We start from the raw sequence: 57,671 nt of genomic DNA on the forward strand, positions 1-57,671 counted from the left end.
GCCGTTCAAACGCCCGCGCCGCGGGCCGCATGCTTGCCCTTGGCCGCAACCAGCGCTTCGAATTCCTGTTCCGCCGCAGCCAGCACGCTGTCGACGTGCAGATGCGTCTGCGCGTACTGGCGCGCCGCGGCGCCCAGGGTTTCGCGGATCTGCGCGTTGTAGCTGAGCTTGCGCACCGCCTCGGCCATGGCGGCGCCGTCTTCCGGCGGCGTCAGCAGGCCGCAGCGCGCGACCACGCCGGCCAGCTCGGTGCCGGGCGCGGCGCCGCACACCACGGGCCGGCCGCTGGCCAGCATGCCGGTCAGCTTGGACGGCATCACCAGGTCGGCGGCGCCGGCGCGTTGCGGCAGCAGATGGATGTCGGCGGTGTTGAGCAGTTCGCCCAGGCGTTCGGCCGGCTGCAGGTCCAGGAAGACGACGCGGGCCAGGCCCTCGCATTGCTGCTGCAGCGGCGCGCGTTCGGGTCCCTGGCCGCAGAAGACGAACCACAGGCGCGTCTCGCGGCTGAGTCTGCGGGCCACGTCGGCCAGCGTTTGCAAGCCCTGCTTGCCGCCCATGTTGCCTGAATAAAGCGCAACGATGGCGTCGTGAGGAATGCCCAGCTCGGCGCGGTAGTCGCCGCCGCCGGCGCGCGGCGCGATCGCATCGACGTCGATCCAGTTGGGCAGCAGCACGGCGCGGCCCGGGTCCACGCCCTTGGCCCGCGCCAGGTCCAGCATGCGGTTGGAAATGGTGGACACGCGGTCGAAGCGGCGCATCAGCCAGCGTTCGGCCCTGAGCACCATGGCGCGCAGGCCGGCGCCCTTGAGCAGCCCCAGCTCGAACGCGGCGTCCACTTCATAGTCCTGGATGTGCAGCCAGGCGCGGGCGCCGCAAAGCCGCGCCGCCAGCCAGGCGGCGGGTGCGCAGAATAGCGCGGGTTCCACCACCAGGATGATGTCCGGCCGTCCCGCGGCCGCGCGCAACAGCGAGGGCAGGCTGGACAGGGCGAAGCTGGCCAGGTGGATCAGGCGCTTGAGGCCGCCCGGCCGTTCGGGAACCCAGAGCGGCGCGCGGCGTACGGTGACGCCGCGCAGGACTTCCTTGCGGTAGCGGCCGGCGCGATAGCCATCGTGCACCTGCCACTGCGGATAGTAGGGCGGGGCGGTCACCACGCTGACGTCGTGGCCGCGCGCAGCCAGCCATTCGGCCAGTTCGGCGCTGTATTTGCCGATACCTGTGAGTTCAGGCGCGTAGTTGATGCCGTAGATGAGGATTTTCATGCCGGGCCAGCCTGGCGCGGGCGTACCGGGCGGCATGGGTTGCCGTGGCACACCATGGCGGGCGGCATGTTGCGGAATACCGAGCTGCGCGCGCCGATCACGGCTTCGCGTCCGACGGTCACGCCGGGGCCGATGAACACGTCGGTCGCCACCCACGCGCCGTCCTCGATGCGCACGGCGCGTTCGCGCAAGGGGAAATCGGGTTGCCCCGCATCGTGGTCGGCGGCGCACAGGTAGCTGCGTTGCGACACCACGGCATGGGCGCCGATATGGATGGGCCCCAGGCTGTAGATGACCGCGTCGTCGCCGATCCAGGCGTAGTCGCCGATTTCGACCTTCCAGGGATAGGTCACGGTGGCGGTGGGCCGGATCAGGACCTTGCGGCCGACCCGCGCGCCGAAGCAGCGCAGCAGCCAGCGGCGAAAGCCATAGGCGACCTGCGGCGACCAGCGGAACAGCGTCGCCTGCACCGTCCACCAGAGCTGCACCGTCAGGGCGGAGCGGCCGCGCTGGCCGGGCGCCAGCGCAAAACGGTCGAGCTGTTGCAGGGCGCTCATTTGGCGGCTCCCGCCACGGCGTCGTCGCGCGCGGCGGCGGCGCTGGCCTGCCGCGCCTTCTGGATTTCCTCGGTCTTGATGCGGATCTGCCAGTAGTACATGGCGCGCGCCACCGCGTAGTCGTAGCCCGCCTTGCCGTCCAGGAAGCCCAGGCGGAACACATAGGAATGCAGGAACGAGATGGGCGCCTTGAACGGCATGGCCTGGAAGATGCGCTTGAGCAGGGCGCGCGCGCCCACGTTGGCCTCGCGCGGATCGTTCATCAGGCCTTTGGTGCGCAGGTTCGCTTCCCAGTCGGAATAGCGGTTGTGCTTGTCGAAGTAATGGAACAGCGAATCATGGTCGTTGTGCACCATGCGTTGGCGCAGGGCGAAGGTTTCGCCTTCGACTTGCGGCTGGTAGTGGCCTTCGACCTCCCACATGTGCGCCACGTCCAGGTCGTCATAGTCCAGGAAGCGCGAGCGGTCGCGCGCCAACAGGGCCAGCTTGTAGACGCGGTGCCCGTGTTCCAGCTTCTTGCCGCAGAACACGTAATCGAACGGCACGAAGGCGCCGCCCGCGCCCGCCGCGAAGCGCGGCAGGGCTTCGCGTATCTCGGCGGCCAGAGCGGGCGTCATCTCCTCGTCCGCGTCCACGTACAGCACCACCGGATGCGAGAACGGCAGCTGTTCCAGGCACCACTGCTTCTTCTTGGGATACTTGCCGTTCCACTGGAAGTTGGAGACCTTGGCGCCCAGCGCCGTCGCCATGGCGCAGGTCGCGTCGGTGCTGTTGGAGTCCACCACGAATACTTCGTCGAATTCGACCAGCGCCTTCAGGCACTTGTTGATGTTGCGTTCCTCGTTCTTCGTCATGACGACGACCGATACCGGTATCTTCTGCATGATGCTGTCCTGTTCAGGGCGTGCCGCGCTGCATCAGCGGGCGGAAGAGGGCGATGACGTTGCGGCAGTGCCGTTCCAGGGAAAAGGCGTCGGCGCGTTCCGGGCCTTGCTCGGCAAACCGTTCACGCGTCTCCGCGTCATAGGCCAGGCGGCGCACCGCCTCGGCCAGGGCCGCGGCGTCGCCCACAGGAACCAGCAGGCCGTAGCGGCCGGAATCCAGGATTTCAGCCGGGCCATGGGGACAGTCGGTGGATATCACCGGCACCCCCAGGCACAGCGCCTCCACCAGCACATTGCCGAAGCTCTCGCGCAGGGAGGTCAGGGCGAATGCGCCGGCGCCCGCAATCACCGGGAACGGGTTGTCGATATGGCCGGCCAAGGTGACCGGGCTGCGCGAGCCGCGCTCATCGATGCGCTTTTGCAGGGCTGCGTGCTCGGATCCTTCGCCCAGGATGGTGAAGCGGATGCCGGGGTCGTCCAGCAGAGCGGCCGCGTCGATCAGCGTCGCATAGTCCTTCACCGCTTCGAGCCGGCCCACGGCCACGACATGGTAAGGCTCGGTTTGCGCGGATTCGTCGCCGCCGCGGCTGCCCTGCGCGCGTACATTTTCCAGCGGCACGCCGTTGTAGATGGTGTGGACCTTGCCGCGCAGCGGCGGGAACATGCTGACCAGGTCTTCCTTGACGCCGCGCGATACGCCCACCACCGCATCGTGACGCCGGTAGGTCTGGCTGACCAGCCAGCATTTCAGGCGCCGCATGCGCGAGGCTCCGTAATGGATGGCCGGGCTGCTGTGTTCGAAGGCGACGGTGGCGAACTTGCCGCGCAGCAGCTTCTTGGCCGCCACCACCAGCATGTTGCACAAGAGGCCGTGCGAGCAGACGATGGCGGGCTTGTCGCGCCGGATCTGCATGAGCAGTTTGAAAAAGGCCACGGGCAGCATCAGCCGCAGCGCGGTCGGAGATTCGTTGACGGGGAGCGCCCGGGTTACCTTCGGATTGGATACGGGATACTCGCGGATACGCGAGCGCAGCAGGAACAAGGCGGAATCCACCCCTTGTTCCGGCAAGGCATCCACGATGAAGGCGACACATCTTCCTACGCCGCCGTGCAGGTCTGGCGCGACAAACAAGACATCAGGCATGTGGGATCACTCTAGTTGGCGTCCGGCGCGCAACGTCCGGGCGGTGGCTGGGGGCGGATGTCGTTCTTTGTTCTGGCACGGGCATGATCTGGGCATTGCGCATGAGCGACAGGCAATAGCACAGCAGGAACCCGGTGAAGGCGGTCTTGGGCGCGTACGCCAGGCCGCCGGAAAGCGAGTCGATGAAGATATAGATAGGCGCGGTGGCCAGCAGGTAGCGCCGGTGCAGCTCCAGGCCCGGATGCGCATATCGTCGGAACAGCGTGAGCAGAAGAATGAGCACGGGCGGCAGCATGATCATGAAGGTGCCGACCACGCCGAACTTCATCAGGTAGAAGGCCCAGGAATTGTGGGCGAAGGTGCTCAGCTCGAAGCCGTTCTCGCCCATGACCCAGCTGCGAAAGCCCGCACCCTTGCCGAACACCGGACTCTCCGCGAAGAAGTCCATTTGTCCCTGCATCTCCTGGACGCGTGCGCCATAGCTGGAGTCCTCGTCCAGGCGCTCGACGCTGAAGATGCGATTGGTGAGCACGTCCAGGTAGCCGATCGCGGCGAAGACCAGCACCCCGGCGACTGCCGCCGGCGCAAAGACCAGCACGGCGCGGCGCCGGATCTCGGGGCCCGCGCCCAATAGCACGGCGATGAACACCGAGATCGCCAGCTGCAGGTATTGGCTGCGGTTCAGCGAAAACACGAGGGCCAGCAGCATATAGACCGTCAGCGCGTAGGCCTTGGGTCCGGAAACGTTGAGCGTGCGCCGGAAATACAGCAGCGACACCACGCCGAACGGGATGGCCCATACGCCCAGCCGCACGTTGCGCAGCGGATTCGCCACGCTGAAGCCTTGCAGCTGTTCGGCCAGCATCAGCGTGGCCACGGCCAGGCAGGCCGCCACGATGTACTTCTGCAGCACCGCGTAGGCGGCCGGGCTGTCGATATCCTTGTAGCAAAGAAAGGGGGTGCACAAGAAATAGAACACGATGCGCAGGTCCCGCGCCACGTCGCCGGTCTCGATGCCCGGATGATGCAGCGACACCAGGATCAGATAGATCACCGACACGGTCTGGATGCCCAGCAGCATGCCCAGCATGCCGCGGGGCAGCGCATAGGCCGCGGGATCCGCGAGCCTCAACATCTTGACCACCAGCATGGCGACGAACAGGAAATCGAAGGGCGACAGCTTGAAGCTGCCGACGCCCAGGACGAAGTGGTCGTCGTTCAAGGCCAGCGCCGTGAAGGCGAACATGCCCAGCAGATGCAGGGTGGATAGGCGGCGGTGCGTGGTCATTGCGGCTCTTCTCTGTGTGGAAAGACGCTAGTGCGAAGCCCAGTCGTCGCGTCCGAAAATCTTGGTGGTCAGTTTTTCGAACAGATAGGACAGGTCTCCCTGGCGTGCGTGGGCGGCCACCTTGGACGCGCGGCACGACAGTTCGAACAGCTTGCCCAGGCCCGGCTCCGTGCGGCGGATGCGCGTGACGATCTGTTCGCGTTCCTCGAGCAGCACGTCCTGCATCAGCGCGGTCTTGGTTTCGTCGTGGGCGGTGTAAACGCCCATGGCGTCAGGCACGATCAGGTTCTTGCCTTCGCGCAGCAGCCGGCTCCACAGCTCCAGGTCCATGCAGTAGCGCATGCTCTCCTGCAAGAGCCCGTACTTCTGCAACAGGTCGCGGCGGAAGATCGCCGACTGGTTCGGGATGGACGCCTTCACCACCGTCAGCGTGCCGCGGTTGACCGGCGTGTAATGGATCTTGCGGAAGATCCGGTTGTCGGCGTCGGCCACGAACAGGTTGCCGCTGACGATGGGCGCGCGCCCCTTGGAGGCGGCCGCGCCCAGCTTGCGTAAGGCGCCGGGGAAGTACAGGTCGTCGGAATTCTGCCAGCCCACATAGTCGCCGGTGGCGCGTTCGAAGCCCTTGTTGATGGCATGCGACTGGCCGCGGTCCGGCGTGCTTTCCCAGTACGTCAGGTAGCGCTCATACTTGCGGATGATGTCCACGCTGCCGTCGGTGGAGCCGCCGTCGATGATGATGTACTCCAGCCGCGGATAGCCCTGGTTCAGCACGGACAGGATGGTGCGTTCCAGGAAGCGGGCCTGGTTGAACGAGGGGGTCACGATGGTCACTTTCGGCAACAGGCTGCCGGCTATGGGCGCCGGCGGCCGCAACTCGCGGACGAAGTCGATGAGCTGACGTGAGTACTCGTTATGACGCTTGCGCATGTAGGACCTCAGCATATGAGTTAACGGGTGGCCGCAGGCAAGGCGCCCGGAAAATCTGGGCGGGATTGACGGATGGCGAGAGCCACGCCGGCCAGCGTGATCGCCGCGTAGGCCATGCGGCCCCATGCCGCGGCGTGTTCGCCCGCCGCGTGTACCAGTCCTGCCATGACGCACAGCATCGCCAGGCCGCCCAGGCCGTTCAGGATGGCGACGGCACGCGAATTGCCCAGGCCCAGCAGGGAAAAGTGCGCCGCGGCGTTCAGGGACAGCAGTCCCGAGGCCACGATCAGCAACTGGAAGGTGCCCAGATGGCCGCTGGCGACGTTGTCTCCCAACAGCAGGTTCAAAAGCGGATGGCTGACCGCCAGCACCGCCAGCGTGGCGCTGGCCGACAGCGCCAGGTTCCACAGCATCATGCGGCGGATCTCGCGTTCGACGGCGCCGGGATAGGGGGGCGAAACCGACAGGCGGGTGACGCGCGGCATGGCCTTCTGGAAGATGGCGACCGACGCGGTATGGATGATCTGGCCGACCTGCACGCCGACCGTATAGATGGCCAGCGCGGCCGGACCCATGAGGCTGCCGACCAGCACCCGGTCCACCGAGCCGAAGGCGAGGGCGCTCAGGCTGTTCAGCCAGGACCAGCGGGAGAACCGGAAGGCGTCCATCATGGCGCTGCGGTCGCGCACCGGGCGCACCAGGATGCGGCCATAGGTGCGCGCGAACACGCGCATCTTCACGCTGCCCGCGATCAGGAGTCCCAGCGCCTGCGCCAGGCCGGTCCAGGTGGGCGATGCCGTCAGCCAGGCCGTGGCGCAAGCCAGTCCCATCGTGCCGGTGCGGCTGAAGACTTCGCACAGCGCCGTGGCGCGGAAGTCTTCGCGCCCCTTCAGGCAGCCGGAGAACAGCTGGTCATATTGCTGCGTCAGGTAGATGGCCAGCGCGGGCATGGCCAGCATCGTCACCGCCACGCCGCCGAAGGTCGCCGCCGGCCAGCCCAGGCCCACCACTGCCCACAGCAATACTGCGGCCAGGGTCACGACCCCGAGCGCGCAGCCGATCAGCGACATGCTTACGCCGGCTGCGCGATAGGCGCCGCCGGGCTCGTGCATGCGCTCGGACACCAGCTTGGTCGCCGTCACCGCCGCGCCCAGGTTGGCGGCATTGCCGAAGCCGGCCAGGGCGATGATCATGGAGTACTGGCCGAAGCCCACGGTCCCCAGCTGCCGGAACAGGATGGGCAGGGCCACCAGCGCCGCGACCGGCCCGATGCCATACTCCACCAGCCCCCAGAAGGAGGCATTGCCGGCGATATGTTTCCTGAGGAATCCGAGCATGGCTGGGGCCTGTGGGCATATGGGTTCTGGCGAGGCCGTCAGGCCACGGGCAGCGCATGCTGGGTGCGTTCACGCAGGAAGTGGCCGTAGGCCAGCGTGATGCCATGCGTCAGCGAGATCTCCGGTTTCCAGCCCAGCGCCTGCATGCGGGCCGAGTCCATCAGCTTGCGCGGCGTGCCGTCGGGCTTGCTGCTGTCGTAAACGATGTTGCCCTCGTAGCCGACCACGCGGGCCACCAGCCTGGCCAGGTCGGCGATCGAGATGTCCTGCCCGGCGCCGATGTTGTAGATGCCTTCCGCCTGCGGATGCTCCATCAGCATGACGCAGGCCTGGGCCAGGTCGTCCACATACAGGAATTCGCGCAGCGGCGCGCCGGTGCCCCAGATGCTCACGCTTTCCTGGCCGGATTCCCGGCCTTCGTGAAATTTGCGGATCAGCGCGGGCAGCACGTGGCTGCTTTGCAGGTCGTAGTTGTCATGCTGGCCATACAGATTGGTCGGCATGGCGCAGATGAAACGCGCGCCGAACTCGCGCTGATAGGCCTCGCACAGCTTCAGGCCCGCGATCTTGGCGATGGCGTAGGGCTCGTTGGTCGCCTCCAGCGGCCCCGTCAGCAAGGCGTCCTCGCGGATGGGCTGGGGGGCTTCGCGCGGATAGATGCATGACGAACCCAGAAACAGCAGCTTGCGCACCCCGGCGGCATACGCGGCGCGGATCACGTTGCACTGGATCATCAGGTTCTTGTACAGGAACTCCACCGGATGCGTCTGGTTGGCCAGGATGCCGCCGACCTTGGCGGCGGCCAGGTACACCACGTCGACCGGCGTGGTCGAGAAGAAGCGGTTGACCTGATTCTGGTTTTCCAGATCCAGCTCCTCCCGGCCGCGGGTCAGCACGTTGCGGTACCCGCGGCGCTGCAGCTCGCGGGTGATCGCGGCGCCTACCATGCCGCGGTGGCCGGCGACGAAGACGCGTTGCTCCAGGTTCGTCATGTCGTGCTACTCCTTGTAGGCGTAGATTTCGTAGCCGTTCTGCTCCACCAGCGCATCGCGCCGCGCGTCGCGCAGATCGCTCTCGACCATTTCCTTGACCAGTTGCGCGAAGGAGGTGCGTGGCGACCATCCCAGCTTTTCGCGCGCCTTGGTCGGATCGCCCAGCAGGGTTTCCACTTCGGTCGGGCGGAAATAGCGCGGGTCCACCCGGACGATCACCTGGCCCGGCTTGATGTCATGGACTGGCGAGAACAGCACGGTGGCGGTCTCTTCCAGCCCTTCGCCTTCCCAGGCCAGCAGGATGCCCAGCTCGCGCGCGGCGGTATTGATGAACTCGCGCACGCTGTATTGCATGCCGGTGGCGATGACGTAGTCCTCGGGCGTGTCCTGCTGCAGCATCAGCCACTGCATTTCGACGTAGTCGCGGGCATGGCCCCAGTCGCGCAGGGCGGACAGATTGCCCAGGTACAGGCATTCCTGCAGGCCGAGCACGATGCGGGCCAGGCCGCGGGTGATCTTGCGCGTGACGAAGGTCTCGCCGCGCTTGGGCGATTCGTGGTTGAACAGGATGCCGTTGCAGGCATACATGCCATAGGCTTCGCGGTAGTTCACGCTGATCCAGTAGGCGTACAGCTTGGCCGCCGCATACGGGCTGCGCGGATAGAACGGCGTGGTTTCCTTTTGCGGCGTCTCTTGCACCAGGCCATACAGCTCGGAGGTGGACGCCTGGTAGAAGCGGGCCTTGTTCTCCAGCTTCAGGATGCGGATGGCTTCCAGGAGGCGCAGGGTGCCCAGGCCGTCGGCGTTGGCCGTGTACTCGGGCTCCTCGAACGAGACGCCGACATGGCTCTGGGCGGCCAGGTTGTAGATCTCGTCGGGCTGCACCGACTGCACGATGCGGATCAGGCTGCAAGAGTCGGTCATATCGCCGTGATGCAGCACGAAATTGCGGGGCTGGTCATGCGGATCCTGGTACAGATGGTCGATCCGCGCGGTATTGAACAGCGAAGCACGCCGCTTGATGCCGTGGACCTCATAGCCCTTGGCCAGCAGAAACTCCGCCAGATAGGCCCCGTCTTGGCCAGTAACGCCGGTAATCAGTGCCCGTTTTGGCATGGTTGTATCCTTAAGACTTAATGACTGCACGAAAGGAGCCGAAGGCTGCGGTACCAATGTGCAATGAGATTACTGTTGCACCAGCCGCGGAGATATCGGCCAAAAGGTCTAATAGTTCAGCCTGTCGATAGGGAAAAAGGGACTGGATTGCTTCATCCAGCGCACCCAGCATTGCGATCGCCACCAGGGCCGTCAGCGCCGGGCGACGGTTGACCGAGAAATAGATCAACGTGGTCAGGAAGGCGTAAGCCGCAAGATGCAGACGCTTGTCGCCAAACGCGTCCGACATCTCGGCGGCCAGGCCCGGCAGGTTGCCCACTGTTACCAGCACGGCGAAGAACAGCCCCGCCAATGGCAGGCAGAGCCGCGCCATGCCTGGCCTGAAAAAGGGCGCCCCTTCGGGTGGCAGCAAGCGTGCGGAGCGCGTGCGGCGTGGGGGCTCCTTCTTTTCATACCCGGCCATACATGTCCTGGAATCTGACGATGTCGTCTTCACCCAGGTAAGCGCCCGATTGCACCTCGATGATCTCCAGCGGGATCTTTCCCGGGTTCTCCAGGCTGTGGATCTCGCCCAGCGGGATGTAGGTCGACTGGTTCTCGGTCAGCAGGTACTGCTTGTCGCCGTTGTAGATGCGCGCCGTGCCCGAAACCACGATCCAGTGCTCCGCGCGGTGATGGTGCATCTGCGAGGACAGGCGCGCGCCGGGCTTCACCGTGATGCGCTTGACCTGGTAGCGCGGACCCTGGCCTACCGAGTCGTAGGATCCCCAGGGCCGCTGCACTTCGCGGTGATGGTTCAGTTCCGAGCGGTGCTGCGTCTTGAAGATCTCGACCAGCCGCTTGACGTCCTGCGAGCGCGACTTGTGCGCCACCAGCACGGCGTCGGCGGTTTCGATCACGACGATGTCGTCCAGGCCCACCGAGGCCACCAGCCGGCTGGTGGAGTGGATCAGGCAGTTGCGCGAATCCTCCACCATGACGTCGCCGGTGGTGGAGTTGCCTTCCACGGTCTTCTGGGCGATGCCCCAGACCGCGTCCCAGGCGCCCACATCGCTCCACGAGGCGGCCAGCGGGATGACCACGGCGCTGTCCGTGCGTTCCATGATGGCGTAGTCCATGGAATCGCTGGGGCACGCTTCGAAGGACGGGCCGTCCAGGTGGAACAGCGAGTTCTCGCCATGCCCGATAGCCACGGCCGCCTGCACCTGCTCCAGCATCTTGGGCGCCAGGCGCGCCATTTCCGACAGGAACACCGAGGCTTGGAAGGCGAACATGCCGCTGTTCCAGTAATAGCCGCCATCTTCGATGAAACGCTGCGCGACCTCGGGAGAGGGTTTTTCAACGAAGCGGCGCACGCGGCGCGCGGGCGCCATCACGCCGGGCTCGTCCGCCTGGATGTAGCCGTAGCCGCTGAGCGGCGCGGTGGGATTGATGCCGAACGTCACCAGCGCACCCTGCAGGGCGGCCTGATAGGCCGCGGCGAAGGCGGCCTGTAGCACCTCGCCGTCTTCCAGCACGTGGTCCGACGGCATGATCAGCATGACCGGGTCCTCGCCGTCGCGCATGGCGCGCAGGGTGGCCGCGGCGATGGCCGGCGCCGTGTTGCGCGCGAAGGGCTCCAGGATCACTTCCACGTCCTTGATGCCCAGTTCCAGCGCCTGCTCCGCCGCGATATAGCGGTGCGCGTCGTTGCAGACCAGGATGGGCCGGGCCTCGGCCCCTGCCGACCCCAGCCGCAGCAGGGTGTTCTGCAACAGGCTGCGGTCATCGGTCAAACGGATGAACTGCTTGGGCAGCAGTTCGCGCGACAGCGGCCACAGGCGCGAGCCTGAACCGCCGCAAAGTATGACTGCCCGGTACGGGGGAGGGGGATTGGTCATGGCGCTCACTCCTTGAAGTAGGCCTGGGTGTAGGGGTGCACGCCGGGATCGGCGGCGAGGGCACGGGCGGGCAGCCAGCGGTAGCTGCGGTGCTGGGCCTGGGGCAGGCTGGAAATGTCCAAAGAAAGCTCGGCCTCATAGGCGAGGACGACGTAATGGGTGGAGCGTCCGGCTTCACCCGCAAAATTGGTGCCGTAAAAGTGCTCGTACACGCCGCGCGGGGTCCAGGCCAGCTCGCTGACCGGGATGCCCAGCTCGTCGCGGGCGATGCGGCGCAGCGCCGCATGCAGGGTTTCGTTCTTGCGGATCCGCCCGCCCGGCACGAACCAGGCGCCCTGGGCCGGGGGATTGGCCCGCAGGCCGGTCAGGTAGCGGCCCGCGGCGTCGCGCAGCAGCAGGTCGATGGAAACCAGCGGCAACATCTCGACCGCCTGGCGGAACTCCGCCTGCGCCAGCACGCCGTCGCGGACCGCGGCCTTGCGTTGCTCGGGCCATCCCAAAGGTTTAGTAGACATTGCGGCCCGTCCATCCCGACAACGCCGTGCGGGCGATGATCTGCAGGTCCATCCTGAACGTCCAGTGCTGGATGTAATAGATGTCGTACTCGACGCGATCGCTCATCTTGCGCAGCGTGTCCGTCTGTCCGCGCAGGCCGTTGACCTGCGCCCAGCCCGTGATGCCCGGCTTGACGCGGTGGCGCATCATGTAGCGTTGCACCAGGTCCTTGTACATTTCGTTGTGCTCCAGGGCGTGCGGACGCGGTCCCACCACCGACATGTCGCCCATGAGCACATTCAGGAACTGCGGCAGTTCGTCCAGGCTGGTGCGCCTGAGGAAGCCGCCGATGCGCGTGACGCGGGCATCGTTGCGGGTGGCCTGGGTGACCACGCCATGCTCCTGATGCACCGTCATGGTGCGGAACTTGTAGACATGGAAGACCTTGCCGTCCACGCCCAGCCGCGGCTGGGTGAAGAACACGGGGCCACGCGAAGTCGCCTTCACCAGGATCGCCACCGTCAGCATCACGGGCGACAGCCCGATCAGCGCGCAGAAGGCGAAGCTGCGGTCGAAGATTTCCTTGGCCCAGCCGCGCACGCCGGCAGCGGGCAGGCTGTTGAGCTGTATGGCGGGCAGGCCCAGGAATTCGCCGATGCGGTGTCCCAGCAGCTGGATCGACATGACATCGGGAATCCAGCGGATATCCACCAGGTCATTGCGCAGGTGATAGAGGACTTCGCGCAGTTCCTGGCCCGCTTCCATCGGCAGCACGATCCAGATCTCGCGGACGTTGTGCTCATGCACGAAGCCATGCAGTCCGTCCAGCTCATGCAGGCGGCGGACTTGCGGCGGCAGGTTCTCATGGGGCTCGGCGTAGATGCCGGCCACTTCGTAGCCCGCGCCGCGGTATTGCTCGACGCGGCGCCACAGGTCATGGCCCAGCGCGCCGAAGCCCACCAGCAGCACGCGCTTGCGGTCCATCCCGCGGTCGCGCGCCGCGCCCAGCACCGCGTAGACCGCAATCCGTAGGCCGGCCAGCGTCAGCGCCGACATGCCAAACCACGTAGCCGCCCATACGCGGGATATCGCCGCGGTCTGGTGCATGAGAAAACTGATGCAGATGCCCAGCGCGAACACCAGCGCCCAGGCCGCCAGGCTGCGCACGACCAGGTCGGTCAGCAGGCGGCCGCGCCACGATACATAGAGGCGGAAGGCCGGGAAGATGGCCACCACGCCCAGGCCGCACAGGTACACAAGGAACAGATGGATCTGCGGAGGATCCGCCAAGGCATCGTCCGAGAATTTCAAGCCGGTGGCAGTCAGGCCGCAGGTGATCACGATCGCGGCATCGAGCAAGCGATAGAGATAGCTTGCTCCGCTGAATCTAGACGACGTGTCCGTTTGGGACGGGTCCATCGCGCACTCCTGTTCGTGGGGAGCCGCCGTGCGGAAGGCAAAAACTGTGCACCGCCGCAAAGCTTGTGGCTACCGACAAAATCTTATTGAGTGCGCAACGCACCCGAAACCTCCAAACGATGTAGGAGAAGGCTTAGGACATCCGTCGAATGTGCGGGCCTAGGAAAAGAGAGTGGAATGTCGCAACCCGTTACGCATCGGGCTCACTCCAAGCAACGAAGTCATTCACAAGTGGATTTGCCATGACGACATTTTTCGGAACGTTGAGCCGAGGCATAGCAGCTATCGCGCTCGTGTCCTCGCTGGGCGCTTGCGCCTTGTCTCCCGGTATGACCTTTGACGCCAATCAGCTTGCGGATCCGTTGGATCCGAACTCCAAGGCGGTAATCAAGGAAATCACGCCCTCGCTGGTGCTTGAAGACCAGCGCGCGCGCCAGGCATTGCTCGACAACGAAGGGGTCGACAAGCTCTATGGCAAGTCCGGGCCGTACCTGATCGGGCCCGGAGACATCCTCTCGATCGTGGTGTGGGATCACCCCGAACTCGTTCTTCCGACGCAAACCTACGCCATCGGGACAGGGGTAACGGAACTAGCCATTGGAGACACCGCCTCGGGCATTCCGGGCTATACGGTTTCATCCACTGGATATATCCAATTTCCCTATGCGGGATTGCTGAAAGTGGCCGGGTTGACGGAACTTCAGGCGCGCAATCTCATAGTGAATAGTTCAAGCAAGTACATCCAGGATCCGCAGATCACCGTACGCGTTCTGGGATATCGCAGCAAGCGTGTTTACGTGGATGGCGAAGTGAAGACGCCGGGCGCAATCGCGATCAACGATATACCGATGACCCTGTTGGAAGCCGTCAACAGGGCCGGAGGCATTCTGCCCACGGGCGATCGCAGCGCGGTCTACGTGATCCGTGACGGACGCCGTACTCGCGTGAACGTGCCTGCGCTGATCGAGCGTGGCCAAGACCTGAATCAGGTGCTGCTGAAGTCGGGCGACATCGTCAGGGTCACGCCGCGCGACGACAGCAAGGTGTTCGTGATGGGCGAGGTGACCTTGCCCACCGCGGCAGTGATGCGTGACGGACGCATGTCGTTGACCGAAGCGCTGGGCTTGGCCGGAGGACCGAACCAGCTGACCTCGAATCCGTCGCAAATATTCGTTGTGCGCAGCACTGAGCAAGCGACGCCGCTGGTGTTCCACCTGAACGCCGGCTCGCCGCAGACTCTTGCGGTGGCGGAGAAGTTCGAGTTGCAACCCAAAGACGTGGTGTTCGTGGATACGGCGGCCCTGGTGCGGTGGAACCGCTTCATCAGCAACCTGTTCCCGAGCGCCCAGACCGTACAGACCGTGAAGTCCATAGATTAGTCCGCCTTAAACCACGCCTGGGGACGCCGCGACCGCGGCGGCGTCTTCTCTTGGAGAGCTGCATGTCGTTGCCCATCGAATCGTTCGAGCCGTCCGTGCCGGCTCGTCAGCAGGAAACTCCGTTGTCGTCCCATGTGGACGCCATCTTTTCCAACCGGTGGATGATCATCGCGATCACTCTGCTTGCATTACTGGGGGCGCTTACCTATGTGATGATCACGCCCAAGGTGTACTCGGCCGACATCATCGTGCAGGTGGAAGAGGAAATGCCGCAGGGGCAGAGCCGCAGCCTGCTCGGCGACGTATCTTCCATGTTCGATACCAAGGCGGAGACCTCGGGCGAAATGGAAGTGCTGCGCTCGCGCATGGTGGTCGGACCCGCCGTCGACAAGTTCCTGCTGTACATCCAGGCCAAGCCGCGCTATTTCCCCGTGATCGGCGAGTGGCTGGCGCAGCGCTACGAAAGCCTGCCGTACCCGTCGAGCCTGCCGCGCGGCGGCTATGCATGGGGCGGCGAAGCCATCGCGATCTCGCAGCTGGACGTGCCCAACGAATGGCTGGGCAAGCCCTTTCGCGTGACCACGCTGGGCGAAGGGCGCTATACGTTGAGCGACAAGTTCACGGGCGCCACCTTCAACGGCACCGTGGGCAAGCCCGAGCATTTCCGGCTGCCTGGGGGCGGCGCGATGGACGTGCATATCGACGCGCTGACGGGACGCCCCGGCACCGAGTTCACGGTGTCGCGCAGTTCGCGCCTGGCGGCCATCGAGGACGTGCAGGCGCGCCTGGGTATTTTCGAGCGCGGCCGCACATCGGGGGTGATCGGCGTCACGCTGGAAGGCAATGATCCGGCGCTGACGACTGCCGTGCTCAACCAGATCGGCCAGGAATACGTGCAGCAGAACGTGAACCGCAAGTCGGCGCAGGCCGAGAAGTCGCTGGTATTCCTTGAACAGCAGCTGCCGGTGCTCAAGGGCGAGCTGGACGCCGCCGAGACCAAGTACAACTCGCTGCGCAACAAGCGCGGCACCATCGACCTGAGCGAAGAAGCCAAGCTGATCCTGGCGCAATCGGTGGACGCGCAGACCAAGGTGATGGAACTGCGCTCCAAGCGCCAGGAAATGATTACCCGCTTCGCGCCGACCCACCCCAGCATCGTGGCGCTGGACCGCCAGATCGCCGGGCTGACCGGGGACGTGAACCGCATCGGCAACAACATCCGCCAACTGCCCGACCTGGAGCAGGACGTGGTGCGCCTGGTGCGCGACGTGCGCGTCAACACCGAGCTCTACACGGCATTGCTCAACAACGCCCAGCAGCTGCGCCTGATACGCGCCGGCAAGGTGGGCAACGTGCGCATCCTGGATTCGGCGGTGCAGCCGGACAAGCCGGTGCGTCCCAAGGCCGCCATCATCATCGGCGTGGCGACCGCCTTCGGCCTGATCTTCGGCATGCTGTGCGCGTTCGTGCGCAATGCGCTGTTCGGCGGCCTGTCCGAACCCGACGACGTCGAACGCCATACCGGCCTGCCCGTGTTGGCCGCCATTCCGTACAGCGACATGCAGGACAAGCTGTGGCGGCGCAGCCGGCGCAAGAACGCCAGCGTGCCGGCGCTGCTGGCCCAGAGCCAGGGCAACGCGCCGCCCATCGAAAGCCTGAGGTCGTTCCGCAACGTGTTGCAGGCGTCGCTGCGCCAGTCGGCCAACAACATGGTCATGTTCACCGGGCCGGTGGCAGGCGTGGGGAAGTCGTTCCTGTCGGCCAACTTCGCTTTCATCCAGGGCGGCGTGGGCAAGCGCGTGCTGCTGATCGACGCTGACTTCCGCAAGGGCCAGCTCAACCGCTATTTCGGCGTGCCCAAGGAAGACGGCCTGTTCGAAGTGCTGTCGGGCACGATACCGCTGACCCAGGTCCGCAAGCACAGCGTGTCCGAGGGCGTGGACTTCATCGCTACCGGCGCGGTGACCTTCGACCCGTCGGAGCTGCTGGCGTCGCCGGTGTTCGGCGAAACCCTGCGTGAACTGGCCTCGCAGTACGACATGGTGATCCTGGACACGGCGCCCGTGCTGTCGTCTCCGGACGCCGCCGTGGTCGGCACGCATGCGGCCGCAGTGATGGTGGTGGTGCGCTCGGGCATGAACACCGTGGGCGAAATCCGCGAGACGGCCAAGCGCCTGATCCAGGCGGGCGCGCCGGTGGACGGCGTGCTCTTCAACGGTCTCAAGCTCATGCCGGAACGCTTTGGCTTCCGGTCCAAGTACGGCAGTTACCGCTACTCCCGTGCGGCGTATTACGGCGATTTCAAACAGAACGGCCCTAAATAACGCCACCCGGAGAAACTGGCATGCACGGAACTTTTGGCTGGGACACGCCGCAAATTCTGGATGCGGTTTTCAAGGCTTACGACATACGCGGCACGGTGCCGGATGAAATCGATGCGAGGTTCGCGCACAGCCTGGGGATGGCGGCGGGTACCCAGGCCCGCGAACAGGGGGCGCGGTCCATCGTGGTGGGGAGGGATGGCAGGCTGAGCAGCGTCGAGCTGGCGGCCGCCTTGCAGGCGGGCCTGCGCTCGGCAGGCATGCACGTCATCGACATCGGCATGGCGACCACGCCGATGGTGTACTTTGCGACGCGCCTGATGGACACGGGCGCGGGCATCGCGGTCACGGGCAGCCACAACCCGCCCGCGCACAACGGCTTCAAGATCGTGCTGGACGGCGCTTCGCTGTATGGCGAGGGCATCACCGCGCTGCGCGATGCGATGCGCTTGCCGATAGAGTCGGCCAGCGCATCGGGCGGGCGCACGCAAATGCAGATCATGCCGTGCTACACCGCGCGCCTGATGGGCGACATCCGCATGGCGCGTCCGATGAAGATTGCGATCGATTGCGGCAATGGCGTGGCCGGCGCCGCGGCGCCGGCGCTGTTCCGCGCCCTGGGCTGCGAAGTGGTCGAGCTGTTCTGCGAGGTCGACGGTTCGTTCCCGGGCCATCACCCGGATCCGGCCGATCCGCAGAACCTGCAGGACCTGATCTATTGCCTGCGCTACTCCGACTGCGAGGTTGGCCTGGCGTTCGACGGCGACGGCGACCGGCTCGGCGTGGTGACCAAGACGGGGCAGATCATCTGGCCCGATCGCCAGCTGATCCTGTTCGCGCGCGACGTGCTGTCGCGCAATCCGGGCGCCGAGATCCTCTATGACGTCAAGTGCAGCCGCCACGTGGCGCGCGCCATTACCGAGGCGGGCGGCAAGGCCACCATGTGGAAGACGGGGCACTCGCTGATCAAGGCCAAGATGCGCGAAACCGGCGCGTTGCTGGCTGGCGAGATGAGCGGCCACATTTTTTTCAAGGAGCGCTGGTACGGCTTTGACGACGGCATCTACGCCGCCGCCCGGCTGCTGGAGATTCTGTCCGGCGCGCCGGACCCCTCGGCCCTGCTGGAAAGTCTGCCGCAGTCCTGCGCCACACCCGAAATCAAGCTGGAAACCGCCGAAGGCGAGCAGTTCGACCTGGTGGAAGCGCTGCGCGCGCAGGGACAGTTTCCCGGCGCGCAGTCCATCAACGACCTGGACGGCATCCGGGTGGACTACGCCGACGGCTTCGGCCTGGCGCGTCCGTCCAACACCACGCCGACGGTGGTATTGCGTTTCGAAGGGGACACGGTGGCCGCATTGGCCCGTATCGAGGAGGATTTCCGCAACGCGTTCCGACGCATTGCCCCTCATGTTCGTTTACCGTTTTAAGGAGCATCACGCGATGGGAAAGGCCAAGTATGCGGTTGAGGCGCTAAGGGCGAATTCGGGCCTGGCGGACAGCCCGGAGTGGCAGGCGTTCGCGCAGGCCGCGCACGGCGCGGAATTGGACGGCGCGGCGCTGAAGGTCATCGAGGCGGCGGGTCTGTGCGTGGACCTGAGCATGCAGCGGCAGTCGCCGGCGCTGGAAGCCGCGGCCATGTCGCTGCTGCAGGCGCGTGGCGTGGCGGATGCGCGCCAGGCATTGTTCGCGGGCGAACCGGTCAACTGGACCGAAGGCAAGCCGGCATGGCATACGGCGCTGCGCGCCGGGCGCACGCGGGAACAGCCCGACGGCCAGGATGCGGACTCCGTCTGCGAGCATTCGCGCATGACGGACTTCGTGCGCCGGGTGGACCAGACGGCCGACTTCAACACGGTGCTGCATATCGGCATCGGCGGCAGCGATTGGGGGCCGCGCCTGGCGGTCCAGGCGTTTGGCGGGGCGCAGCAGCGCCGGCAGATCCGCTTCGTGTCCAACATCGACGGACACGCGTTCCATGATGCGGTGGCCGGGCTGGATCCGCGCCGCTGCCTGGTGGTGGTGTCTTCCAAGTCCTTCACCACCGCCGAGACGTTGCACAACGCGCGCGCGGCCATCGCCTGGCTCAAGCAGGGCGGCGTGGCCGACGTGTCCGAGCACCTGGCCGCGGTCACCGCCAACGTGTCGGCGGCGCGCGCGCTGGGCGTGCCGTCCAGCCAGATATTCAAGATGTGCGACTGGGTCGGCGGGCGCTATTCGGTCTGGTCGGTGGCCGGCCTGTCGATCGCGCTGACGGTGGGCGCTGACGTGCTGATCGGCATGCGGGCGGGCGCCGAGGCCATGGACCAGCATTTCCAGCAGGCGCCGTTCGCGTCGAACGCGCCCATCCAGCTCGCGTTGGCGGGCCTGGTCAACTGCAGCGTGCTGGGCCAGAACTCGCTGAACATCGCGGCCTATAGCGCGCGGCTGCTGCACCTGGTCACCTATCTGCAGCAGCTGGAAATGGAATCGCTGGGCAAACGGGTCGCGGGCGATGGCGCGGCGGTCGGGGTGCCGACGGCTCCCATCATCTGGGGCATGCCAGGCACCGACGGGCAGCACACCTTCTTCCAATGGCTGCATCAGAGCGAAGAGGGCGCGCCGGTGGACTTCATCGCCAGCCTGCAAGGCCACGCGGACAGTCCGGATGCGCACCGCATGCTGTTGGCCAACTGCCTGGCGCAGCGCCAGGCGCTGCTGCGCGGCAAGTGCCTGGAGCAGGCGCTGATGGATGTGGCGCACATCGACGACCAGGAGCGCGCGCTGAGCCTGGCGCAGCACATGGTGCATCCGGGCGGGCGGCCTTCGACCCTGATCGTGCTGCGCCAGCTGGATCCGCGCGGCCTGGGCGCGCTGCTGGCGCTGTACGAGCACAAGGTATTCGTGCAGAGCGTGGTCTGGGGCATCAATCCCTTCGACCAGTGGGGCGTGGAGCTGGGCAAGCGGCTGGCCACCGGCATCGAGCGGGAGCTGGCGGTGCCGGTGTCGGCCGGCGTGGTGGACTGGGGCCATGACGCGTCCACCTCGTACTGGATCGACCGCTACCGCAGCCATGCGCAGGCGCCGCGGCCGCGCCATGCCTGGGTGCCGGGCGTGGCGGCGCATCTGTGAGGGAGACTATGCAGGACCTGCATGTATTGGTGACGGGCGGCGCGGGCTACATCGGCACGCACACGCTGGTGGCGATGCTGGCGGCGGGCCAGCGGCCGCTGGTGCTGGATAACTTCAGCAACGGCAGCCGCGAGGCCGTGCGCCGCGTCGAGAGCCTGTGCGGCGTGGAGATCCCGCTGGTGGAAGGGGACATCCGCAGCCCCGGCCTGGTCGAATCGGTGCTGGCCGAATCGGCGGCGCGCGGCGCGCCGGTGCAGGCGGTCCTGCATCTGGCCGGCAGCAAGGCGGTGGGCGAGTCGGTGGCCGATCCGCTCAAGTACTACGACAACAACGTCGGCGGCTCCGTGACGCTATTGCGCGCCATGCGCGAGGCGGGCGTGGCGCGCATGGTGTTCAGTTCTTCGGCCACTGTCTACGGCGAGCCCCACTTCCTGCCGCTCACCGAGGCGCATCCGCTGGCGCCGACCAACCCCTACGGCCGCACCAAGCTGATGGTGGAGGAAGCGCTGCGTGACGTTTGCGCGGCCGATCCCGCGTTCAGCGCGGTGACGTTGCGCTACTTCAATCCCATCGGGGCGCATCCGAGCGGCCAGATCGGGGAAAGTCCGCGCGACATTCCGAACAATCTGTTCCCCTACATCACCCAGGTGGCGGTGGGGCGCCAGCCGTTCCTGCGGGTGTTCGGCGACGATTACGAGACGGCCGACGGCACGGGCGTGCGCGACTACCTGCACGTGATGGACCTGGCGCAGGGGCATGTGCAGGCGCTGGCCTATTCGGAGCGCCATCCCGGGTTCGTGGCGATCAATCTGGGCACGGGGCAGGGCACCAGCGTGCTGGAGCTGGTGCATGCGTTCGAGCGGGTCAACGGCTGCCGGATTCCCGTGCGCTCGCAAGCCAGGCGTCCCGGCGACGTCGAGAAAATGTGGACCGATCCTGCGCTGGCGGCATCTTTGTTCGGCTGGCGCAGCACGCATGACGTGGACGCGATGTGTGCGGACGGCTGGCGCTGGCAGCAGGGCAACCCACAGGGCTACGAACAGGACACAGGGACATAACCCCTGCGCCGTATCGGATGGATTCCGCGAAACCGGCGCGAGCGGTTACAGTTGACGGAAATATTGCGAAGCAGCATTGCCCGGCGGCCTGGCCGCCGCGGCCGTGCACCGTCAACGAGGCGCACCCATGTTTGAATTCAATCCCTCTACCGGCTTCCTGCAGGAGCCGCAGTCATGAGCGGGCCGACCTACAGCGCGCCGGCCCACTGGAACCTGGACAGCATCGTCTCCGGCCTGCGCGAAGCGCGCGTGGCCTGGCGCGGTCCCCGCGGCCGCCTGCGCGAAGACGCCGGCCTGCGCGAATTCCCGTCGCAGGAAAGCCTGCGCCAGATCGTCAAGGACCTCTGTGGCGCCTTGTTCCCGATGCGCCTGGGTCCGATCGACCTGCGCGAGGAGGTCGAGGACTTTTACGTCGGCCATACCATCGGTGCGGCGCTCGACGCGCTGCTGCACCAGGTCTGTCTGGAACTGCAGTACGTGGGCCGGCCCGAACAGACCGGGCCCGCGGATGCGCGCCAGCGCGCCATCGAGATCGTGCGCCAGTTCGGCGCCGAGCTGCCGCGCGTGCGCGCCGCGCTGGACCTGGACGTGACCGCGGCCTATCAGGGCGACCCGGCCGCGCACAACGTGGACGAGGTCCTGCTGTGCTATCCAGGCGTGGCGGCGATGATCCACCACCGTCTGGCCAATGTGCTGTGTCGCCTGGGCGCGCCGATGCTGGCGCGCATCGTGGCGGAAATCGCGCATGCGGATACGGGCATCGACATCCACCCGGGCGCCACCATCGGCCGCAGCTTCTTCATCGACCACGGCACCGGCGTCGTGATCGGCGAGACCGCCATCATCGGCGACCGCGTGCGCCTCTATCAAATGGTCACGCTGGGCGCCAAGCGCTTCCCGCCCGGCGAAAACGGCGAACTCAAAAAGGGCCTGGCGCGCCACCCCTTGATCGAGGACGACGTGGTGATCTACGCTGGCGCGACGATTCTCGGCCGCGTCACCATCGGCAAGGGTTCGACCATCGGCGGCAACGTCTGGCTGACCCGCAGCGTGCCGCCGGGCAGCAACGTGACCCAGGCCAGCCTGGTCAGCGACATGCCCGACTGCGGCCTGGGCGGCTGAGCAGCTTGAGGCCGCTGCCCTCCTTGCGCAGCGGCCGGCCCTGAGGAGCCTGGATGGACACTCGAGTCTCTGATCTGGCCGCGCTGCGCGGCTTTGTCGACCGCCACCCGCGGCTGTTCGTGCTGACGGGAGCGGGCGTCAGCACCGACTCCGGCATCCCCGACTACCGTGACACCGAAGGCGAATGGAAGCGCAAGCCGCCCATGACGCTGCAGACCTTCATGGGCGGCGAACTGGCGCGGGCGCGCTATTGGGCGCGCAGCATGGTGGGCTGGCGCCGTTTCGGTCAGGTGCAGCCCAATGCCTCGCACCGGGCGCTGGCGCGGCTGGAATCGCGCGGCCGCGTTTCGGTGCTGGTGACGCAGAACGTCGATGGCCTGCACGAGGCCGCCGGCAGCCGCGACGTCGTGGACCTGCACGGCCGGCTGGACGAGGTGCGTTGCATGGCCTGCGATTGGCGCGGCGGCCGCCAGGCCTGGCAAGAGGCGCTGCAGGACGGCAATCCGGAATGGACGCTGCTGGAAGCCTCGGACGCGCCTGACGGCGACGCCGACCTGGAAGGCGAGGACTTCGCGCAATTTCAGGTCCCGCCCTGTCCGCGCTGTCGCGGCATCGTCAAACCGGACGTGGTTTTTTTTTGGTGAAACCGTGCCGCGCGAGCGCGTGGACCACGCCAACGCCGGCCTCATGAACGCCGACGCGGTGCTGGTGGTGGGGTCATCGTTGATGGTGTATTCCGGCTACCGCTTCGTCAGCGCCGCGTCGCGCAACGGCATGCCGATAGCTGCCATCAACCTGGGGCGCACCCGCGCCGACAGCATGCTGACCCTGAAAGTGGAACTGCCCTGCGCCGTGGCGCTGGACGCGCTGTAACACGCCCTAGGGCCGGCCGGTTTTTGACCGGTCTAAGCAAGTGCTTGCCCTGCAAAGGTTTTTTTCCGCTGTTACAGACCTTTCCATAGGGTTGTCCACAGGAACTGGGGATAACTCCTAGGGATAACCCCGACTTTTCGACCTTTTTCGGGCAGCGTTTGTCAAGTCTCGGCGGCGTCCGCCATGTCCCCCATTAGCGCCTTGCGGGCCGCGTGCCAGCTGCCGGCGTCCGGCGCATACAGCAGGCCGCCGGTGCGATGCGTGGGCTTGTAGGGCGAACCGTCGAAGTGGGCCGCGTAGCCGCCGGCCTCGCGGTGCAGCAGCCAACCGGCAGCGTGGTCCCAGGCTGTCAACTGGTTGTAGAACGCGATGTGGCAGTGCCCGGCGGCCAGCATGCGGTACTCATGCGCGGCGCAACGCAGCGAGGCGGTGCTGCCCAGGCGCGACAGGTTGCTGTTGACGGTGGTGCGCATCGGCTCGGGCAGGGCGCCGGTCGAGATCAGGCCGTCCATGTCTTCGGGCGGCGCGGGGCTGGCCACCGCGAGCTGGGCCTGCTTGCCGTTTTCATATTCCATCCAGGCGCCTTCACCGCGCACGGCGAGGGCGCTGTCGCGGCTGACCGGGTCGTAGATGACGCCCGCGATCACGTCGCCGCGATGGCAGGCGGCGATCATCATGCCGAAGAGAGGCAGGCCCGCGACGTAGTTGCGGGTGCCGTCGATGGGGTCGATCAGGAAGGCCAGGTCGGCGTCGACCAGCATGTTCAGCAGCGCGGGATTGCGGGCCGAGGCTTCTTCGCCGATCAGCACGGCGCCCGGATGCAGCTTGGCCAGGCGCGCGGCGATCAGGCGCTCGGCGGCTTCGTCCGCGTCGGTCACCAGGTCGCGGGCGGAGCTTTTGCCGCGCACCGCGCCTTCCGGCAGATTGCGAAAGCGCGGCATGACTTCCGTCTGCGCGGTTTCGGCCAGGATAGCGGCAAGCCGGCGGGTGTCCTCGCGGGTGAAGGTTCTGCTCATACGGACTCGTTCGGTCAGGGAACGCGCAAATCTACCATGCCCGGCGCAGGCCGCGATGCAACATATCGGACTCTCGCCAGCACGCCGGGGAAATGCAAGCGGCCCCCGCCGGCAGAAACCGGCGGGGGCCGCAGTGCGCCAGGGGCCGTCAGGCGCCCAGGTCCACGCAGAGGTACTTGATCTCCAGGTACTCTTCGATGCCGTACTTCGAGCCTTCGCGGCCCAGGCCGGATTGCTTGACGCCGCCGAACGGACCGACTTCATTGGAGATGATGCCGGTGTTGATGCCGACGATGCCGTACTCCAGCGCCTCGGACACGCGCCAGATGCGGGCGTAGTCGCGGGTGAAGAAGTAGGCGGCCAGGCCGAAGATGGTGTCGTTGGCCATGCCGATGACTTCCGCTTCGGTTTCGAAGCGGAACAGCGGGGCCACCGGGCCGAAGGTTTCCTCGGTCGCGAAGCGCATGGACTGGGTCACGTCGCGCACCACGGTCGGTTCGAAGAAGGTGCCGCCCAGCGCGTGGGGCTTGCCGCCGGCGATCACCTTGGCGCCGTGCGCGGTGGCGTCGGCGATGTGCTCCTGCACCTTTTCCACGGCGCTGCTGTCGATCAGCGGACCCTGGGTCACGCCGTCGGCGAAGCCGTCGCCGACCTTCATGGCCTCGACCTTGGCGACCAGGCGCTTGGCGATTTCTTCGTACACGCCGGCCTGCACGTAAATGCGGTTGGCGCAGACGCAGGTCTGGCCCGCATTGCGGTACTTGGAAGCCAGGATGCCGTCGACCGCGCGGTCCAGGTCAGCGTCGTCGAACACGATGAAGGGCGCATTGCCGCCCAGTTCCAGCGACAGCTTCTTGATGGTGGGCGCGCATTGCTCCATCAGCGTGCGGCCGACTTCGGTGGAGCCGGTGAAGCTCAGCTTGCGCACCACGTCGCTTTCGCACAGGGCCGCGCCGATTTCGCGCGAGCTGCCAGTGATGACGTGGAACACGCCCGCGGGCACGCCGGCTTCTTCAGCCAGCACGGCCAGCGCCAGCGCGGTCAGCGGGGTCTGCTGGGCGGGCTTGACCACCATGGTGCAGCCGGCGGCCAGGGCCGGGCCGACCTTGCGGGTGATCATGGCGGCGGGGAAGTTCCACGGCGTGATCGCGGCGGTGACGCCGATGGGCTGCTTGAGCGCCATCAGGCGCTGGCCGGCCTTGGGGCTTTGCAGGATGTCGCCGTCGATGCGCTTGGCTTCTTCGCCGAACCACTCCAGGAACGAGGCGGCGTAGGCGATTTCGCCGGCGGCTTCGGTCACGGGCTTGCCCTGCTCGGACGTCATGATGGCGGCCAGGTCCTGCTGGTTCTGCATCATGAGCTGGGCCCACTTCAGCAGGATGGCGGCGCGTTCCTTGCCGGTCTTGGCGCTCCAGGCGGGCAGGGCGGCCTCGGCGCTGGCGATGGCCTGTTCGGCTTCCTTGCGGCCCAGCTTGGGCACCGACACGATGGTCTTGCCGGTGGAGGGATTGTCCACGGGGATGGACGGGCCGTTGCCGGCGGCTACCCACTTGCCGTCGATGTAGCAGGCGTCGCGCAGCAGATCGGGGCGCGCCAGGGGATGGGTCAGTGCGGTCATTATTGGAGTCTCCTTGAAGGGATGCGGTGGGCCAGGAAACGGCTTGCGGGCGTGGCGGCTGATCCGCTACGCCCGCAAAACTTGTGCCTGCCCGCCGGAATACCGGTAGTTCAGGTCCTGTGCGTCAGGCGGCGAGCGCCTCGGACAGGATGGCCAGTGCGCGATCGAACTGGGCGTCGGGGATGGTCAAGGGGTACAGGAAGCGCAGGACGTTGCCGTACACACCGCAGCTTAGCAAAATCAGACCCTTTTCGATGGCGCGGGCTTGCACGCGCTTGACCGCTTCGGCGTCCGGCTTGCCGGTGGCGGGATCGTTCAGTTCCAGAGCGACCATGGAGCCCAGGCCGCGCACGTCGGCGATGCCCGGCACCTTGGCGCGCAGGCCTTCCAGATGCGCGCGCAGCTTGTCGCCCAGGGCGACGGCGCGTTCGCACAGCTTTTCCTCGGCGATCACGTCCAGCACGGCATGCGCCGCGGCGACCGCCAGCGGGTTGCCGGCATAGGTGCCGCCCAGGCCGCCGGCGGCGGGCGCGTCCATGACGTCGGCGCGGCCGACCACGCCCGAGATCGGGAAGCCGCCGCCCAGGCTCTTGGCCATGGTGATCAGGTCGGCCTGGACCGAGTGGTGTTCCATGGCGAACAGCTTGCCGGTGCGGCCGAAGCCGGTCTGGACTTCGTCGGCGATCAGCAGGATGCCGTGCTCGTCGCAGATCTTGCGCAGCGCCGTCATCAGTTCAGGCGGGGTGATGTTGAAGCCGCCTTCGCCCTGGACAGGTTCGAGAATGATGGCCGCGACGCGCTTGGGATCGATGTCGCACTTGAACAGCAGGTCCAGCCCCTTGAGCGAGTCCGCCACGGTGATGGACTGGGTGGCGTTGGGGAAGGGCACGTGATAAATGTCGCCCGGCATCGGGCCGAACGACAGCTTGTACGGGGCGACCTTGCCGGTCAGCGCCATGCCCAGCATGGTGCGGCCATGGAACGAGCCCGAGAAGGCGATGACGCCCGAGCGGCCGGTGGCCGAGCGCGCGATCTTGATGGCGTTTTCGACGGCTTCGACGCCGGTGGTGAAGAAGGCGCTCTTCTTCAGGCCGTCGATGGGGGCGAGGCGGTTGATGCGCTCGGCCAGCGAGACATAGCCTTCGTACGGCACGATCTGGTAGGCCGTGTGCGTGAAGTTGTCCAGCTGCGCGGCGACCGCGGCCTTGATCTTCGGGTGCAGGTGGCCCGTGTTCAGGACGGCGATGCCGCCTGCGAAATCGATGTATTCCTTGCCATTGGCATCCCACAGGGTGGCGTTTTCGGCGCGCACCGCGTAGAAGTCGCACATGACGCCGACGCCACGCGGCGTGGCCAGGGAACGGCGGGTATTCAGGTCCTGATTCTTCATCTCAGCCTCGGAGAGCATGATGGGCGGGAAAACCTTATTTAATGCTACGATGGCCCCATTTGTGGGAACCACTTTTATAAATCGGGTAGAACCAATTGCGGTCCATAGTCGGTGACTTGCTGCAGCTGCGGCTGGCGGACGGCTCCAGCGAGCCCATGAACAAGCGGCTGTACCGCGGCATCCGTGAAGCCATCCTGGATGGAGCCATTGCCGCGGACTCGCGCCTGCCCGCGTCGCGCGACCTGGCGGCCGAGCTCGGCATCGCCCGCAACACGGTGGTTCACGTCTACAGCCAGCTGCTGGCTGAAGGCTACACCCGCAGCCGCCAGGGCAACGGCACCTTCGTCAACGCCTCGGTGCCGGATTCCTACCTGGCCAGCGGCCGGCGCAAGCGCCAGCCGCCGCCCGCGCAGCCGCGCCCGGCGCTGTCGCCGCGTGGCGCCGCCATCGTCGATGGCGTCTCGGCCTCGCCCTACCAGTGGGGCGCCTTCATGCCCGGCGTGCCCGACCTGACCGAATTCCCGCACAAGAAGTTCGGCCGCATCTTCAGCGCCTTGTGGCGCAATCCCTCGCCCGACCTGCTGACCTACGCCTACGGCGGCGGGCTGCCGGCCCTGCGCGAGGCGCTGGCCCAGCATCTGGCGCTGACCCGCTCGATCGATTGCGATCCCGAGCAGATCATCATCACCGAAGGTTCGCATCAGGCCATCGACCTGACCACCCGCATCCTGGGCGAGGCCGGCGAGACCGCCTGGGTCGAGGATCCGGGCTACTGGGGGGCGCGCACCATCCTGCAGGCCAACGGCCTGCACACCGTGCATCTGCCGGTGGACGAGGAAGGCATGCGCCTGCCGGAAACCGTTGGCACGCCGCCGCGCTTCATCTTCGTCACGCCCTCGCACCAGTATCCGCTGGGGCCGGTCATGTCGCTGACGCGCCGGCGCCAGCTGCTGGCGGTGGCGCGGCAAAGCGGCAGCTGGATCATCGAAGACGACTACGACAGCGAATTCCGCTTCTCGGGCCGGCCCATCGCTTCGCTGCTGGGGCTGGAACCGGACGCGCCCGTGATCTATATGGGCACCTTCAGCAAGACCTTGTATCCGGGCCTGCGCGTGGGCTATCTGGTGCTGCCCAAGACCTTGACCGCCGCGTTCCAGGCGGCGCACGCGGAGCTCTACCGCGAAGGCCACCTGATGACGCACGCGGCCCTGGCCACGTTCATCTCGGAAGGTCACTACGCCGCCCACATCCGCCGCATGCGCATGCTGTATGGACGCCGCCGCGCCATGCTGGTCAATCTGATTGAACGCAGGCTGGGGCCGGATTGGCTGCATCGCGACGCCAGCATGGCGGGGCTGCACCTGGTGCTGACGCTGCCGCAGGACATGGACGACCTGCGCGTGGTGGATGTGGCGCGCAGCAAGGGCGTGCTGACGCGCGCGCTGTCGCGCTACTACGTCAACGACGAAGGCCGCCGGCCTGGCCTGCTGCTGGGCTACGCCTGCGTGCCCGAGCATGACATCGCGCGCAAGTTCGAGGTGTTGCTGGACAGTCTGAACGAAGTGGCGCGCGCGTCCGCCGCGGCGCAGCCCGTGGCCGCGTCAGGCGGGCGCTAGCGCTGCCGCGAAGGCCGCGGCGTTGCGCATGCCCTGGTCTTCGAAGTTGGTGTTGAACACCGCGTGCGCCTGGGCGCTTTGCGCCGCCAGGCGTGAGAAGCGCTCGGCCAGCTCGGCCAGTTCCTGTTCCGAGTATTCGTATTGGAAGCGGCCCGAGGACGCGGCGCCGGACACGTTCCAGGTGGCCGTGTTGCGCCCATGCAGGCGCAGCAGCGTCAGTTCCGGATGGGTGCATTCCCAGACCGCGGGGACGGTGTTGTCGAACCCTTGCGGACTGTCGACCACCGTATGGACCACCCCGAGATCGCGTTCGAAGGCCAGGGTGTCCGCGGTGGCGGCGGGCGAATCGAACCAGCTGCGGTGGCGGAATTCCGCCGACACCAGGTGTTCTTCCATGCGGCGCGCGCAGTCGGCCACCCGCGCCCGGCCGCGCGCATCGCGCCGGATCCAGGGCGGAAACTGGAAATGCACCGCGCCCAGCTTGCCGGCCATGCGCAAGGGCTCCAGCGCAAGCTGGTAGCGGCGCCAGAGTTCGTCGCGCAGGTCGGCGGGCATGCGGTCGTGGTAGATGACGGGTTCCGGCCAGTCAGGGAGTTCGCGCCGGATGTCCGCGGGCAATGCGGACAGCGGCGTCTGATGGCCGGTGAACAGCCGGAAGGCCTTGATGTTGAAGACGAAATCGTCCGGCGTGCGCTGCGCCCACAAGTAGGCGTTTTCGGCCGTGGGCATGGCGTAATAGCTGGAATCGACCTCCGCCATGGGAAAGCGCGAAGCATAGAAGCGCAGCCGCGCTTCGGCGCTGCGGACCTCGGGCGGGTAGAAGCGGCCGCAGGCCAGCAGGGTGGGGTCGGTCCAGGAGGCGGTGCCGCTCAAGAGGCGCATGGCCACAGGCAAATCAGACTTTATCGAAAAAATTCTGTATAAATATACAGTGTTCATCCGTAGCCCGGCAATGTCCGGGCTCGCCGTTTTCAGCGGCCGCCATGCTGCGGCCCCGTCCCATGTCCGACCAAACCGATACGTCCAACCCGTCCGCCGAACGTCCCGATCCCCTGGCCGATCTCAATCCCGCCCAACGCGAGGCCGCCGAGTTCGGCGTGGCCGGCGCGCCGGGGGACGACGGTCCCCTGCTGGTGATCGCCGGGGCCGGCTCGGGCAAGACCAATACGCTGGCCCACCGGGTCGCGCACCTGATCCTGAACGGCGCCGATCCCCAGCGCATGCTGCTGTTGACCTTCTCGCGCCGCGCGGCGCTGGAAATGGAGCGGCGCGTGGGCTCGGTGCTGCAGCGGGTGATGCGGCTGCGCGCCACGCAGCAGGCGCCGTCGCTGCCCTGGGCCGGCACCTTCCACGCCATCGGCGCGCGCCTGCTGCGCGATTGCGCGCAACGCATCGGCCTGTCCGAAGCCTTCACCATCCATGATCGCGGCGACGCCGAGGACCTGATGGGCATGGTGCGTCACGAGCTGGGCCTGTCGTCCACCAAGTCGCGCTTTCCGCTCAAGGGCACCTGCCTGGCCATCTATTCGCGCGTGGTCAACAGCCAGACGCCGGTGGCCGACGTGCTGAAGACCTCCTTCCCCTGGTGCGCCCAATGGGAAGACGAACTCAAGAACCTGTTCCGCGCCTACGTCGCGGCCAAGCAGGACCAGCAGGTGCTGGACTACGACGACCTGCTGCTGTACTGGGCCGAGATGATGGGCGATCCCGGCATCGCGGCCGACGTGGGGGCGCGCTTCGACCACGTGCTGGTGGACGAATACCAGGACACCAACCGTCTGCAGTCCGCCATCCTGCTGGCGATGAAACCCGACGGCCGCGGTTTGACGGTGGTGGGCGACGATGCCCAATCCATCTATTCGTTCCGCGCGGCCACGGTGCGCAACATCCTGGATTTTCCGAACCAGTTTCCCAATCCGGCCCGGGTCATCACGCTGGACCGCAACTACCGTTCGACCCAACCCATCCTGAACGCCTCCAATGCCGTGATCGGCCTGGCCACGGAGCGCTACGCCAAGGACCTGTGGACCGACCGCCAGTCGTCCCAGTTGCCTGAACTGGTGACGGTCAGCGACGAAGCCGGCCAGGCGCGCTGGGTGGCCGACCAGGTGCTGGCGCAGCGCGAGGGCGGGGCCACGCTCAAGTCGCAGGCGGCGCTGTTCCGCACCGCCAGCCACAGCGCCGCGCTGGAACTGGAGCTGACCCGGCGCAACATTCCCTTCGTGAAGTTCGGCGGCCTGCGCTTCCTGGAGGCCGCGCACGTGAAGGACCTGTTGTCGATATTGCGCTGGGCGGAGAATCCGCGCGGCCGCATGGCGGGCTTTCGCGTGGCGCAGTTGCTGCCGGGCATCGGACCCGCCACGGCCGGCAAGCTGATGGACGCCATGTCCGCCTCCGCCGAACCGCTGCGCGCGTTGCGTGAATTCAAGCCGGGCGCGGCGGCGCAGGAAGAGTGGGGCGCTTTCGCCGATACCTATGCGGCCTTGTGCGATCCCGCGCTGAAATGGCCCGCCGACGTGGACCTGGCCCTGCGCTGGTATGGCGCGCAACTGGAACGGCTGTACGACGATGCGCGCGTGCGCCGCGCGGACCTGGACCAGCTGGTGCGCATCGCCGCGGGCTACGGCACGCGCGAACGCTTTCTTACCGCGCTGACGCTGGATCCGCCGGACGCCACCAGCGACGAGTCCGGCGCGCCGCATCGCGACGAGGACTACATGATCCTGTCCACCATCCATTCCGCCAAGGGCCAGGAATGGAAGGCGGTCTACGTCCTGAACGTGGTGGACGGCTGCATCCCGTCGGACATGAGCACCGGCACGGCCGAGGAAATCGAGGAAGAGCGCCGCCTGCTGTATGTGGCGATGACGCGCGCCAAGGAACGGCTGCAGCTCATCGTGCCGCAGCGCTTCTACGTGCACCAGCAGACCGGCATGGGCGACCGGCACGTCTACGGTTCGCGCACGCGCTACATCACCAATGCGATGCTGCCGCTGTTCGATCACTTGCCCAAGCTGCCGGATCTGCCCGCCGGGCGCGCAGCGCCCAAGGAGCCGCAGGCGCCCAGCGTGGATGTGGCCAAGCGGGTGCGCAACCTGTTCTCGTAGGCTGGGCTATCATCGGCCGATACACAAGCTGTCCGGTCGGGATCGCATTGACCAAGGGTGTTTATGTCTACTGAAGAACAGGCCGCCGACGACTCGAAACGAGAGGTCGTCGCATCGATCGCCTACGTGAACGGACGGCGGGAGCGCGAGGTTCCCATCGATCAGGTCGCCCAGTACGTCAGCCAGGACCACGGCATGCTGTGGATCGGCCTGCGCAATCCGCGCCCGGAAGTGCTGGCCAAGGTCGCCAGCGAACTCGGCGCCTGCGACAAGAACCAGGAAGAAATGCTGGAAGCCCACCGGCGGCCGAAGATCATCGACTACGGCAACATGATCCTCATCGTCGCCATCACGGTCGAGGTCGAGGCCGAGCGCCCCATCTTCGGCGAGACCCAGTTCCTGATCGGCGACGGCTTCCTGGTCACGGTGCGGCGCGGCGCCACCGCCGGCCATAGCCCCTTGCGCGAACGTCTGGAAGCCTCGCCCGACCTGCTCAAGCGCGGCAGCGACTATGTGGCTTCCGAGCTGCTGGACTGGCTGGTGGACCGTTATGTGGCGGCCGCCGGCAAGATCGAGTCCGTGGTCGAGGGCGCCGAACAGAAGCTGCTGATCCGCGGCGCCAAGGACTCCGACATCCGCAGGCTGTACCGGCAGCGCCGCGACTTGCTGCGTATCCATACCGTGGTGTCGCCGCTGGCCGAGATCTGCCGCCGCCTGGCGCGGGTCGAGATGTCGGCGGTGGACGAGCATGCCCGTCCGTATTTCGGCGAGGTCGCCGACCGCGTGCTGCGCGTGGATGAGCTTTTCAACTCGCTGCGCGAATCCCTGGCCTTCGCCTTTGAAGCCAGCCTGATGATAGGCCAGGCCGCGCAGAACGACACCACGCGCAAGCTGGCGTCCTGGGCCGCCATCCTGGCGGTGCCCACGGCCATTGCCGGCATCTACGGCATGAACTTCGAGTTCATGCCCGAACTGAAATCGCCCTGGGGCTATCCGATCACGCTGGGCGTGATCGTGTCGATCTGTTCGGTCCTGTATTGGCGCTTCCGCAAGTCCGGCTGGCTGTAGGAGGGGGGCAGCGCGCAGGGCCGCCGGCGGCCGGCGCGCGTAACCCGCCGGCCGGGCGCGACTCCACGTCCCGCCTTTATGGCAAACTGCCTGCGTTTTCCTACCTGGAGCCCGGCTGGTGCGCGGCAAATCTCCCTTACGCGGCGGCAGCAAGCTGACCGCCCTGATCGTCGCCGTGATCCTCGCGGCGGCGGGCGCCATCGTCAACTGGCTGCAGCCTTCGGAAAGAGATGGGCGCACTGAACGTCCGGCCCCTTCCACACAGGGTCGGCCCGGCGCGACGCTGGCTGGCGGCGTCCCGCAGGGCAGCTACACGCTCACCGGCACGATCGTGAACGTGGCCGACGGCGATACCGTGACCCTGCGCGCGCCCGACGGCCAGCACCGCATCCGCATGGACAGCATCGACGCGCCCGAAGAGGGCCACGGGTCCGATCAACCCGGACAGCCTTATGCCGAGGCTTCGCGCAAGAACCTGGCCGGCCTGGTCGCAGGCAAGACGCTCACCGCGCAATGCTACGAGAAGGATCAGTACGGCCGGGAAGTCTGCGCCCTGATCCTGGATGACGGCCGCTCGGCCAACCGCCTGCAAGTGGAGGCCGGTTACGCCTGGGCCTATACGGCGCGCCAGGGGGACTACCTGCGCGACAAGGCCATGCCGGACCTGCAGCGCCAGGCCAAGGCAGCCGGGCGCGGCCTGTGGGCGCAGCCCGGCGCTATGCAACCCTGGAAGTGGCGCTACGACTGCTGGCGGCAGCGCCAGTGCGGCTGAACCCGCGCGGGCCGGCCCGGAACGCCGCGCCCAAGCGCCGCCAGCCCTGGGGGATGCCTGGGTATGGTCCCCGGCCCGTGTTTGCTATCCTCTGTCGCAACGATTCGAAGGGAAGGTTTCCATGCGTGCATTGAAGCGGCTCTGGGCGGCGGCCATGCTGCTGTCGCTGGCGTTGGCGGGCTGCTCGCAAGAAAGCCCCATCAACAGCCCCTATCCGTCCGGCGCCGAAAGCCAGAACACGCTGTTTTCCGCCTTCGTCAAACGCTCTCCGAAGTACCTGGATCCGGCCAGCTCTTATTCCGGCGACGAGACCCCTTATACGTACAACATCTATGAGACGCTGTACGGCTACCACTACCTGAAGCGGCCCTACGAACTGGTGCCGCGCGCGGCGGCGTCGATCGACCCGCCCGTCTACCTGGACGCGCAGGGCAACACGCTGCCCGCCGACACGCCCGGCGAGCAGATCGCGCAAAGCATCTACGACATCAAGATCCGGCCTGGGGCGCGCTTTGCGCCGCATCCGGCATTCGCCCGCAAGACCGACGGCAGCTACGACTACTTTCCGCTGGCGCCAGGCGAACTGGACGACAAGTTCTACATTCCCGATTTCCCGCGCACCGGCACGCGCGAACTGACGGCCGACGATTACGTCTACGCGTTCCGGCGCCTGGTCAGCCCGCGCGTGGTGTCGCCCATCTCCAGCCTCATGACCGAGCACGTGACGGGCCTGAAGGAGTATGCGGACCGGCTGCGCCAGCGCGACCAGGCGCTGCGGCAAGACATGCCGGGCGGCGCCGGCGCTCCGCCCTGGCTGGATCTGCGCGAGGCCGACGGCTTTACGGGCGTGCAGGCGCTGGATCCGCATACGCTGCGCATCCGCGTCAACGGCAAGTACCCGCAGTTCAAGTACTGGCTGGCCATGACCTTCACCGCGCCCATCCCCTGGGAAGCGGACCGCTTCTACAGCCAGCCCGGCATGGCGGCGCACGACCTGTCGTTCAATACGTGGCCGGTCGGCACCGGCCCCTACATGCTGGTGGAGTCGCTGCAGAACCGCCGCCACGTGCTGGGCCGCAACCCCAACTTCCACGGCGAACCCTATCCCTGCGAAGGCGAGCCCGGCGACGCGGCCGCGGGGTTGCTGGCCGACTGCGGCAAGCCCACGCCCTTCATCGACCGCGCGGAATTCAGCGTCGAAAAGGAAGCCATCCCCCTGACCGGCAAGTTCCTGCAGGGCTATTACGACGTGCCGCAGATCGAGCGCGGCGAGTACGGCGTGGCCATGCTGGTCGCGGCGGGCGACAGCCAGGACAAGGCGCGCCTGTACAACGAACACGGCATCAAGCTGCCCACGACCGTCGAGACCGCCAACTGGTACATGGGCTTCAACTGGCTGGACCCGGTGGTGGGCAAGGGCGACACGCCGGAACAGGAAGAAAGGAACCGCAAGCTGCGCCAGGCGATCAGCATCGCCTTCGACTGGGAAGAGTACGTCGCGGTGTTCGAAAACAGCCAGGCATCGGTGGCTTACGGCCCGGTGCCGCCGGGCGTGCTCGGCTACCGCGAGCCGCCCGAAGGCGTGAACCCGGTGGTCTACAACCTGGTCGATGGCAAGCCCGTGCGCAAGTCCGTGGACGTTGCCCGCCGCCTGCTGGCCGAGGCCGGCTACCCAGACGGCCGCAACGCCCAGACCGGCGCGCCGCTGGTGCTCTATTACGACTCCATGCAGGGCGGCGGCTCCAATCCGCAGTTCGACTGGATGCGGCGCCAGATGGCCAAGATCGGCGTGCAGCTGGACGTGCGCGCCACCGACTACAACCGCTTCCAGGACAAGATGATGCGAGGGTCCGCGCAGATCTTCCTGTGGGGCTGGAACGCCGACTACCCCGACGCCGAGAACTTCCTGTTCCTGCTGTACGGCCCCAACGCCAAGGCCAAGGGCGGCGGCGAGAACGCGGCCAACTACGCCAGCCCCGAATATGACCGCCTCTTCGAGCAGATGAAGTTCCTGGACGATGGCCCGGAAAAGGAACAGCTCATCGCCAAGATGACGGCCATCGTGCAGCGCGACGCGCCCTGGATGTTCGGCTACTTCCCGATGTCGGGCGGCGCCTACCAGCAGTGGGTCGGCAATGCCAAGCCGACCCAGATGGTGCGCAATACGCTGCAGTACATGAAGATAGACCCGGTCCTGCGGCAGCAGAAGATCGACGAGTGGAATTATCCGAGGTGGTGGCCGATAGGCCTGTTCGCGCTATTGCTGGCGCTGGCGATATGGCCGTCGTATGTGGCGCTGAAGCGGCGTGAACGCCAGACGGCATTCGCGCCGGCCCTGGGCAAGGAGCATCAATCATGATCGGCTATGTGATCCGCCGGTTGCTGTACGGCGTGCTGATCCTGATCGGCGTGAATCTCTTCACCTTCATCCTGTTCTTCGCCGTGAACACGCCCGACGACATGGCGCGGCTGGCCATCGGCGGGCAGCGCGCCAACCAGGAAGCCGTGGAGAAATGGAAGGTCGAGCGCGGCTACGACAAGCCGCTGTTCTTCAATGCCAAGGCTCAAGGCGCGGCGCAACTGACCGACACGGTGTTCTACCAGCGTTCGGTGCCCTTGCTGGTCATGGACTTCGGCGCGTCCGACGGCGGGCGCGACATCGGCCGCGAGATCAAGACGCGCATGGGGCCCAGCCTGGCGCTGGCGGTGCCCACCTTCTTCCTGGGGCTCTTCGTCAGCATCGTCTTTTCCCTGACGCTGGTGTATTTCCGCGCCACGCGGCTCGACTTCTGGGGCGTGGTGGTCTGCGTGCTGCTGCTGTCCATCTCCAGCCTGTTCTACATCATCGCCGGCCAATGGGTCTTTGCGAAGCTGTTGCGGCTGGTGCCGTTCTCGGGCTTTTCGGGCGGGCTGGACGTGGTCAAGTTCCTGGCGCTGCCGGTGCTGGTCGCGATCGTGTCGCGGCTGGGGCCGGAGGCGCGCTTCTACCGCACCCTGTTCCTGGAGGAGATCGGCAAGGACTATGTGCGCACCGCGCGTTCCAAGGGCCTGGCTGAACGCGTCGTGCTGTTCCGGCACGTGCTGCGCAACGCCATGCTGCCCATCCTGACCAGCACGGTGGCCGCGTTGCCGCTGCTGTTCATGGGCAGCCTGATCGCGGAGTCCTTCTTCGGCATTCCCGGCCTGGGCAGCTACACCATCGACGCCATCAACGCGCAGGACTTCTCCATCGTGCGCGCCATGGTGTTCCTGGGCGCCGCCCTCTACATCGTGGGGCTGATCCTGGCCGACATTTCCTACACGCTGGCCGACCCCCGCGTCCGATTCGAGTAGCCGCCATGCCCAAGTTCGTCTTCCTCTGGACCGATATCGCGCTGTGGCTCATGGCGCTGGGCGCGCTGGCCTATGTATGGCATGTGCGCCGCAGCCCGAACCTGCGCGCGACCTGGGCGCGCGTGGCGCGCGACACGCCGGCCATGTGCTCGGCGGTGATTCTGGCCGCGTTCGTGGTGGTGGGCCTGCTGGACTCGGTGCATTACCGGCCGCTGCTGCCACCGGCCCCCGGCGCCGCGGCCAACGCGCCGCCGGCCTATGCGCCTGCGGTGCGCTCGGCGCTGGACGGACTGCTCACGGGTTCCGTGCTGACCACGCCGGAAAAGACCTATTCCGAGCCTTTGGCGATACGGCAGTTCACCAAGGAAACCATGCTCGTCAACGACAAGCCGGTGCGCGACTTTCCCCGGCTGCGGGGAGCGGGCGTGCATCTGGAAGACGCCGACCGCGACCACCTGGGCGATGTCGCCAAGCGGCTCGGGCTGGGCTTGGCCGCAGGGCTGGCGGTGGCCGCCGCCGTGATCGGGCTGATGTACGCAGGCCTGGCCCGGCGGCGCGCCGCAAGGGTCGCCGACGAGGCGGCTTCGGACGTGCCCTGGCGCGCCATGGCCGTCACCTTCACGCTGCTGTGCCTGACGGCGGGCGCCCTGGCCGGCCTGTCCAGCGGCTATCACGCGCTGGGCACCGACCGCATCGGCAACGACGTGCTGTGGCAGGCCCTGAAGAGCATCCGCACCGCGCTGGTCATCGGCAGCCTCACCACCATCGCCATGCTGCCGCCGGCCATCGTCTTCGGCATCGCCGCCGGCTATTTCAAAGGCAAGGTCGACGACGGCATCCAGTACCTCTACACCACCATCACCTCGATTCCGGGCGTGCTGCTGGTGGCCGCCTGCGCGTTGATGATGCAGGTGTACATCGACAACCATGCCGACCTGTTCGACACATCAGCCGCGCGCGCCGACCTGCGGCTGTTCCTGCTCTGCATGATCCTGGGCTTTACCGGCTGGGCCGGGCTGTGCCGCCTGCTGCGCGCCGAAACCCTCAAGCTGCGCGAGCTGGAATACGTGCAGGCGGCGCGGGCCTTCGGCGTTTCCCACTGGCGCATCATGACCCGCCATCTGCTGCCCAACGTGGCGCACCTGGTCCTGATCACCGTGGTGCTGGAATTTTCCGGCCTGGTCTTGTACGAGGCGGTGCTGTCCTATCTGGGCATAGGCGTGGATCCCAGCATGAACTCCTTCGGCTCCATGATCGACGGCGCCCGGCTGGAAATGTCCCGTGACCCGATGATCTGGTGGAACCTCTTGACCGCATTCCTGTTCATGCTGGCGCTGGTGCTGGCCGCCAACCTGTTCGCCGACGCGGTGCGCGATGCCTTTGATCCGCGCACGCGCCGCTACAAGCCCGGCCGCATGGCGCGCCTCGGCCTGTTCGGCCGCGCGCCGCGCACGGCCCTGGCGACCGATACGCGCCAGTCGCGCCCGGGAGATGCGCCATGAGCCAGGCTCCCTTGCTTGAAGTGCATGGCCTGGACGTCGATATCGCCGGCGAAAGCGGCATGACGCATGCGGTCAAGCGGCTGCAGCTGGCGATCTCCAGACGGCAGACTTTCGCGCTGGTCGGCGAATCGGGTTGCGGCAAGAGCATGACGGCGCTGGCGCTGCTGCGCCTGCTGCCCGACGCCGGCCGCATCGTGGGCGGACAGATCGACCTGGACGGAGAAGACCTCAACCGCCTGCCGGAAAGCGCCATGCGCGGCGTGCGCGGCGGGCGCATCGGCATCATCTTCCAGGAACCGTCCACCAGCCTGAACCCGGTCATGCGGGTGGGCGACCAGATCATCGAAACGCTGATCGCCCATACGCCTTTGCGCGGCGCGGCGGCGCGCGCTCGCGCCGTGGATTGGCTGCGGCGGGTGGGCATTCCCGAGCCCGAGCGGCGCATCGACGACTATCCGTTCCAGTTCTCGGGCGGGCAGAAGCAGCGCGTCATGATCGCCATCGCGCTGGCGGCCGAGCCCTTGCTGCTCATCGCGGACGAGCCCACCACGGCGCTGGACGTCACGGTGCAGGCGCAGGTGCTGGATCTGCTGGCCGACATCCAGCGGGAAATGGGCATGGCGGTGCTGCTGATCACCCACGACCTGGCGGTGGTGAAGAACGTCGCCCACCATGTTGCGCTGATGCGCGGCGGCGAGATCGTCGAAAGCGCCGACGCCGGGGAGTTCTTCCGCGCGCCTAAGCACCCCTATGCGCGGCAGCTGTTCGAAGCGATCCCCACGTTCGAAAAGCGCGGCACGCCGCTCACGGAAAGCGGCCGCGAGGCCATGGCGCGAGACGCGGCCCGGGTGGCCGCCGACGCCCAGGCGCGCGATGCCGGCGTGGTACTGGACGTGCAGGACCTGAAGGTCCATTACCCCGTGCGCAAGGGGCCGCTGCGCCGCGTCGCGTCCTGGGTCAAGGCCGTGGACGGCGTGACCTTCACGCTGAAGGCCGGCGAAACGCTGGCCCTGCTGGGCGAGTCCGGCTGCGGCAAGACCACCACGGGCAAGGCGCTGCTGCGATTGATCGACGGCGCGCGCGTATCGGGCCGGGCCATGCTGCAGGGGCTGGACGTGCTGTCGGCGGACCGGCGCACGCTGCAGCGGCTGAGGCAGGACATCCAGATCGTCTTCCAGGACCCGTATGCCTCGCTCGATCCGCGCATGCGGGTAGGCGACATCCTGGATGAGGGGCTGGCGTCCCTGCGTGCCGGCATGGACAAGGAATCGCGCCGCGCGCATGCCGCAAGGCTGATCGAACGCGTGGGCCTGCCGTCCAATACCCTGGCGCGCTATCCGCACGAATTCTCGGGCGGCCAGCGCCAGCGGATCGCCATTGCGCGGGCGCTGGCGGTCGAACCCAAAGTGCTGATCTGCGATGAGCCCACGTCGGCGCTGGATGTCTCCGTGCAAGCCCAGATCCTGGACCTGCTGCGTGAATTGCAGCTTGAGCTGGGCATCGCCTATCTGTTCATCACGCACAACTTCGGCGTGGTCGAGTATCTGGCGGACCGCATCGCCGTCATGGACGGCGGGCGCATCATCGAATTGGGCCAGGCCGATGCGGTGCTGCACGAACCGCGTCAGGACATGACGCGCAGGCTGCTGGCTGCGGTGCCGCGCCTGCACTTCGGGCCGCCCGAAGCGGCCTGATGCGGCTCATGCGGCGGGGGCCGGGCCCCCGCCGCATGGTTACACGGGTTGGTGTGCGCTGCCTCTTTCCAGCCACGCCAGCGTGTCGCGCTTCAGGCTGCGGCCGCAACGCGTCAGGAAGGCGTGCACCGCTTCCAGTTCCGCGGTGTCATAACCGCGTGCCGTGGTCGCGATGGCTTCGGCGATCCACTGCCGTTCCTGCGCCAGCGCCTGGCACGACTCCTCGACCGGCCGGATCACGATCATCCGGCGGTCCAGCGGGTGGCGGCCGCGCTGGACATAACCGGCCGCTTCCAGCCGGTTGATCAAGGCCGTCGCGCCGCCGGAGCTGATGCCCATCAACTGGGCCAGATGGCCGGTTGGAAGGGCATCGAACTCCATGACCAGCTCCAGCGCCTTCAGGTCCGCCAGGGGAATGCCCAGCTTTTCCGCCAGGGCCGACTGGCATGCCGCGTTGTAGGCGGCGAACTGCCGCCCCAGCAGCAGGACGATTTCGTCCAGCATGCCGGACCGCCGGTTGCTTCCTGCTGATTCAGCCATGCCGGTCACATGCTCGTGGTGAAAGTAGGTCTGTTGTTGCAGCATGATGTGGGTTCCTGGCGGTTGCGATGGATCACTTCTTGCCGGCCAGGCCGCCGAGCAGTCCGCCCAGCAAGCCGCCGTTGGCGGTCCCGCCGGAAGATCCGCCCGCCGCCGTGCCGCCCGTCAGGCTGCCTGTCACCCCGCCCAGCAGGCCACCGAGCAGTCCGCCGTTGGCGGCGCCGCCGCTCGTGCCGCCCGATCCTCCCGTAGCGGCGGGCGCGCCGGCAGGGGCGCCTGCGCTCGCCCCGGCGCCAGCGCCGGCCGCAACATTCACGCCACCCACCAGCCCGCCCAGCAGGCCGCCGCCGTTCGTGCCGGCCGAGGCGCCGGCTCCGGCAGCGGCGCCGCCGGCCCCCGTCAATCCACCGACCAGTCCGCCCAGCAAGCCGCCGCCAGCAGCGCCTCCCGCCGTGCCGCCGACGGCGCCCGTCACGCCGCCCAGCAGGCCCGTCACCGGAGCCAGCAGACCGCCGTTGGCGCCGCCAGTCGCGCCGCCTACGGCCCCGGTCACGCCGCCCAGCAGACCCGTCACGGGCGCCAGCAGGCCGCCCGTGCCGTTTGCGCCGCCGGTCAAGCCGCCCGTCACCCCGCCCAGGCCCAGACCGCCGGTGAGCGAGGCGACCGCGCCCGTGGCGTTGGCCAGCGTCGAACCCAGCGGATTGGCGTTGCCCGGCGTGGCATGCAGCAGGCCGCCCGCGCTGGCGACCGCGCCGCCCAGTCCTTGCAGCACGCCGTTCAAGCCCGGCGTGCCGCCCGGCAACGCGCCGCCCAGATTGGTGACCGTGCCGCCCAGGCTGGTCAACAGGCCGGCCACCGGCGCACCGAGTTTGGTCGCATCGCCCACTTGCTGCGTCAGTCCCGTGACCTTGCCGGCCAAGGGACTGGCGGTGGGATCGAGCGCGCCGCCCACGCCCGCCAGCATGGGCTGCAGGCCCAGTGGCAACACGTTGTCGACCGTCTTGCCGACATTGCCGAGCGCAGGCTCGAGCAGCGGAGTGGTGGGGCCGCCAAGCACGCCGCCGGTCACGCCGCCCACCACCTGGGTGATGGGCTGCAGCAGGCCGCCCTGGCCCGACAGCGCCCCGGTCAAGGCGCCCACCGCGCCGGTGGCATTGCCCAGCACGGTCGTCAGCGGATTCGGATTGTTGGGGTTCGCGTTCAGCAGGCCGCCGGTGCTGGCGACGGTCTTGCCCAGGCCGTCCACCAGGCCGCCCACGCCGGCGCCCAAACCGCCGGGCAGTCCCGATCCCTTGACGTTGGTGCCCAGGTCGCTGACCAGGCCTCCCACCTGCCGGACGACGCCGTCAGCCGGCTGCCCCAGACCGGTAGTCGCGCCAATCTGCTGGGTCAGGCCGACGACGGTGTCGGCTACCGGTTTGATCGTGGGATCCAGCGCCTTGCCCACGCCGCTCAAGGTTGTGTCCAGATTGAGGGGCAGGGTGTTGTCGAGCGCTGCGCCGGTATTGCCCAGCGTGGTTTCGAGCAGGCCGCTCACGCGCGGCGGGTTGGTGCCGCCGCCAGGATCGGTGCCGCCGCCGGGGTTGGTGCCGCCGCCAGGATTGGTGCCACCGCCGGGGTTGGTGCCGCCGCCAGGGTTGGTGCCGCCACCGGGGTTGGTGCCGCCGCCAGGATTGAGGCCGCCGCCGGGATCAAGGCCGCCACCGCCAGGATTGGTCGGAATGTCCGTTCCGGGCAGACCCGCGGTTTTCTTTCCGCCGCCGCCGCCGCCGCAGGCGGCCAGGGCACTCACCAGTGCGGTGGCCAGGACGGTGGCGGTCAGGGCGCGTTGCAGGCGGCGCGTGTCGGAATGGGTATGCATGGCGAGCTCCTTTGGTTGGAAGAGTCAGGCGTCGAAACAACCCGATACGCTTCCTCATGCACAAACCATGCCAAGATTTTTCAGACCCGCTTCAAAACGCCAGTTCCGGTAATTCTTGATGAATTAAATCGCTTTGTTATCAATAGGGTATCCAGGAAATTAAGGGTTTTCCTTAAATCTGGAAAATCCGCATTTTTACGATCGCCAGGAGCCTGCGAATGTTACGGAAAGCCGTCCATCCGACGTTACGTTACGTCGGACGTTACGTAACGCCGGCGGCGTCGCCCAAGAAAAAACGCCCGTCGTAGCGGGCGTTCATCTGCTTGCCGGGCGCGTCGTCCAGGGCGCCTAGAACGCGTCGTAGAACAGCGAATAGTTGGCGTTGAAGCGCACGTTGCGGTTGTCGTTCACGGTGGCCGATCCCACTGGCTTGGCCACGTTGAAATCGAACAGATAGTATTTGTCGTCGGTAAAGCGCAAGCCCAGGGCCACGGAAGACAGGTGCCGCTGGTTCAGGGTCTGCAGGTCCTTGTTGTTGTACCAAGTGCGCGCGTAGTCGACCAAGGCATAGGGCTGCACGCTGGACAGGTATTCCCAGCCCACGCCGAAGCGGCGATTGATTTCCGCCGATACGCCGACGCCCTTGTCGCCGCTTTGCTCGCCCTGCGGATAGCCCATGGCGTAGCGCCAGCTGCCGTACGAGATCTGTTCGGAAGAGGGCAGGATGTTGCTGGAGTATTGCGCCGCGCCCGAGAAAACCAGGCCGATCTGGGCGGGCAGCACGAAGGTTTGCCTGGCGTTCAGGTTGTAGCGGGTGAAATCCAGGTCCAGCAGCGGCGTGGCGGAATAACCGTAGTTGGTCGATATATCCTTTTTCGCGCCGGCGGCGTCAAAACCCTTGGCCACGCTCAACGTGACGTCGGTGGCCTTGGTCTCGGACACCTGGATGTAGCGCATTTCGGCGGTCGCCGCGCGCACCTGCGCATCCTGCTGCAGCCAGCGGTCGGTACTGCGGGCCTCGTACCGGTCCTTCGAATTGGCCGCGTATACGCCCAGGGTTCCAGTCAGCGATCGGGTGTTGTTCAACAGGAACGGATAGCTCACGCCGACGCCGATGCGGTCGTTCTTCACGCGGCGTTCGAAGCCCAGCATTTCGATTGCGTCGTCCTGGGGCCGGGCATCGTAGTGATAACCGTCGATCTTGATCGCCAGGCCGTCCGCACCAATCGGCACCCGGATTTCGCCCGATACGTACTTCACGTCATCGGTATTGAAGGGCACCGAGGCAGTCAGCTTCACTTGCTCGCCCAGGGGCGTCAGGCTGTTGGTCGCCAGGTTCACGATGGGCTGCATGCCGGTGCCCAGATCCGCGATGCCGCCCGTCAGACTGACGGGCTGGCGGCTGGCCGCCAGCACCAGTTCGGTCGCGCCGTCCGCGCGGCGGGGCAAATCCAGGCTGGGCGTGAATTTGACGCCGGGCACGGTGCGCATCAGGTTCAACTGACGTTCCAGCGTGGCCTGCTTGAGCGGCCGTTCTTCCTGCATCGGCGCGGCCAGCGCTTCAAGCCGGTCCTGCGCATTGCCGATGTCGCCTTCGATCCGCACGTTGGCGATGTAGCCCTCGACCACCGTCACCACCACCAGGCCGTTGGCGAAGGTCTGGTTCTGCAGCAGCGCGAAGGAAAGCGGGAAGCCCTTGTCGCGGTAGAGCTGCGTGATCTTGTCGACTTCCTGGACCAGTTCGCCCAGGCTGATTTCCTTGCCCGCGAGCGGGCTGAGCAGTCCGGATACTTCCTCGAATGGAATGGCGCGCACGCCGCTGACGTCGAAATTGCGCGGCACGATGCGTTGAGCCAGCCGGGCCTGCAAGGCCAGTTGTTCCGGCGTTGCCGTCTGGACGTAGGGCGGGGGTTGCGTCGCCGAGGGCGGACGCTCCAGCCGCGGCATGGCGTCCACCGGATTGCCGCGTAGCGGGCCTTCCGCCCTGGCCTGAGAGCCGGCCGCCATCATGCACAAGAGGGCGAGGCAAAGCGGACTCGCCGGAAACATGCGTCTCTTGCCTTTTTCGTCTCTCATTTCCGCTGGCGTTTCTGAACGGATAGCCGATCCCGGTTGAGTATCGGATGGAAAAGGCCTGCAACAGTGTTAGGAAAAAGTTGCATTTGCCGGTGCGCATATGGTGCCAGCATTACCGGCAGAATGACAAATAATTTCAAATTCCGCCTCCCCGGACTCATCGCATTGATATTATTTCGAAATATTCTTGGGTTGCGGAAACTATTTTCAGGCCAAGATAACCGCCGTTCAGCAGGTTTTAATAATGTTTTCGAAAACTTAGGAGTGTTCGTTACACATCTTATGTCGCAATATAGCGAAATTCAGTGAAAACCCTGATGTGTATGATTTGGCAATATATAAACTAAAGATACGTATCAAAAATACGCAAAATGTGTGGGCCCGCCCGGAGGTGAAGATGGCTGGGGATTACCGCAAGAATTGCTGCAACTGCCTGGCGGCCGCGTATTGCCGCCATGGCTCGCCACAAGCGGGGCATCCATGAGCCCGGGCGATGTCGTTCCGCTTTCCTTCAACGGCGGTCTGGTCGCGCTTTCGTTCCTGATTGCCGCGTTGGGTTCGTATGTGGCCCTGCTGGCTGCGGCCGGTATCCGGGCAGAAACCCAGGACGGCGAAATCCGCATCGGCTATATCGTCATCGGCGCGGTTGCGATGGGCGGCGTGGGTATCTGGAGCATGCATTTCATCGGCATGCTGGCGCAGAACCTGCCATTCGAAGTGGGTTACCAGGTCGGCCTGACGATACTCAGTTTCGTGGTTGCCGCAGGGTTTTCCGGCTGGGCGTTCTGGTATGTCGGCCGTGAACGCTTTACCTTTCTGCGATGCCTGGTCGGTGGCTGCGCCGCGGGGTTTGGCGTGGCCTCCATGCATTATGTCGGCATGAGCGCGGCGCGCATGCCGGCAGTATTGCTCTGGAACCTGCCGCTGGTTGTCTTGTCGGTGCTGATCGCCGTCATCGCGGCTACCGCGGCCCTGTGGCTTGCCTTCAATACCCAGAATGAACGCCAGCGCATCGGCGCGGCGGTGTTGATGGCCATCGCGGTTTGCGGCATGCATTACACCGGCGCCGCAGCCGGCGCGGTCATCTGCACAACACAGAACGACGCCGTCGGCCTGCATATCGGCGGCGCCAAGCTGCCTTACATCGCTTTCGCGCTCTCGATCGTCACCTTGTTCCTCATGCGCTGGCACTTGCAGCGCGCTTCCGAACGCTTTCGCGCGCGCACGGCGCAGCGCATCGACTCGATCATTGAATCGGCCCCTGGCGCGGCTACGGACAGATTGCCCGGAGCCACGCCGGGGCCGGGTTAGCTGGACCCTGGACGCGCGCCGCGGGAATCACAGCGGCGCGCGGGCGGTTCCAGGCTTTAGGGGGCTCTGCTTCTTGAAGAACATTGAAGAGCGGCCCCAGTCATCAATCGAGACCCATGGAGCTCGACATGAAAGCGACACTTGCGCAGTTCTGGAATGACGAAGACGGCATCACCGCCCTGGAGTACGGGCTGATCGCGGGAATGGTGGCGGTAGCCCTCATTGTCGCGGTGGGGGCGTTTACCGGGTCCTTGAAGGGCATGTTCGAGGAACTTGGCACCAAGCTGGACAACGCCAAGACCGGTACCACTACCCCGCCTCCGACCTGAGCCGCAACCCGTCCGCGCCGTGGCGGCGGCGTGTTCCCGGCCGCCGCGGCGCGTACCCGCAACATGGCATCACTTGATTGAAGGAGTCCGCGCCTATCGGGCGCGCCCATCGTCGTATCCGTTTTTTCAGAAGGTCCAGCCTTGTATCCAGGGGTAGTGCTGTGGTGGCTGTTGTTCGCATGCTGGATTCTGGCGCTGATCCACGCCGATCTGCGCTATCGCCGCGTCCCCAACCGGCTGATCATCGCGGGACTTGCGGGCCAATTGCTATGGCTGCTGGCAGCCTTGCTGGCGCCCGGCTGGGCCTATCCGCCGCGATGGTCGGGATGGTTGATGGCGCTGGCCGGTTTTTTGGCCGCGGCGCCGTTCCTGCCGCTGTGGCGCAGGCGTCTCATGGGGGCGGGGGATATCAAGGCCATTGCCGTGCTCGGACTGCTGCTGGGCTTCGCGCCGCTGATGGCGACGCTGGCGCTGGCCAGCGTGCTGGCCGGCTTGCATGGCCTGCTGTATCTGGCGGTGTCCCGGGTCTGGGCGTTGAGCAACCGGGCGCGCCAGATTCCCTATGCCGCGTATCTGGGGCTCGCCGCCGGCATCGCGGTTCTTATTCCGTGGAGTTCGCCTTGGTATTCGTGGTGTTCTTCCTGGTGTTTTACGGGATCCTGACGTATTCCCTGGTGGTCGCCGCGCAGCATTCCGTGACCTTGGCCGCACAGGATGGCGCCCGCAAGGTGCTGCAGTGGCAGGCGGGTTCCGCGTCGCTGACGGCGCGGGCCAACGCCGGCCGCGATTCGGCGCTGTACCAGGCGGAGTGGATCAGCACGATGTCCGCCGCGCCGGTCCAGGTGGCGGTCTGCGGCAGCGCGGGCGCGCTCAGCAGCGCGGCCGGCGGCGCCTGCAGCGGCATGCCCCTGGCGCAGGATCAGATCGAAGTCTACGTGTCCTACGCATATGGCGCCCATCCGCTCATCCCTTCGGTGCCGCTCCTGCAGGCGGCGCTGATGCCGGCCTCCAGCGTGCTGAGCGCGCGCGCCACGGTGCATCTGGGCAATGCCTTGGGCGGGGGAGGCTGAGATGCGAGCCCATGCGCAACGCCCTGGGGGCCAGACGCCACGCAAGCGCCAGCGCGGCATCGCGGCGTTGGAGTTTTCGTTGACGCTCACCCTGCTGCTGCTCTTTATTTGCGGCGTGGTCGGGTTCGGCGCGCTGTTCTGGATGCAGCAGCAGTTGGCCGCCGCCGCGGCCGATGGCGCGCGCGCGGCCGTCTATGCCCGCTTCAGTGGTCAGGCCGATGTGCCTGCCGCGGCCTGTCTGGCGGCGATGGGTACGTTTTCGGCCGGCTCCGCGGTGCTGTGCAGCGCCACGCGCGCGCCCTGTGCGTGGACGGGGGCAGGCGGCAGGCCGGCCGATTGCGCCACTGTCGCCATGACCTACAACACGCAGTCCTGGCCGCTATTGGAGACCGTGCGGGGGCTGATCACGGCATTGCCGGGCGCGAACCGGAACTGGATACCCAACAGATTGCATTCGCAGGCTGTCGTGCAGATATCGCAGGGGACACCATGAGCAGTCTGAGCAAGATCATCGCGGGCATGTTGCTGGTGGCGGGCCTGGTGCTGGCCTTCGTGGCCTGGCGGCTGGCCTCGGCGCCCGCGAGTCCTCCGCCCAGCGTGACGCCTGCGCCTGTCGCGGCGGCGCCCGCGGAACCGCCAAAACTCCATCCGGTGGTGGTGGCCCGAGAGCCGATCCCGGCCGGTTCGCGCATCGACGGCGCAAGAATGCTGACGGTGGCGCAGTGGCAGGTCGCGCTGTCCGGCGGGTTTGCCGACGTCGCGCCGCTGGAGGGCGCGGTGACGAAGGTCGACATCGCCGCGGGCGATCCGATTTTGCCCAGCCTGCTGACGCAAGGCCTGGCGCGCCAGCTCAAGCCGGGCGAGCGCGCCGTCGCCATCGCGGTGGACGAAGTGATCGGCGGCGGCAATCGTATCGTCCCTGGCGACATGGTGGACGTGTTCTTCATGATCGAAAAAAGCGCTGAAGTCGCCGTCGGCCAGGCCCGCCTGCTGCAGTCGCAGGTGCGCGTGCTGGCGTATGGCAGGGCTACGGTGGAAGGCCCGGATGAAAAGTCGGCGCTGCAGCAAGGCGGTCCTGGTCAGCCGGCGCGCACCGCGGTGCTGGCCGTGCCGGTCGAACGCGTCAATGAGCTGATGCTGGCCAGCCGCGCCGGCCGCCTGCAGTTGGCCTTGCGCCCGGTGGGCGACGACAGCATGCCCGATGCGCAGTTGTTCGCCCAGCGCGGCACGGTGCTGCCGGTGCGCACCGACCTGACCCCCGCGCAGCGCGAGTCGCTGCTGACGGGACCGAACCGCGCCTATGCCGGCGAGAGCCTGGTGCAACTGGATGGCACGACGGCCGCGGCGTTGGCGCCCGCCACCCGCGCCGCCACCCGGCCCCAGGGTTCCGGCGGCGGCCGGACAGTGGAAATCATCCGAGGAGAGAAATCCGAGCGCGTGCGCTATTGAACGGGGCTGCGGGCGGACCAGGCGCTGACCGCAGCCGGACTTATTCCATCATCGGGTCCAGCACTATGAAGAAACATCAGCGCACCACCATGATCTGCCTGCTGTCGGCTGCGGCGGCGATGGCGCACGCAGGTCTCAGCCTGGCTCAGATCGCGGCGCCCGCGGCCGGGGCGAGCGCGCCGGTCCGCGACATCTCGATGGCGGTGAAGGGGCAGCAGACTCTCATGCTGGATGGCGGCGCGCCCACGCGCATCGCCATCGGCGACCCGGATGTGGCGGACGTGAAGGTATTGCCCGCCTCCGGCAAGCGCGCGGGCTCGGTGCTGCTCTATGGCAAGAAAGCCGGCACCACGCAACTGCAGGTATGGATCGGCAACAATGCGACGCCGCAGATATGGAACGTCCGCGTCGGCGGCAGCGTGCAGGGCGCCTTGGCGAGCCGCGGCCTGGGCGGCGGCGCCAACGTGGACATCGCCGACGGCCATGCCGTGGTGTCGGGACACGCCGAATCGCAGCTGGGGCAGATCGCGTCGGCCACCATGGCGGCATCCGCCGTCGGCGGGGAAAAAAACGTGGTGGACATGTCCACCGCCGGCAGCGGCGGGGTGGTGCAGGTGGAAGTGAAGGTCGTGGAAGTGTCGCGTTCGGTGATGAAGGCGGCCGGCATCAGCTTCACGGCCAGCAACGGCCCCTGGAGCGGCGGCAGCTCCACCATGCCGGCCAGCCTGGGCGGCGCGCTGGCATCCGGCTTTTCGCTGTTTTACGACTCCAACAATTTTTCGGCGCGGCTGCGGCTGCTGCAAACCAACGGCATGGCCCGTGTCCTGGCCGAGCCGACCCTGGTGGCCTTGACGGGGCAGAGCGCCAGCTTCCTGGCTGGCGGCGAATTGCCGATTCCGCAGGCCGGCGGCCTGGGGACGGTCAACGTGACCTTCAAGCCCTTTGGCATCGGCCTGACCGTCACGCCCACGGTGCTGTCGCGCGACCGCATCTCGCTGAAGGTCGCACCCGAGGCCAGCGAACTCGACTACACCAACGGCATCGCCATCAATACCAGCGCGGATACCAGCACCATCATTCCCGCCCTGCGCACGCGCCGCGCCGACACCACGGTGGAACTGGGCGATGGCGAAAGCTTCGTGATCAGCGGCCTGGTATCGCGCCAGACCAAGGCCATGGTCAACAAGGTGCCCATGCTGGGCGACCTGCCCATCATCGGCTCCTTTTTCCGCAGCGTCGACTATTCCCAAGAGGACACCGAGCTGGTCATCGTCGTGACGCCGCGCCTGGTGCGCCCCATCGCGCGCGGCGTGGCCCTGCCGCTGCCGGGAGCCAAGCAGGAGCAAACGGATACGGCGTTCAATGCTTGGGGCTATTACCTGACCGGCCCGGTGGGCGGCCAGCAGATGCCGGGCTTTTCACGGTGAGCAATATGAAGACACATGCCAGCGAATGGGTGGGCCTGCAAAATGGCACGCGGTTCCTGTTCTGCTCCCAGGGCAACGCGGTTGCCGCACAGTTGGGACAGGCCTTGGGCGACCTGGGGATGCTGACCCAGGAAGCGCCGCGCATCGAGGAATTGGCGCGGCGCCTGACGGAGATTGCGCCGCAGGTGGTGTTCCTGGACTTCACACTGAGCGACGACGAACCCGGCAAACTGTTCAAGTCCGCCGAACTGGCGCGCTTGCTGGCCCGCATCGCGCCGACGTTGCCGCGCGTGGCGGTCGGCTTCCTGAGCCAGCCGGAGGGGGCGATCGCCGCCTTGCGGGCAGGCGTCAGCGATTTCGTCGATCCTTCGGTGGCGCCGCAGGAGATCAAGGAGGTGGTGCTGCGCCTGCTCGACCGGCCATCCGACGGCCGCATGGACGGCACGCGCCGCAGCGTCGTGCTGCTGGGCGCGCGGCCCGGCGTGGGGACCAGCACCTTGGCCGTGCATATGGCGGGGATGGTGCAGGACCGCTTGAAGTTCGCGCACGGCCAGCGCGCAGCCACGAGCGGCGCCAAGACGCCCAAGCCCGCCGGCGAACCGCTACCCCTGTCCAGCCGCGTTGCGTTGATGGACCTGGGCTGGCCCATAGGCGATTGCCAGCTCTACCTGAACATCGGCGGCGACTTCGATTTCGCCGAGGCGGCCCGCAACCTGCGCCGCCTCGACTCGACGCTGCTGGGGTCGGCCATGGCGCATACGGCCAACGGCTTGAGCGTGCTGTCGCTGCCGCGCGATCTGGGCCAGATGCGCGACGTGTCGCAGTCGGATTCGCTGCTGGTGTTCGAGCGCATGCGCCAGCACTTCTCGGTCGTGGTGGCCGATGCCGGCGGTTTCAGCAACCCTGAATTCGTGTCGGGGTTGGCGCGCGCCTCGCAGCTGAATTGGATCGTGACCGACCAGAGCGTCGGCGCGTTGGTGTCGCTGGCCGGTGTGCTGCAGGAGCTGGAACAACAGCACGTGGACCGGCGCAGCCTGGGCCTGATCGTCAACCGTTATGACGAACGCTACGGCATGACGGCGCAGCAGATCGCCGAACGCTTCCAGCTGGAACTGGTGGGCACGCTGCCGGACCGCACGCTGCCGCTGATGGTGTGCACGAACCGCGGCCATCTGCTGCACGAAGAGGCCGAACGCGATGTCTACGTGCGGGCGGTGCAGGCGCTGGCGGAACGCCTGTGCGCCGAAGAGAACGCGCCTGGCGGGCGGGCAGGCTGGCTGGCCACCTGGCTGCCAGGCGTGCACCGCCGCATGGTGGTCGGTTGACGGACAGACAGACGGACGGCTACGGGATCCGACATGATCATGACAGCGACGATAGAGTTCGGCGGCGATGGCGACAAAGGCTTTTCGGCGTCGGACCGCTACCAGGAAGTGAAGACGGCGGCCTACGAGCACCTGCTGTCCCGCATCGAAGAACTGGGCGCGGAGTTCGGCCGCTGGGCCAGGTCGGCGATCCAGGAATTCGTGGACATCGAGGTCGCGAGCTTCGTGCGCCTGCGCCGGGTGCCGATCAACGAAGGGGAAATGCGCGCCATTGCCGAAGCGCTGACCAAGGAACTGGCCGGCCTGGGTCCCCTGGAGGATCTGCTGGCGGACCCGGCCGTGGAGGATATCCTGATCAACGGCTATGACAATGTCTTCGTTTCGCGGCGCGGCGTGCTGGCCCGCGAGACGCTGCGCTTCACCGACAACCAGCACGTGCTGCGCATCGTGCGCCGCATCCTGGCCCCGATCGGCCGGCGGCTCGACGAGTCCAGCCCCATGGTGGACGCGCGCCTGCCCGACGGCGGCCGCCTGAACGTGGTGATCGAACCGTTGGCGGTGGACGGCCCCATGGTGTCGATCCGCAAGTTCCGCCAGGATCCGCTCAAACCCGCGGACCTGCTGACCCTGGGCAGCTTCGACGAAGAGATCTACAGGCTGCTGAACGAGGCGGTGAAGAACCGCTGCAATATCCTGGTGTCCGGCGGCACCAGCTCGGGCAAGACCTCGCTGCTGAACGCGCTGGCGTTCTTCATCCCGGAAACGGAGCGTGTGGTAACGGTCGAGGACACCGCCGAACTGTCGCTCAACCATCCTCACGTGGTGCGGCTGGAGTCGCGCCAGGGCGGTTTTGACGGCAGCGGCGCGGTCAGCATCCGCGAGCTGATCCGCAACAGCCTGCGCATGCGGCCGGACCGCGTGGTGGTGGGCGAAGTGCGCGGCGCCGAGGTCATGGACATGCTGCAGGCCATGAACACCGGGCACGAGGGTTCCATGGCGACCATCCACGCGAACTCCCCGCGCGAATGCCTGTACCGGATCGAGATGCTGGCCGGATTCGCCGGCTTCCAGGGCAGCGAGGACAGCTTGCGCAGGCAGATCGCCAGCGCGCTGGACTTCATCGTACAGATCGGCCGCCTGTCCAACGGCAAGCGCCGTGTGCTGTCGGTGACCGAGATCACTGGCATGGGCGACAACGTGATCTCCACGCAGGAACTCTATCGCCACGAATCCTATGCGACGCCGGACGGCGAGGAGAAGGATCGCTGGAACTGGCTGGGCATCCATCCTCACACGCCCAAGCTGGCCAAGCTGCGCAACGAGGCGCGCGCCAACGACAACCCGCCGGACGACCGCGATGGCGGGAGCGGCGGATTCTGGAGCAGGAGGCGCTGATGCCCGAAGCCCTGGTCCTTGCAAGCCTGGCCGCGGTGCTGGCCATCGCGGCGGCGCTGCTGTGGCGCCACGCCGACCGCAGCGCTCGCCGGGCGGCCAGCTCCGCCTTTCTGGAAAGCCAGTTGCAGCGGGGCCGCGACGCGGCCGCCGCCGACGCGCCTTTCGCCGAGAGCTCGCGTCAGTTCCGCAGCGGGTTTTCCGGCTGGGACCGCTTGCTGCGCCTGGCCGGCCTGCGGCAAAGCGCGGGCTTGTATGTGCGCATCGCGCTTCCCGTCGTGGTCGGCGCGGCGCTGGCGTGGATCTTCCTGGGGGCGCTTTCCGGCGCAGTGAGCTTCCTGCTGCTGGCCGTGTTCGCCTACTTCCTGCTGTGGCTGCGGGCCGACAAGCGCCAGCGGCGCATGATCTCGCAGCTGCCTGCGTTCCTGGACAACATCGTGCGCCTGCTTACCATCGGCAACAGCATGGGCGCCGCCTTCCAGACCGCCGCCGCAGCAGCCGACGAGCCCTTGCGCGAAGTGGTGGAGACGGCGGCCAGCCTGAGCCGCTCCAAGGAGCTGGACGCGGCCTTGGCGCACGTGTCGCGCCTGTATGGGTTGAAGGAGCTGTACATGGTGGCGGCGGTGGTGTCGCTGGCCCTGCGGTTTGGCGGCCGCAGCGACCAGGTGCTGGAACGCATGGCAGCCTTCATGCGCGACGTGGCGCAGGCGCGCAATGAACTGACCGCCAGCTCGGCCGAGGTCCGCTTGTCGGCCTGGATCCTGGCCTTGCTGCCCGTGGGCATCGCGGGCTTCATCATCGTCGCCAACAACAACCTGTTCATGGGGCTGTGGCAAGACCCGCAAGGCTTCAGGATGCTGCTGACCGCGGTCTGCCTGCAGATCGGCGGCTGCTATTGGCTCTATCGCATGGCCAAGGCCATCTGACCGGGGGGGGGCGCATGCACATCCTGCAATCCTGGAACGCTTCCACCGTGCTGGCGATGGCGCTGATGCTGGTGGCGGCCGGCCTGGTGGTGCTGGGCCTGGGCATGGCGCGGCGCCTGCGCAGCCAGGGCCGCAGCCGTCAGGTGGTGGATCAGGCGCTGGCCGCGCGCGACGGCGCGAAGGCGCCGGTGGCCGCGCGCAACGAAGGCGGGCAGGGCAGGCTGGCGGCGGCCGCGCGGGCGGCCGACACGTTCGGCAAGCGCCTGAGCGAGGGCCGGCTGGCCGACGCCCTGTTGGCCGCCGAGGACCGCAAGCTGGTGGACATGGCTGGCTATGTCGACCCCGGCACCGCGCGCTCGCGCTTCGTCCTGATCCGGTTCGGCCTGGCGATTCTGCTGCCCGTGGCGGCGGTCGTGCTGGACTGGCACAAGCATCTGCCGGATATGCCGCTGGGCGCCTTGGTCGCGGCCTTCGTGGCTTTCGCGGTCGGCTACATGCTGCCCAAATGGATCGTGCAGCGGCGCCTGGCGCGCCGCCGCCGGCAGGCGGCCGATGAGCTGCCCTTGCTGATCGACCTGCTGCGCCTGTTGCAGGGCGTGGGCCTGTCGATCGACCAGAGCCTGCAGGTGCTGGTCAAGGAGTTCGGCCAGGTGCTGCCGGTGCTGTCATTCGAATTGCGGCTGGCGTCCGAACTCTATGTGCGTGGCCGCACGCGCGAACAATCGCTGGCCAGGATGGCCACGGGTTTCGACAACGACGACCTGTCCGCCATCTGCCGCCTGATCGCGCAGGTGGACCAGCACGGCGGCGCGGTGCAGGAGCCCTTGAACCGCTTCGGCGAACGCCTGCGCGACAAGCGGCGCCTGGAGCTGAAGGAGAAGGTGGGCAAGACCACGGTCAAGATGACCGGGGTCATGATCGTGACGCTATTGCCCGCGCTGTTGATCGTGACGGGCGGGGCCGGTTTTATCGCGGTGTTGCGCGGCTTGTCGCGCATGGGGGGGATGTAATGAACGGCGCAACGGAAAACAGCTCGCGCGCATGGCGCTGGGCGCTCGTCGCCACGGTGCTGGCGGCGGGCGCGGGTTTGAGCGGATGCAAGACCAACAACGCGGAATCCGCCTGGCAACTGATCCAGCAACAACAGCAGGAACAGGCGCTGCTGCGGCAGAAAGAAGACGAGGCCCAGAGCAAGAGCCGGCCCAAGGAACCCGAGATGATGCTGTCCATGATCGTCGAGTCGCAACGCCAGGAACGCTATTTCGCGTCGCTCGCCTACATCGACGGCTATCAGCAGAAGTACGGCAATGACGCGCGCGTGGCCGTGCTGCGCGCCGAGGCGCTGCGCCAGACCGGGCAGGCGGCGCTGAGCGAACAGGCCTATCGCGCGCTGACCGCCACCGACCAGGCGGCCGAGGGCTGGCATGGCCTGGGCCTGATCGCCGGTTCGCGCGGGCAGTTCGATCAGGCGGCCGATTACTTCTCGCGGGCGGCCAAGCTGGCGCCCATGGACGCGCGCATCCTGGGCGACCTGGGCTATGCGCGTCTGCGCGCGGGCGATCCGGCGGGCGCGCGCGTGCCCTTGGGGCAGGCGGCCGAATTGACGCCGGAAAGCGGCAAGGTGCTGGCGAACCTGGCGGTGCTGCTGCTGGTGGAGGGGGATCCGCTCAAGGCCCAGCGCCTGATGGAGCGGGCGCAGCTGGGCGAAGAGGCGCGCGGACAGATTCTGCGCCTGGCCGCCGAGATCCGCGGCCAGTTGGCCCCGGCGCCGGGCGCTTCCCTTGCGCCTGCCACCCGGGTGTCCAGCGGCGAACAGGCCGTCATGCCGTTGATGAGCCCCTTGATGGACGGCCTGGGCAACGGGCCCATCGTGCGCTAACTCCGTTTTAAGGAAGACTGCCATGTCCCCATCGACCCATCACGCCTTGTTCATCCTGGCCTGCGCGCTTGCGGCGCAGGCGCCCGCGGCCGCCCTGGCGCAATCCAATGCGCCGCTGACGGGCAGCATGTCGGGCGCCGCGAGCAGCGCGCCGCCCGCCCAGGCGCCCGCCGCCGCGTTGGCGCCGGAACCCGCGTCCGCGGCCTCCATGCCGGAGCGGGCCGTGGTGCAGCAGGTGCAGACGCCGCTGCCGCAAGCGCCTGCCGCCGCGCCGGCGGCGCAAGAGGGCTTTGGCGACGTGACGCGCGGCCTGCTGGCGGCGCAGGCCGACGGGCGGCGCGCTGGCAACGCCTTGCCCGTGCTGGGGCCGGTGTCCACGGCGGCCTGGAACCGCTACCTGGAGAGCTTCAAGCATCCCATTCCCGTGTGGTTCGACCGGAATGTGGAAATCCCCAACGTCCAATAGGTTCGGAGCGTTGCTGTTCCCCGCCGCGTGCGGGTATGGAGTCGCAAGAGCATGTCTGCCGGCCGTCCACATCCTTCCCCGCCGTCGCGGCAACGCGGCAGCATGACCGTCGCCGTCGTCTTCGCGGTGATGGTGGGGGTGGTGCTGCTCGGCGTGCTGCAGCTCGGCTACGGCTTCTACATGAAGCGCGAAATGCAGAAGGCGGCGGACCTGGCGGCGCTGTCGGCAGTCCAGGTGCTGAGCCTGGGCTCCAGTGCGGATTGCACCCGGGCCGCCGCCGCCGGCCGGGCTTCCGCGCTGGCCAATGTGCCGAACATCCTGGACGCGTTCACGGCCGCCGATTTCACGGTGGAATGCAAGGTATGGGATCCGACGCGTTCCGACCCCTCCGGCATGCACGTCTTCGATGCGGCCGGCGGGCAGGCTTATAACGCCGTGCGGGTGGCGGCGCGCAAGCAGCTGGCCAATCTCATCCCCGGCGTGGGCGGCGTCACGGCGTCGGTCGCGGCGGTGGCGACCAACACGCAGCCTGTGGCAGCCTTCTCGGTGGGATCGCGGCTATTGCGCCTGGAACGCGGCGGCCTGCTGTCGCAGCTGCTGGCCACGGCGGGGGCGTCGCCCACGCAGCTGGACGTGCTGGACGCCGCCGGCCTGGCCAATGTCGGCATCACCCCGGCCGGCCTGCTGGAAGCGCTGGGCCTGCCGCTGTCGGTGGCGGCGGGCGTGGGCACGCCCGAGCAATTGACGGCGCTGAGCAACCTGACCCTGGGTCAGCTCCTGCACGCCACGCTGAGCCTCATCGACAAGCAGAGAACCGCCAACGCCGATGTCGGGCTGCTGAGCGCAGCCATCAATACGGTGTTGGACCTGATGCCGCTGAACCTGCCTGTGAAGCTGTTCGGAGACGGCGGGGTGCTGAATCTGGACGTGGTGGGCGGCGACCCCAGCGCCGCCTTGCAGGCCCAGGTCAATGCGCTCAACATCCTGGAGACCGGGCTGGTCATCGCCAATGGCAGCAATCTGATCAATCTGGGGCTGAGCGTGCCGCTGCTGGGCCTGGATGCGGGGGTGCGCATCGTCGAACCGCCTGCAGTGGCTGTCGGCGGCGTGGGCGTGCAGGCCGTCAGCGCCGGCATCCGCGTGTATCTGCGCATCAACACCAGCAACATCCCGCTGGTCGGCCCCTTGCTGGCCAACACCCTGAACACCAAGGTCGATCTGCCCATCATCATCGACGTGGCGCAATCAACGGGTACGCTGCGCAAACTGTGCGAGGCCCCCTTGGCCGAAAACCAGGCGGTGATCGACGTGACGTCGGCCGCGGCCAGCGTCTGCCTGG

48 protein-coding genes and 1 pseudogene (1 of these 49 running past the window's edge) are annotated in these 57,671 nt (G+C 66.9%); 29 read left to right on the forward strand and 20 right to left on the reverse strand.

Translation table 11 applies throughout. The annotated features are described in order from the left end of the window. Positions 1 to 5: 5 nt before the first annotated feature. From NGK62_RS31480 to NGK62_RS31540, 13 genes are all read right to left on the reverse strand, one after another. Positions 6 to 1,262 (reverse strand): glycosyltransferase WbuB, encoded by a 1,257-nt coding sequence (locus tag NGK62_RS31480; RefSeq protein ID WP_059372821.1) that lies wholly within the window; start codon positions 1,260 to 1,262, stop codon positions 6 to 8. Beyond that, positions 1,259 to 1,819: a putative colanic acid biosynthesis acetyltransferase gene (locus NGK62_RS31485; RefSeq protein ID WP_059372172.1), complete on the reverse strand. Its 561-nt coding sequence runs from the start codon at positions 1,817 to 1,819 to the stop codon at positions 1,259 to 1,261. Before NGK62_RS31485 ends, NGK62_RS31480 begins: the two co-directional genes overlap by 4 nt. After that, a complete protein-coding gene (locus NGK62_RS31490) occupies positions 1,816 to 2,703 on the reverse strand; it encodes a glycosyltransferase family 2 protein (RefSeq protein ID WP_059372178.1) in 888 nt (295 codons plus the stop codon). Before NGK62_RS31490 ends, NGK62_RS31485 begins: the two co-directional genes overlap by 4 nt. 13 nt (positions 2,704 to 2,716) lie before the next feature. After that, entirely contained in the window at positions 2,717 to 3,847 is a 1,131-nt protein-coding gene (locus NGK62_RS31495; RefSeq protein ID WP_059372179.1) for a glycosyltransferase, read from the reverse strand. Continuing rightward, the gene (locus NGK62_RS31500; protein WP_118933839.1) at positions 3,840 to 5,135 is read right to left on the reverse strand and encodes an O-antigen ligase family protein; all 1,296 of its coding nucleotides are present in this window, start codon (positions 5,133 to 5,135) and stop codon (positions 3,840 to 3,842) included. Before NGK62_RS31500 ends, NGK62_RS31495 begins: the two co-directional genes overlap by 8 nt. A 27-nt stretch (positions 5,136 to 5,162) precedes the next feature. Further along, positions 5,163 to 6,065 (reverse strand): glycosyltransferase family 2 protein, encoded by a 903-nt coding sequence (locus NGK62_RS31505; RefSeq protein ID WP_059372182.1) that lies wholly within the window; start codon positions 6,063 to 6,065, stop codon positions 5,163 to 5,165. 20 nt (positions 6,066 to 6,085) lie between these two features. After that, complete coding sequence (locus tag NGK62_RS31510) at positions 6,086 to 7,402, reverse strand: oligosaccharide flippase family protein (RefSeq protein ID WP_059372184.1); 1,317 nt, start codon at positions 7,400 to 7,402, stop codon at positions 6,086 to 6,088. A gap of 38 nt (positions 7,403 to 7,440) precedes the next feature. Next, complete coding sequence (locus NGK62_RS31515) at positions 7,441 to 8,394, reverse strand: GDP-L-fucose synthase family protein (RefSeq protein ID WP_054453071.1); 954 nt, start codon at positions 8,392 to 8,394, stop codon at positions 7,441 to 7,443. 6 nt (positions 8,395 to 8,400) lie between these two features. Continuing rightward, positions 8,401 to 9,510, reverse strand: coding sequence for a GDP-mannose 4,6-dehydratase (gmd, locus tag NGK62_RS31520; protein WP_013395110.1), 1,110 nt, complete (start codon positions 9,508 to 9,510; stop codon positions 8,401 to 8,403). Positions 9,511 to 9,520: 10 nt separating this feature from the next. Beyond that, positions 9,521 to 9,883, reverse strand: coding sequence for a VanZ family protein (locus NGK62_RS31525; protein ID WP_059372186.1), 363 nt, complete (start codon positions 9,881 to 9,883; stop codon positions 9,521 to 9,523). A gap of 76 nt (positions 9,884 to 9,959) precedes the next feature. Then, entirely contained in the window at positions 9,960 to 11,390 is a 1,431-nt protein-coding gene (locus NGK62_RS31530) for a mannose-1-phosphate guanylyltransferase/mannose-6-phosphate isomerase (RefSeq protein ID WP_059372188.1), read from the reverse strand. A gap of 5 nt (positions 11,391 to 11,395) precedes the next feature. After that, positions 11,396 to 11,848: a GDP-mannose mannosyl hydrolase gene (locus NGK62_RS31535; RefSeq protein ID WP_059372823.1), complete on the reverse strand. Its 453-nt coding sequence runs from the start codon at positions 11,846 to 11,848 to the stop codon at positions 11,396 to 11,398. Between the two features lie 46 nt (positions 11,849 to 11,894). Next, complete coding sequence (locus NGK62_RS31540; protein ID WP_059372189.1) at positions 11,895 to 13,304, reverse strand: undecaprenyl-phosphate glucose phosphotransferase; 1,410 nt, start codon at positions 13,302 to 13,304, stop codon at positions 11,895 to 11,897. A 242-nt stretch (positions 13,305 to 13,546) separates the two neighbouring features. On the opposite strand from NGK62_RS31540, the gene NGK62_RS31545 reads away from it, so the two are divergent. The 7 genes and pseudogenes from NGK62_RS31545 to NGK62_RS31575 all read left to right on the forward strand — a co-directional run bounded on the left by NGK62_RS31545 (position 13,547) and on the right by NGK62_RS31575 (position 23,165). Then, complete coding sequence (locus NGK62_RS31545; RefSeq protein WP_059372191.1) at positions 13,547 to 14,683, forward strand: polysaccharide biosynthesis/export family protein; 1,137 nt, start codon at positions 13,547 to 13,549, stop codon at positions 14,681 to 14,683. Positions 14,684 to 14,745: 62 nt separating this feature from the next. Then, positions 14,746 to 17,007: a GNVR domain-containing protein gene (locus NGK62_RS31550; RefSeq protein WP_059372194.1), complete on the forward strand. Its 2,262-nt coding sequence runs from the start codon at positions 14,746 to 14,748 to the stop codon at positions 17,005 to 17,007. Between the two features lie 20 nt (positions 17,008 to 17,027). Beyond that, positions 17,028 to 18,431 carry a phosphomannomutase/phosphoglucomutase gene (locus tag NGK62_RS31555; RefSeq protein ID WP_059372196.1) on the forward strand — a complete coding sequence of 468 codons (1,404 nt, stop codon included), beginning with the start codon at positions 17,028 to 17,030 and terminating at the stop codon, positions 18,429 to 18,431. 13 nt (positions 18,432 to 18,444) lie between these two features. Next, on the forward strand, positions 18,445 to 20,112 hold the full coding sequence (pgi, locus tag NGK62_RS31560; RefSeq protein ID WP_059372198.1) for a glucose-6-phosphate isomerase: 1,668 nt from the start codon (positions 18,445 to 18,447) through the stop codon (positions 20,110 to 20,112). 8 nt (positions 20,113 to 20,120) lie between these two features. Further along, positions 20,121 to 21,170 carry a UDP-glucose 4-epimerase GalE gene (galE, locus tag NGK62_RS31565; protein ID WP_251882012.1) on the forward strand — a complete coding sequence of 350 codons (1,050 nt, stop codon included), beginning with the start codon at positions 20,121 to 20,123 and terminating at the stop codon, positions 21,168 to 21,170. Between the two features lie 174 nt (positions 21,171 to 21,344). After that, positions 21,345 to 22,292 carry a serine O-acetyltransferase EpsC gene (gene epsC / locus NGK62_RS31570; RefSeq protein ID WP_251882014.1) on the forward strand — a complete coding sequence of 316 codons (948 nt, stop codon included), beginning with the start codon at positions 21,345 to 21,347 and terminating at the stop codon, positions 22,290 to 22,292. A gap of 53 nt (positions 22,293 to 22,345) precedes the next feature. Then, a pseudogene (locus NGK62_RS31575) lies at positions 22,346 to 23,165 on the forward strand (NAD-dependent protein deacetylase). A 161-nt stretch (positions 23,166 to 23,326) separates the two neighbouring features. On the opposite strand, the gene NGK62_RS31580 reads toward NGK62_RS31575, so the two are convergent. From NGK62_RS31580 to NGK62_RS31590, 3 genes are all read right to left on the reverse strand, one after another. Then, a complete protein-coding gene (locus tag NGK62_RS31580) occupies positions 23,327 to 24,181 on the reverse strand; it encodes an inositol monophosphatase family protein (RefSeq protein WP_059372208.1) in 855 nt (284 codons plus the stop codon). 148 nt (positions 24,182 to 24,329) lie between these two features. After that, the gene (locus tag NGK62_RS31585; protein ID WP_054453045.1) at positions 24,330 to 25,799 is read right to left on the reverse strand and encodes an NAD-dependent succinate-semialdehyde dehydrogenase; all 1,470 of its coding nucleotides are present in this window, start codon (positions 25,797 to 25,799) and stop codon (positions 24,330 to 24,332) included. A 124-nt stretch (positions 25,800 to 25,923) separates the two neighbouring features. Further along, positions 25,924 to 27,189, reverse strand: a complete 1,266-nt coding sequence (locus NGK62_RS31590) for a 4-aminobutyrate--2-oxoglutarate transaminase (RefSeq protein WP_118933836.1) — start codon at positions 27,187 to 27,189, stop codon at positions 25,924 to 25,926. Between the two features lie 95 nt (positions 27,190 to 27,284). On the opposite strand from NGK62_RS31590, the gene pdxR reads away from it, so the two are divergent. Beyond that, entirely contained in the window at positions 27,285 to 28,805 is a 1,521-nt protein-coding gene (pdxR, locus tag NGK62_RS31595; RefSeq protein WP_353506935.1) for a MocR-like pyridoxine biosynthesis transcription factor PdxR, read from the forward strand. On the opposite strand, the gene NGK62_RS31600 is transcribed toward pdxR, so the two are convergent. Beyond that, on the reverse strand, positions 28,791 to 29,687 hold the full coding sequence (locus NGK62_RS31600) for a DUF72 domain-containing protein (RefSeq protein ID WP_251882091.1): 897 nt from the start codon (positions 29,685 to 29,687) through the stop codon (positions 28,791 to 28,793). The two genes, pdxR and NGK62_RS31600, sit on opposite strands and share 15 nt — an antisense overlap. Before the next feature lie 119 nt (positions 29,688 to 29,806). On the opposite strand from NGK62_RS31600, the gene NGK62_RS31605 reads away from it, so the two are divergent. From NGK62_RS31605 to NGK62_RS31635, 7 genes are all read left to right on the forward strand, one after another. Then, positions 29,807 to 31,912 carry an ATP-dependent helicase gene (locus NGK62_RS31605; RefSeq protein WP_251882016.1) on the forward strand — a complete coding sequence of 702 codons (2,106 nt, stop codon included), beginning with the start codon at positions 29,807 to 29,809 and terminating at the stop codon, positions 31,910 to 31,912. Positions 31,913 to 31,975: 63 nt separating this feature from the next. After that, entirely contained in the window at positions 31,976 to 32,980 is a 1,005-nt protein-coding gene (locus NGK62_RS31610) for a magnesium and cobalt transport protein CorA (protein WP_059372212.1), read from the forward strand. Positions 32,981 to 33,095: 115 nt separating this feature from the next. Beyond that, positions 33,096 to 33,752 (forward strand): thermonuclease family protein, encoded by a 657-nt coding sequence (locus NGK62_RS31615; protein WP_165867919.1) that lies wholly within the window; start codon positions 33,096 to 33,098, stop codon positions 33,750 to 33,752. Positions 33,753 to 33,873: 121 nt separating this feature from the next. Further along, complete coding sequence (locus NGK62_RS31620; protein ID WP_118933834.1) at positions 33,874 to 36,111, forward strand: ABC transporter substrate-binding protein; 2,238 nt, start codon at positions 33,874 to 33,876, stop codon at positions 36,109 to 36,111. Continuing rightward, on the forward strand, positions 36,108 to 37,085 hold the full coding sequence (locus NGK62_RS31625; protein ID WP_059372223.1) for an ABC transporter permease: 978 nt from the start codon (positions 36,108 to 36,110) through the stop codon (positions 37,083 to 37,085). Before NGK62_RS31620 ends, NGK62_RS31625 begins: the two co-directional genes overlap by 4 nt. A gap of 5 nt (positions 37,086 to 37,090) precedes the next feature. Continuing rightward, positions 37,091 to 38,587, forward strand: coding sequence for an ABC transporter permease (locus NGK62_RS31630; protein WP_251882018.1), 1,497 nt, complete (start codon positions 37,091 to 37,093; stop codon positions 38,585 to 38,587). Continuing rightward, the gene (locus NGK62_RS31635) at positions 38,584 to 40,281 is read left to right on the forward strand and encodes an ABC transporter ATP-binding protein (RefSeq protein ID WP_251882021.1); all 1,698 of its coding nucleotides are present in this window, start codon (positions 38,584 to 38,586) and stop codon (positions 40,279 to 40,281) included. Before NGK62_RS31630 ends, NGK62_RS31635 begins: the two co-directional genes overlap by 4 nt. Positions 40,282 to 40,320: 39 nt before the next feature. Here NGK62_RS31635 and NGK62_RS31640 read toward each other — a convergent pair whose 3' ends face one another. The 3 genes from NGK62_RS31640 to NGK62_RS31650 all read right to left on the reverse strand — a co-directional run bounded on the left by NGK62_RS31640 (position 40,321) and on the right by NGK62_RS31650 (position 44,692). Continuing rightward, the gene (locus NGK62_RS31640; RefSeq protein WP_118933831.1) at positions 40,321 to 40,866 is read right to left on the reverse strand and encodes a MarR family winged helix-turn-helix transcriptional regulator; all 546 of its coding nucleotides are present in this window, start codon (positions 40,864 to 40,866) and stop codon (positions 40,321 to 40,323) included. A gap of 28 nt (positions 40,867 to 40,894) precedes the next feature. After that, a complete protein-coding gene (locus tag NGK62_RS31645) occupies positions 40,895 to 42,682 on the reverse strand; it encodes a collagen-like triple helix repeat-containing protein (protein WP_251882023.1) in 1,788 nt (595 codons plus the stop codon). A gap of 348 nt (positions 42,683 to 43,030) precedes the next feature. Further along, on the reverse strand, positions 43,031 to 44,692 hold the full coding sequence (locus tag NGK62_RS31650; RefSeq protein WP_419343848.1) for a ShlB/FhaC/HecB family hemolysin secretion/activation protein: 1,662 nt from the start codon (positions 44,690 to 44,692) through the stop codon (positions 43,031 to 43,033). A gap of 546 nt (positions 44,693 to 45,238) precedes the next feature. On the opposite strand from NGK62_RS31650, the gene NGK62_RS31655 reads away from it, so the two are divergent. The 14 genes from NGK62_RS31655 to NGK62_RS31720 all read left to right on the forward strand — a co-directional run. Continuing rightward, entirely contained in the window at positions 45,239 to 46,069 is an 831-nt protein-coding gene (locus tag NGK62_RS31655) for an MHYT domain-containing protein (RefSeq protein ID WP_059372243.1), read from the forward strand. Between the two features lie 128 nt (positions 46,070 to 46,197). Beyond that, a complete protein-coding gene (locus tag NGK62_RS31660) occupies positions 46,198 to 46,398 on the forward strand; it encodes a Flp family type IVb pilin (RefSeq protein ID WP_054453678.1) in 201 nt (66 codons plus the stop codon). Positions 46,399 to 46,539: 141 nt separating this feature from the next. Then, positions 46,540 to 47,061, forward strand: a complete 522-nt coding sequence (locus NGK62_RS31665; protein ID WP_118935002.1) for a prepilin peptidase — start codon at positions 46,540 to 46,542, stop codon at positions 47,059 to 47,061. Beyond that, positions 47,007 to 47,468, forward strand: coding sequence for a TadE/TadG family type IV pilus assembly protein (locus tag NGK62_RS31670; protein WP_118935004.1), 462 nt, complete (start codon positions 47,007 to 47,009; stop codon positions 47,466 to 47,468). Before NGK62_RS31665 ends, NGK62_RS31670 begins: the two co-directional genes overlap by 55 nt. A gap of 1 nt (position 47,469) precedes the next feature. Then, complete coding sequence (locus tag NGK62_RS31675; RefSeq protein WP_251882025.1) at positions 47,470 to 47,961, forward strand: TadE/TadG family type IV pilus assembly protein; 492 nt, start codon at positions 47,470 to 47,472, stop codon at positions 47,959 to 47,961. Continuing rightward, the gene (gene cpaB, locus NGK62_RS31680) at positions 47,958 to 48,917 is read left to right on the forward strand and encodes a Flp pilus assembly protein CpaB (RefSeq protein WP_251882027.1); all 960 of its coding nucleotides are present in this window, start codon (positions 47,958 to 47,960) and stop codon (positions 48,915 to 48,917) included. The genes NGK62_RS31675 and cpaB overlap by 4 nt, the downstream gene beginning before the upstream one ends. Positions 48,918 to 48,982: 65 nt before the next feature. Further along, positions 48,983 to 50,344 carry a type II and III secretion system protein family protein gene (locus NGK62_RS31685; protein WP_118935008.1) on the forward strand — a complete coding sequence of 454 codons (1,362 nt, stop codon included), beginning with the start codon at positions 48,983 to 48,985 and terminating at the stop codon, positions 50,342 to 50,344. Next, positions 50,341 to 51,669, forward strand: a complete 1,329-nt coding sequence (locus NGK62_RS31690) for a response regulator (RefSeq protein WP_059372250.1) — start codon at positions 50,341 to 50,343, stop codon at positions 51,667 to 51,669. The genes NGK62_RS31685 and NGK62_RS31690 overlap by 4 nt, the downstream gene beginning before the upstream one ends. Positions 51,670 to 51,702: 33 nt before the next feature. Beyond that, a complete protein-coding gene (locus tag NGK62_RS31695; RefSeq protein ID WP_118935012.1) occupies positions 51,703 to 53,064 on the forward strand; it encodes a TadA family conjugal transfer-associated ATPase in 1,362 nt (453 codons plus the stop codon). Next, entirely contained in the window at positions 53,064 to 53,987 is a 924-nt protein-coding gene (locus tag NGK62_RS31700; RefSeq protein WP_059372255.1) for a type II secretion system F family protein, read from the forward strand. Before NGK62_RS31695 ends, NGK62_RS31700 begins: the two co-directional genes overlap by 1 nt. Before the next feature lie 14 nt (positions 53,988 to 54,001). Then, positions 54,002 to 54,997: a type II secretion system F family protein gene (locus tag NGK62_RS31705; RefSeq protein ID WP_251882029.1), complete on the forward strand. Its 996-nt coding sequence runs from the start codon at positions 54,002 to 54,004 to the stop codon at positions 54,995 to 54,997. Beyond that, complete coding sequence (locus NGK62_RS31710; protein WP_251882031.1) at positions 54,997 to 55,866, forward strand: tetratricopeptide repeat protein; 870 nt, start codon at positions 54,997 to 54,999, stop codon at positions 55,864 to 55,866. The genes NGK62_RS31705 and NGK62_RS31710 overlap by 1 nt, the downstream gene beginning before the upstream one ends. A gap of 22 nt (positions 55,867 to 55,888) precedes the next feature. Then, a complete protein-coding gene (locus NGK62_RS31715; protein ID WP_251882033.1) occupies positions 55,889 to 56,332 on the forward strand; it encodes a DUF3613 domain-containing protein in 444 nt (147 codons plus the stop codon). A gap of 102 nt (positions 56,333 to 56,434) precedes the next feature. Then, positions 56,435 to 57,671, forward strand: partial view of a pilus assembly protein TadG-related protein gene (locus NGK62_RS31720; RefSeq protein ID WP_251882035.1) — the 5' portion only. The gene runs 806 nt beyond the window's last position; only the first 1,237 of its 2,043 coding nucleotides appear in the window; its start codon is at positions 56,435 to 56,437; the stop codon falls past the right edge of the window.

The sequence above is a fragment of the Achromobacter sp. Marseille-Q4954 genome (genome assembly GCF_943737025.1).
In the GTDB taxonomy this organism is placed as follows: domain Bacteria; phylum Pseudomonadota; class Gammaproteobacteria; order Burkholderiales; family Burkholderiaceae_B; genus Achromobacter; species Achromobacter bronchisepticus_A.

Coding starts and splice junctions, on each gene's coding strand:
- NGK62_RS31480 (WP_059372821.1), bottom strand. CDS start 1,262: ATGAAAATCCTCATCTACGGCATCAACTACGCGCCTGAACTCACAGGT.
- NGK62_RS31485 (WP_059372172.1), bottom strand. CDS start 1,819: ATGAGCGCCCTGCAACAGCTCGACCGTTTTGCGCTGGCGCCCGGCCAG.
- NGK62_RS31490 (WP_059372178.1), bottom strand. CDS start 2,703: ATGCAGAAGATACCGGTATCGGTCGTCGTCATGACGAAGAACGAGGAA.
- NGK62_RS31495 (WP_059372179.1), bottom strand. CDS start 3,847: ATGCCTGATGTCTTGTTTGTCGCGCCAGACCTGCACGGCGGCGTAGGA.
- NGK62_RS31500 (WP_118933839.1), bottom strand. CDS start 5,135: ATGACCACGCACCGCCGCCTATCCACCCTGCATCTGCTGGGCATGTTC.
- NGK62_RS31505 (WP_059372182.1), bottom strand. CDS start 6,065: ATGCGCAAGCGTCATAACGAGTACTCACGTCAGCTCATCGACTTCGTC.
- NGK62_RS31510 (WP_059372184.1), bottom strand. CDS start 7,402: ATGCTCGGATTCCTCAGGAAACATATCGCCGGCAATGCCTCCTTCTGG.
- NGK62_RS31515 (WP_054453071.1), bottom strand. CDS start 8,394: ATGACGAACCTGGAGCAACGCGTCTTCGTCGCCGGCCACCGCGGCATG.
- gmd (WP_013395110.1), bottom strand. CDS start 9,510: ATGCCAAAACGGGCACTGATTACCGGCGTTACTGGCCAAGACGGGGCC.
- NGK62_RS31525 (WP_059372186.1), bottom strand. CDS start 9,883: ATGGCGCGGCTCTGCCTGCCATTGGCGGGGCTGTTCTTCGCCGTGCTG.
- NGK62_RS31530 (WP_059372188.1), bottom strand. CDS start 11,390: ATGACCAATCCCCCTCCCCCGTACCGGGCAGTCATACTTTGCGGCGGT.
- NGK62_RS31540 (WP_059372189.1), bottom strand. CDS start 13,304: ATGGACCCGTCCCAAACGGACACGTCGTCTAGATTCAGCGGAGCAAGC.
- NGK62_RS31545 (WP_059372191.1), top strand. CDS start 13,547: ATGACGACATTTTTCGGAACGTTGAGCCGAGGCATAGCAGCTATCGCG.
- NGK62_RS31550 (WP_059372194.1), top strand. CDS start 14,746: ATGTCGTTGCCCATCGAATCGTTCGAGCCGTCCGTGCCGGCTCGTCAG.
- NGK62_RS31555 (WP_059372196.1), top strand. CDS start 17,028: ATGCACGGAACTTTTGGCTGGGACACGCCGCAAATTCTGGATGCGGTT.
- pgi (WP_059372198.1), top strand. CDS start 18,445: ATGGGAAAGGCCAAGTATGCGGTTGAGGCGCTAAGGGCGAATTCGGGC.
- galE (WP_251882012.1), top strand. CDS start 20,121: ATGCAGGACCTGCATGTATTGGTGACGGGCGGCGCGGGCTACATCGGC.
- epsC (WP_251882014.1), top strand. CDS start 21,345: ATGAGCGGGCCGACCTACAGCGCGCCGGCCCACTGGAACCTGGACAGC.
- NGK62_RS31580 (WP_059372208.1), bottom strand. CDS start 24,181: ATGAGCAGAACCTTCACCCGCGAGGACACCCGCCGGCTTGCCGCTATC.
- NGK62_RS31585 (WP_054453045.1), bottom strand. CDS start 25,799: ATGACCGCACTGACCCATCCCCTGGCGCGCCCCGATCTGCTGCGCGAC.
- NGK62_RS31590 (WP_118933836.1), bottom strand. CDS start 27,189: ATGAAGAATCAGGACCTGAATACCCGCCGTTCCCTGGCCACGCCGCGT.
- NGK62_RS31600 (WP_251882091.1), bottom strand. CDS start 29,687: ATGCGCCTCTTGAGCGGCACCGCCTCCTGGACCGACCCCACCCTGCTG.
- NGK62_RS31605 (WP_251882016.1), top strand. CDS start 29,807: ATGTCCGACCAAACCGATACGTCCAACCCGTCCGCCGAACGTCCCGAT.
- NGK62_RS31610 (WP_059372212.1), top strand. CDS start 31,976: ATGTCTACTGAAGAACAGGCCGCCGACGACTCGAAACGAGAGGTCGTC.
- NGK62_RS31620 (WP_118933834.1), top strand. CDS start 33,874: ATGCGTGCATTGAAGCGGCTCTGGGCGGCGGCCATGCTGCTGTCGCTG.
- NGK62_RS31625 (WP_059372223.1), top strand. CDS start 36,108: ATGATCGGCTATGTGATCCGCCGGTTGCTGTACGGCGTGCTGATCCTG.
- NGK62_RS31630 (WP_251882018.1), top strand. CDS start 37,091: ATGCCCAAGTTCGTCTTCCTCTGGACCGATATCGCGCTGTGGCTCATG.
- NGK62_RS31635 (WP_251882021.1), top strand. CDS start 38,584: ATGAGCCAGGCTCCCTTGCTTGAAGTGCATGGCCTGGACGTCGATATC.
- NGK62_RS31640 (WP_118933831.1), bottom strand. CDS start 40,866: ATGCTGCAACAACAGACCTACTTTCACCACGAGCATGTGACCGGCATG.
- NGK62_RS31645 (WP_251882023.1), bottom strand. CDS start 42,682: ATGCATACCCATTCCGACACGCGCCGCCTGCAACGCGCCCTGACCGCC.
- NGK62_RS31650 (WP_419343848.1), bottom strand. CDS start 44,692: ATGATGGCGGCCGGCTCTCAGGCCAGGGCGGAAGGCCCGCTACGCGGC.
- NGK62_RS31655 (WP_059372243.1), top strand. CDS start 45,239: ATGAGCCCGGGCGATGTCGTTCCGCTTTCCTTCAACGGCGGTCTGGTC.
- NGK62_RS31660 (WP_054453678.1), top strand. CDS start 46,198: ATGAAAGCGACACTTGCGCAGTTCTGGAATGACGAAGACGGCATCACC.
- NGK62_RS31675 (WP_251882025.1), top strand. CDS start 47,470: ATGCGAGCCCATGCGCAACGCCCTGGGGGCCAGACGCCACGCAAGCGC.
- cpaB (WP_251882027.1), top strand. CDS start 47,958: ATGAGCAGTCTGAGCAAGATCATCGCGGGCATGTTGCTGGTGGCGGGC.
- NGK62_RS31685 (WP_118935008.1), top strand. CDS start 48,983: ATGAAGAAACATCAGCGCACCACCATGATCTGCCTGCTGTCGGCTGCG.
- NGK62_RS31695 (WP_118935012.1), top strand. CDS start 51,703: ATGATCATGACAGCGACGATAGAGTTCGGCGGCGATGGCGACAAAGGC.
- NGK62_RS31700 (WP_059372255.1), top strand. CDS start 53,064: ATGCCCGAAGCCCTGGTCCTTGCAAGCCTGGCCGCGGTGCTGGCCATC.
- NGK62_RS31705 (WP_251882029.1), top strand. CDS start 54,002: ATGCACATCCTGCAATCCTGGAACGCTTCCACCGTGCTGGCGATGGCG.
- NGK62_RS31710 (WP_251882031.1), top strand. CDS start 54,997: ATGAACGGCGCAACGGAAAACAGCTCGCGCGCATGGCGCTGGGCGCTC.
- NGK62_RS31715 (WP_251882033.1), top strand. CDS start 55,889: ATGTCCCCATCGACCCATCACGCCTTGTTCATCCTGGCCTGCGCGCTT.